Source organism: Planomonospora parontospora (assembly GCA_014647935.1).
GTDB lineage: Bacteria > Actinomycetota > Actinomycetes > Streptosporangiales > Streptosporangiaceae > Planomonospora > Planomonospora parontospora.
This window is the reverse complement of the sequence record BMQD01000006.1, coordinates 287,374-342,760: the sequence shown is the minus strand read 5'-3', so window position 1 is coordinate 342,760 and position 55,387 is coordinate 287,374. Positions and strand designations below refer to the sequence as shown.

51 protein-coding genes and 3 tRNA genes (2 of these 54 running past the window's edge) are annotated in these 55,387 nt (G+C 73.5%); 27 read left to right on the top strand and 27 right to left on the bottom strand.

Translation table 11 applies throughout. The features are described 5' to 3' along the window. The 3 genes from IEZ07_RS12550 to IEZ07_RS12540 all read left to right on the top strand — a co-directional run. Positions 1–216 carry the 3' end of a histidine phosphatase family protein gene (locus IEZ07_RS12550; RefSeq protein ID WP_191894899.1) on the top strand. It extends 417 nt beyond the left edge of the window, so the window shows 216 of its 633 coding nt (coding positions 418–633); its start codon lies beyond the left edge, outside the window; it ends in the stop codon at positions 214–216. Positions 217–340: 124 nt separating this feature from the next. Beyond that, positions 341–413, top strand: a tRNA-Ala gene (locus IEZ07_RS12545). A gap of 246 nt (positions 414–659) precedes the next feature. Next, on the top strand, positions 660–1,433 hold the full coding sequence (locus IEZ07_RS12540; RefSeq protein ID WP_191894898.1) for a hypothetical protein: 774 nt from the start codon (positions 660–662) through the stop codon (positions 1,431–1,433). Between the two features lie 117 nt (positions 1,434–1,550). Here IEZ07_RS12540 and IEZ07_RS12535 read toward each other — a convergent pair whose 3' ends face one another. From IEZ07_RS12535 to IEZ07_RS12525, 3 genes are read right to left on the bottom strand one after another with little or no spacing between them, the layout of a single operon-like run. Then, positions 1,551–2,891: a sensor histidine kinase gene (locus tag IEZ07_RS12535; protein WP_191894897.1), complete on the bottom strand. Its 1,341-nt coding sequence runs from the start codon at positions 2,889–2,891 to the stop codon at positions 1,551–1,553. Next, entirely contained in the window at positions 2,888–3,565 is a 678-nt protein-coding gene (locus tag IEZ07_RS12530; RefSeq protein ID WP_068898867.1) for a response regulator transcription factor, read from the bottom strand. The genes IEZ07_RS12535 and IEZ07_RS12530 overlap by 4 nt, the downstream gene beginning before the upstream one ends. Positions 3,566–3,608: 43 nt before the next feature. Beyond that, positions 3,609–4,136 carry a hypothetical protein gene (locus tag IEZ07_RS12525; protein WP_191894896.1) on the bottom strand — a complete coding sequence of 176 codons (528 nt, stop codon included), beginning with the start codon at positions 4,134–4,136 and terminating at the stop codon, positions 3,609–3,611. Here IEZ07_RS12525 and IEZ07_RS12520 point away from each other — a divergent pair. Then, entirely contained in the window at positions 4,123–4,302 is a 180-nt protein-coding gene (locus IEZ07_RS12520; RefSeq protein ID WP_191894895.1) for a hypothetical protein, read from the top strand. The two genes, IEZ07_RS12525 and IEZ07_RS12520, sit on opposite strands and share 14 nt — an antisense overlap. Before the next feature lie 163 nt (positions 4,303–4,465). Here IEZ07_RS12520 and IEZ07_RS12515 read toward each other — a convergent pair whose 3' ends face one another. Continuing rightward, entirely contained in the window at positions 4,466–4,963 is a 498-nt protein-coding gene (locus IEZ07_RS12515) for a 2-thiouracil desulfurase family protein (RefSeq protein WP_191894944.1), read from the bottom strand. An 87-nt stretch (positions 4,964–5,050) separates the two neighbouring features. Between IEZ07_RS12515 and IEZ07_RS12510 the strand changes: the two genes are divergently transcribed. The 4 genes from IEZ07_RS12510 (at position 5,051) to IEZ07_RS12495 (ending at position 7,850) form a co-directional block, all read left to right on the top strand. Beyond that, on the top strand, positions 5,051–5,413 hold the full coding sequence (locus tag IEZ07_RS12510) for a hypothetical protein (protein ID WP_191894894.1): 363 nt from the start codon (positions 5,051–5,053) through the stop codon (positions 5,411–5,413). Continuing rightward, complete coding sequence (locus IEZ07_RS12505; protein ID WP_230881917.1) at positions 5,410–5,838, top strand: hypothetical protein; 429 nt, start codon at positions 5,410–5,412, stop codon at positions 5,836–5,838. The genes IEZ07_RS12510 and IEZ07_RS12505 overlap by 4 nt, the downstream gene beginning before the upstream one ends. Positions 5,839–5,898: 60 nt before the next feature. Then, positions 5,899–6,420 carry an SRPBCC family protein gene (locus IEZ07_RS12500; RefSeq protein ID WP_231647448.1) on the top strand — a complete coding sequence of 174 codons (522 nt, stop codon included), beginning with the start codon at positions 5,899–5,901 and terminating at the stop codon, positions 6,418–6,420. A gap of 200 nt (positions 6,421–6,620) precedes the next feature. Then, on the top strand, positions 6,621–7,850 hold the full coding sequence (locus IEZ07_RS12495) for a CynX/NimT family MFS transporter (RefSeq protein ID WP_191894893.1): 1,230 nt from the start codon (positions 6,621–6,623) through the stop codon (positions 7,848–7,850). Between the two features lie 218 nt (positions 7,851–8,068). Here IEZ07_RS12495 and IEZ07_RS12490 read toward each other — a convergent pair whose 3' ends face one another. After that, on the bottom strand, positions 8,069–9,232 hold the full coding sequence (locus IEZ07_RS12490) for a phytoene desaturase family protein (RefSeq protein WP_191894892.1): 1,164 nt from the start codon (positions 9,230–9,232) through the stop codon (positions 8,069–8,071). Positions 9,233–9,312: 80 nt separating this feature from the next. Here IEZ07_RS12490 and IEZ07_RS12485 point away from each other — a divergent pair, with 80 nt between their 5' ends. Next, complete coding sequence (locus IEZ07_RS12485) at positions 9,313–9,717, top strand: EF-Tu C-terminal domain-related protein (protein ID WP_239319781.1); 405 nt, start codon at positions 9,313–9,315, stop codon at positions 9,715–9,717. 161 nt (positions 9,718–9,878) lie between these two features. Here IEZ07_RS12485 and sigJ (IEZ07_RS12480) read toward each other — a convergent pair whose 3' ends face one another. Then, positions 9,879–10,793 (bottom strand): RNA polymerase sigma factor SigJ, encoded by a 915-nt coding sequence (gene sigJ, locus IEZ07_RS12480; protein WP_191894891.1) that lies wholly within the window; start codon positions 10,791–10,793, stop codon positions 9,879–9,881. Positions 10,794–10,910: 117 nt separating this feature from the next. On the opposite strand from sigJ (IEZ07_RS12480), the gene IEZ07_RS12475 reads away from it, so the two are divergent. After that, a tRNA-Ala gene (locus IEZ07_RS12475) sits at positions 10,911–10,983 on the top strand. A gap of 373 nt (positions 10,984–11,356) precedes the next feature. On the opposite strand, the gene IEZ07_RS12470 is transcribed toward IEZ07_RS12475, so the two are convergent. Continuing rightward, entirely contained in the window at positions 11,357–11,923 is a 567-nt protein-coding gene (locus IEZ07_RS12470; RefSeq protein ID WP_191894890.1) for a hypothetical protein, read from the bottom strand. A 226-nt stretch (positions 11,924–12,149) separates the two neighbouring features. On the opposite strand from IEZ07_RS12470, the gene sigJ (IEZ07_RS12465) reads away from it, so the two are divergent. Together sigJ (IEZ07_RS12465) and IEZ07_RS12460 are read left to right on the top strand one after the other, a co-directional pair. Further along, complete coding sequence (sigJ, locus tag IEZ07_RS12465; protein WP_191894889.1) at positions 12,150–13,094, top strand: RNA polymerase sigma factor SigJ; 945 nt, start codon at positions 12,150–12,152, stop codon at positions 13,092–13,094. A gap of 93 nt (positions 13,095–13,187) precedes the next feature. After that, positions 13,188–14,384 carry an NAD(P)/FAD-dependent oxidoreductase gene (locus IEZ07_RS12460; protein WP_191894888.1) on the top strand — a complete coding sequence of 399 codons (1,197 nt, stop codon included), beginning with the start codon at positions 13,188–13,190 and terminating at the stop codon, positions 14,382–14,384. 125 nt (positions 14,385–14,509) lie between these two features. Here the strand turns inward: IEZ07_RS12460 and IEZ07_RS12455 are convergent, their stop codons facing one another. After that, a complete protein-coding gene (locus IEZ07_RS12455; protein WP_191894887.1) occupies positions 14,510–15,115 on the bottom strand; it encodes a TetR family transcriptional regulator in 606 nt (201 codons plus the stop codon). Positions 15,116–15,217: 102 nt separating this feature from the next. On the opposite strand from IEZ07_RS12455, the gene IEZ07_RS12450 reads away from it, so the two are divergent. Beyond that, the gene (locus tag IEZ07_RS12450) at positions 15,218–16,192 is read left to right on the top strand and encodes a VOC family protein (RefSeq protein ID WP_191894886.1); all 975 of its coding nucleotides are present in this window, start codon (positions 15,218–15,220) and stop codon (positions 16,190–16,192) included. Here IEZ07_RS12450 and IEZ07_RS12445 read toward each other — a convergent pair. Then, positions 16,180–17,688: an alpha/beta hydrolase family protein gene (locus IEZ07_RS12445; RefSeq protein ID WP_239319783.1), complete on the bottom strand. Its 1,509-nt coding sequence runs from the start codon at positions 17,686–17,688 to the stop codon at positions 16,180–16,182. The genes IEZ07_RS12450 and IEZ07_RS12445 overlap by 13 nt on opposite strands. 353 nt (positions 17,689–18,041) lie before the next feature. Between IEZ07_RS12445 and IEZ07_RS12440 the strand changes: the two genes are divergently transcribed. The 3 genes from IEZ07_RS12440 (at position 18,042) to IEZ07_RS12430 (ending at position 20,762) form a co-directional block, all read left to right on the top strand. Continuing rightward, the gene (locus IEZ07_RS12440; RefSeq protein ID WP_191894884.1) at positions 18,042–18,971 is read left to right on the top strand and encodes a diacylglycerol/lipid kinase family protein; all 930 of its coding nucleotides are present in this window, start codon (positions 18,042–18,044) and stop codon (positions 18,969–18,971) included. 108 nt (positions 18,972–19,079) lie between these two features. Next, positions 19,080–19,820 (top strand): SAM-dependent methyltransferase, encoded by a 741-nt coding sequence (locus tag IEZ07_RS12435; protein ID WP_239319785.1) that lies wholly within the window; start codon positions 19,080–19,082, stop codon positions 19,818–19,820. A 108-nt stretch (positions 19,821–19,928) separates the two neighbouring features. Further along, complete coding sequence (locus IEZ07_RS12430) at positions 19,929–20,762, top strand: SCO6745 family protein (RefSeq protein ID WP_191894883.1); 834 nt, start codon at positions 19,929–19,931, stop codon at positions 20,760–20,762. 150 nt (positions 20,763–20,912) lie between these two features. On the opposite strand, the gene IEZ07_RS12425 is transcribed toward IEZ07_RS12430, so the two are convergent. Further along, positions 20,913–22,175 carry a serpin family protein gene (locus tag IEZ07_RS12425; RefSeq protein WP_191894882.1) on the bottom strand — a complete coding sequence of 421 codons (1,263 nt, stop codon included), beginning with the start codon at positions 22,173–22,175 and terminating at the stop codon, positions 20,913–20,915. 70 nt (positions 22,176–22,245) lie between these two features. Further along, positions 22,246–22,800: a class I SAM-dependent methyltransferase gene (locus tag IEZ07_RS12420; protein ID WP_191894881.1), complete on the bottom strand. Its 555-nt coding sequence runs from the start codon at positions 22,798–22,800 to the stop codon at positions 22,246–22,248. A gap of 58 nt (positions 22,801–22,858) precedes the next feature. Here IEZ07_RS12420 and IEZ07_RS12415 point away from each other — a divergent pair, with 58 nt between their 5' ends. Then, the gene (locus tag IEZ07_RS12415) at positions 22,859–23,338 is read left to right on the top strand and encodes a MerR family transcriptional regulator (protein WP_191894880.1); all 480 of its coding nucleotides are present in this window, start codon (positions 22,859–22,861) and stop codon (positions 23,336–23,338) included. Here IEZ07_RS12415 and IEZ07_RS12410 read toward each other — a convergent pair. Continuing rightward, entirely contained in the window at positions 23,303–24,289 is a 987-nt protein-coding gene (locus tag IEZ07_RS12410; RefSeq protein ID WP_191894879.1) for a helix-turn-helix domain-containing protein, read from the bottom strand. The two genes, IEZ07_RS12415 and IEZ07_RS12410, sit on opposite strands and share 36 nt — an antisense overlap. A gap of 70 nt (positions 24,290–24,359) precedes the next feature. On the opposite strand from IEZ07_RS12410, the gene IEZ07_RS12405 reads away from it, so the two are divergent. Continuing rightward, positions 24,360–24,839, top strand: a complete 480-nt coding sequence (locus IEZ07_RS12405) for a rhodanese-like domain-containing protein (RefSeq protein WP_191894878.1) — start codon at positions 24,360–24,362, stop codon at positions 24,837–24,839. A gap of 164 nt (positions 24,840–25,003) precedes the next feature. On the opposite strand, the gene IEZ07_RS12400 is transcribed toward IEZ07_RS12405, so the two are convergent. After that, a complete protein-coding gene (locus IEZ07_RS12400; RefSeq protein ID WP_191894877.1) occupies positions 25,004–26,779 on the bottom strand; it encodes an asparagine synthase-related protein in 1,776 nt (591 codons plus the stop codon). 283 nt (positions 26,780–27,062) lie between these two features. On the opposite strand from IEZ07_RS12400, the gene IEZ07_RS12395 reads away from it, so the two are divergent. Then, positions 27,063–28,574 carry a vWA domain-containing protein gene (locus tag IEZ07_RS12395; protein ID WP_191894876.1) on the top strand — a complete coding sequence of 504 codons (1,512 nt, stop codon included), beginning with the start codon at positions 27,063–27,065 and terminating at the stop codon, positions 28,572–28,574. A gap of 112 nt (positions 28,575–28,686) precedes the next feature. Beyond that, positions 28,687–28,759 (top strand) — tRNA-Ala (locus IEZ07_RS12390). A 133-nt stretch (positions 28,760–28,892) separates the two neighbouring features. On the opposite strand, the gene IEZ07_RS12385 is transcribed toward IEZ07_RS12390, so the two are convergent. The 9 genes from IEZ07_RS12385 to IEZ07_RS12345 all read right to left on the bottom strand — a co-directional run bounded on the left by IEZ07_RS12385 (position 28,893) and on the right by IEZ07_RS12345 (position 41,418). Further along, complete coding sequence (locus IEZ07_RS12385) at positions 28,893–29,051, bottom strand: hypothetical protein (protein WP_191894875.1); 159 nt, start codon at positions 29,049–29,051, stop codon at positions 28,893–28,895. Positions 29,052–29,068: 17 nt separating this feature from the next. Next, complete coding sequence (locus IEZ07_RS12380) at positions 29,069–29,641, bottom strand: dihydrofolate reductase family protein (RefSeq protein WP_191894874.1); 573 nt, start codon at positions 29,639–29,641, stop codon at positions 29,069–29,071. A 102-nt stretch (positions 29,642–29,743) separates the two neighbouring features. After that, positions 29,744–31,270, bottom strand: a complete 1,527-nt coding sequence (locus tag IEZ07_RS12375) for an MFS transporter (protein ID WP_191894873.1) — start codon at positions 31,268–31,270, stop codon at positions 29,744–29,746. 116 nt (positions 31,271–31,386) lie between these two features. Beyond that, positions 31,387–34,653, bottom strand: a complete 3,267-nt coding sequence (locus IEZ07_RS12370) for an AfsR/SARP family transcriptional regulator (RefSeq protein ID WP_191894872.1) — start codon at positions 34,651–34,653, stop codon at positions 31,387–31,389. Between the two features lie 208 nt (positions 34,654–34,861). Next, positions 34,862–35,896, bottom strand: a complete 1,035-nt coding sequence (locus IEZ07_RS12365; protein WP_191894871.1) for an ABC transporter ATP-binding protein — start codon at positions 35,894–35,896, stop codon at positions 34,862–34,864. Beyond that, positions 35,893–37,056 carry an ABC transporter ATP-binding protein gene (locus IEZ07_RS12360; RefSeq protein WP_068898814.1) on the bottom strand — a complete coding sequence of 388 codons (1,164 nt, stop codon included), beginning with the start codon at positions 37,054–37,056 and terminating at the stop codon, positions 35,893–35,895. Before IEZ07_RS12360 ends, IEZ07_RS12365 begins: the two co-directional genes overlap by 4 nt. Next, positions 37,056–38,039, bottom strand: a complete 984-nt coding sequence (locus tag IEZ07_RS12355) for an ABC transporter permease (protein WP_191894870.1) — start codon at positions 38,037–38,039, stop codon at positions 37,056–37,058. The genes IEZ07_RS12360 and IEZ07_RS12355 overlap by 1 nt, the downstream gene beginning before the upstream one ends. A gap of 15 nt (positions 38,040–38,054) precedes the next feature. Next, entirely contained in the window at positions 38,055–39,563 is a 1,509-nt protein-coding gene (locus IEZ07_RS12350) for an ABC transporter permease (RefSeq protein WP_191894869.1), read from the bottom strand. A 151-nt stretch (positions 39,564–39,714) separates the two neighbouring features. After that, on the bottom strand, positions 39,715–41,418 hold the full coding sequence (locus IEZ07_RS12345) for an ABC transporter family substrate-binding protein (RefSeq protein WP_301549318.1): 1,704 nt from the start codon (positions 41,416–41,418) through the stop codon (positions 39,715–39,717). A gap of 541 nt (positions 41,419–41,959) precedes the next feature. On the opposite strand from IEZ07_RS12345, the gene IEZ07_RS12340 reads away from it, so the two are divergent. The 5 genes from IEZ07_RS12340 (at position 41,960) to IEZ07_RS12320 (ending at position 46,855) form a co-directional block, all read left to right on the top strand. Next, positions 41,960–42,691 (top strand): aminoacyl-tRNA hydrolase, encoded by a 732-nt coding sequence (locus IEZ07_RS12340; protein WP_239319789.1) that lies wholly within the window; start codon positions 41,960–41,962, stop codon positions 42,689–42,691. Between the two features lie 146 nt (positions 42,692–42,837). After that, complete coding sequence (locus IEZ07_RS12335; protein WP_191894867.1) at positions 42,838–43,836, top strand: hypothetical protein; 999 nt, start codon at positions 42,838–42,840, stop codon at positions 43,834–43,836. 110 nt (positions 43,837–43,946) lie between these two features. Then, a complete protein-coding gene (locus IEZ07_RS12330; RefSeq protein ID WP_191894866.1) occupies positions 43,947–44,540 on the top strand; it encodes a Maf family protein in 594 nt (197 codons plus the stop codon). Positions 44,541–44,752: 212 nt separating this feature from the next. Continuing rightward, positions 44,753–45,607: an EI24 domain-containing protein gene (locus tag IEZ07_RS12325; protein WP_191894865.1), complete on the top strand. Its 855-nt coding sequence runs from the start codon at positions 44,753–44,755 to the stop codon at positions 45,605–45,607. Positions 45,608–45,724: 117 nt separating this feature from the next. Beyond that, a complete protein-coding gene (locus IEZ07_RS12320; protein WP_191894864.1) occupies positions 45,725–46,855 on the top strand; it encodes a DUF4192 domain-containing protein in 1,131 nt (376 codons plus the stop codon). Positions 46,856–46,859: 4 nt separating this feature from the next. Here the strand turns inward: IEZ07_RS12320 and IEZ07_RS12315 are convergent, their stop codons facing one another. Beyond that, a complete protein-coding gene (locus tag IEZ07_RS12315) occupies positions 46,860–47,198 on the bottom strand; it encodes a hypothetical protein (protein WP_068898800.1) in 339 nt (112 codons plus the stop codon). Between the two features lie 144 nt (positions 47,199–47,342). Between IEZ07_RS12315 and IEZ07_RS12310 the strand changes: the two genes are divergently transcribed. Further along, positions 47,343–47,981, top strand: coding sequence for a DUF1707 and DUF4870 domain-containing protein (locus IEZ07_RS12310; protein ID WP_239319791.1), 639 nt, complete (start codon positions 47,343–47,345; stop codon positions 47,979–47,981). A gap of 149 nt (positions 47,982–48,130) precedes the next feature. Here IEZ07_RS12310 and IEZ07_RS12305 read toward each other — a convergent pair whose 3' ends face one another. The 4 genes from IEZ07_RS12305 to IEZ07_RS12290 all read right to left on the bottom strand — a co-directional run bounded on the left by IEZ07_RS12305 (position 48,131) and on the right by IEZ07_RS12290 (position 52,796). Next, a complete protein-coding gene (locus IEZ07_RS12305; RefSeq protein WP_191894863.1) occupies positions 48,131–49,657 on the bottom strand; it encodes an ATP-dependent DNA ligase in 1,527 nt (508 codons plus the stop codon). A gap of 240 nt (positions 49,658–49,897) precedes the next feature. Continuing rightward, on the bottom strand, positions 49,898–50,272 hold the full coding sequence (locus IEZ07_RS12300; protein WP_189236414.1) for an FKBP-type peptidyl-prolyl cis-trans isomerase: 375 nt from the start codon (positions 50,270–50,272) through the stop codon (positions 49,898–49,900). A gap of 111 nt (positions 50,273–50,383) precedes the next feature. Further along, the gene (locus IEZ07_RS12295) at positions 50,384–51,394 is read right to left on the bottom strand and encodes a LacI family DNA-binding transcriptional regulator (protein ID WP_191894862.1); all 1,011 of its coding nucleotides are present in this window, start codon (positions 51,392–51,394) and stop codon (positions 50,384–50,386) included. A gap of 4 nt (positions 51,395–51,398) precedes the next feature. Next, positions 51,399–52,796: a GH1 family beta-glucosidase gene (locus IEZ07_RS12290; RefSeq protein WP_239319793.1), complete on the bottom strand. Its 1,398-nt coding sequence runs from the start codon at positions 52,794–52,796 to the stop codon at positions 51,399–51,401. Between the two features lie 257 nt (positions 52,797–53,053). Between IEZ07_RS12290 and IEZ07_RS12285 the strand changes: the two genes are divergently transcribed. Further along, a protein-coding gene (locus IEZ07_RS12285; protein ID WP_191894861.1) for a glycosyl hydrolase crosses the window boundary here: on the top strand, positions 53,054–55,387 show its 5' portion. Its footprint extends 462 nt past the window's final position; only the first 2,334 of its 2,796 coding nucleotides appear in the window; the start codon lies at positions 53,054–53,056; the stop codon falls past the right edge of the window.

Here is a 55,387-nt window from a genome sequence, read left to right as displayed (position 1 = left end):
CTGGTCGTGGTCTCCCACGGAGCCGCGATCAGACTCGGCGTCGCCAAGCTGATGGGACTGCCCCAGGAGCACTGGCCGGCGCTGGGCGGCCTGGGCAACTGCTCGTGGTCGGTGCTGGAGGAGGGACGCAAGGGCTGGCGCCTCCTGGAGCACAACGCCGGGACCCTGCCCGAGCCGGTCCAGAGCGACGACAGCCCCGAGGCCACGCGGACCTGATCGCCTGGTCGTACGGCTCGCCCCGGTGACGGGCGCGAGCCGTACGGGCGTCGATTAGGTGAACGGGACGATGTCCCTATATGCTTCCGGAGCGCCGCGACGAGAGCACTCGGAGCGGTGACCAGGGGCTATGGCGCAGCTGGTAGCGCGCCTCCATGGCATGGAGGAGGTCTGGGGTTCGAATCCCCATAGCTCCACTCCGGGGTCGTTCCCGAAGTGCCCTGAAGAACATCGGTGAGATCCCGCCCGGTCGGCTCGATCGGGCGGGATCTCGTCGTTTTCCCGGCCGGTACGGCCGTCGGCGGGCTCGTGCGGTCTCCCGGACCGGGATGAGGTCCTCGCTCCGGTCTTCGCGCCGCCGCCTCCTCACGGCGCGGCCGGTGCGCCGATGCCGACGCGGTGGGGCCCGGCCGGCACCGCGACCACGTCTCCGAGGTGATCTGATGAACCGGCTTCCACGCCGGACGGGGCTGCGGGCCGCCAGCCGCTTCCTGCGGCGGAGATGGAGATGGCTGATCGCCGGGTCCGGCGTGCTGTCGGCCGCAGTGGCCGTCGGCGTGGTGCTGGCCTTCCCGTCCGTCGCCGCCACCGCCTGTCCGGGCTGCTACGGACTGGAGGAACTGGAATCGGGGCTCTACGTCGAGTCGGGCCTGCCGGCCGGGCGGCGCCGCCGGGTGGCGGAGGCTGTGGCTGCGGGGGAGCGGCGCGTCCGTGATTTCTACGGGGGGCGTACGGGCTCGCCGCGGGTTCTGGTCTGCGTGACGGAGAGCTGCTACCGCCGGATCGGCGGGGGCGGGGAGCGAGGCGTCGCCATTCTCGACCGCGCGGTGATGCTCTCGCCGCGCGGCATCGATCCGGTGATCGTCTCCCACGAGCTGTCGCACGTCGAGCTCCGCGACCGGCTCGGGTCCGCAGCGGACCGGATCCCGAAGTGGTTCAACGAGGGACTGGCCGTCGTGGTCTCCGACGATCCGCGCTATCTCCTGCCGGGTACGGCCCCGGACCGGTGCCGGGTCGGCCCGGCGGGGGCTCCCCCTTCGAGCTCGGTGGAGTGGCTGCGCGCGGCCGGTGCGGACGATCAGGTCTACGCCAGATCGGCGTGCCGGGTGCACCGATGGCTGGCCGCGAACGGCGGGCGGGCCGCCCTGATCGGCCTGCTGGAGCGCCTGGCCGCGGGGGAGGAGTTCGCGCTGATCGTGCGGCAGGGGGCGGAGTGAGGGCCGGTTCCAGGGGCCGGGCCGGTTCCGAGGGGAGGGCGCGGAGTGAGGGCCGGTTCCGGGGGGCCGGGCGCCGCAGGCGTGGAGCGGCCTTTCCCGGGCCGTTTCGCGGGGTCGTCAGACACCGGCGTTCCGGCGGGACCAGCGGCTGCCGACCAGGCGCCGGGTGGTGCGGGGCGTGCGGTCGCGGGTGTCGGTGCGGAACCAGAGCTGGACCCGGGCGCCGCCGAGGGAGGAGGCGTCGATCCTCAGATCGCCCCCGGAGGACTCCGCGAGCCGGCGGGCGATGTCCAGGCCCAGCCCGGTGGAGCCCGCGCCGCTGGCCCCGCGCCGCAACGCCGCCGTCGGGTCGGGGATGCCCGGTCCGGCGTCGGCGATGAGCACGCCCACCGTGCCGGAGCCCTGGTGCAGGGTCACGGTGAAGGCGGTGCCCTGGGGAGTGTGCCGGAAGACGTTGCCGAGCAGGGCGTCCACGACGGCGCTGAGTTCGGCCGCCGGGACCGGCACGCGGACGGGCGCGTCCGCGCCGATCAGTTCCCACGGCCGCTGCTGGTCCTCGGCGAGGGCGGACCAGAAGGTGAGCCGCTCGCGCAGCACCTCGGCCGCGTCGCAGGAGACGGCTTCCGGGGCGCGGGAGGGGGCGCGGGCCGCCGCGATGATCTGGTCGACCTCGGACTCCAGGCGGCTGAGGGAGTGGCGGCTCTGCTCCGCCTCCGGGCCCAGGTGGTCGAGGCTGAGCCGCAGGGCGGTCAGCGGGGTGCGGAGCCGGTGCGACAGGTCGGCGGCCATCTCGCGTTCGGCGGCGAGCAGCTGCACGACCCGGTCGGCCATGGTGTTGAAGGCCTCCGCCGCGGTGACGAGTTCGGGCGGGCCCTCGGGCCGGATGCGGACGCTGAGGTCGCCGGCGCCCAGCGAGCTCGCGGCCCGGCCGAGCCGCCGGGCCGCCCGCACCATGCGCACGCCCAGCCGGTCGGCGACCAGCACCGAGCCGGCGGCCAGCACCACGGCGAGCCCGGCCAGCACCGCCCACGACTGGGCGACGCCTCGGGTCAGCTCCTCGGCGGGCACGAATACCTCGACGACCACGGTCCGCCCGCCGTCCAGGGCGACCGGGCGCAGCAGGAGGTAACCGGCGCCGGTCTCGACGGTGTCGGCCCTCGTCAGCCGGGAGACCGCGGCCACGGTCGCGGCGGGCGCGCGGACGGTGCCGACCGTGCCGCCGCCCGGCAGGTGTACGGCTATGCGGTCCCGGGCACCGCTGCTGGCCAGGGCGTGGGGAAGCCGGCTCGGGTCGAGGGTGATCGCCAGTACCGGGACGAGTGCCGAGGCCTGCCGTTCGGCCTCGGAGATGGCCCTGGTGTGGGCGATCTCCTTGACGATGATCCCCAAGGGGATGAGGAAGGCCAGGGCGATCATCGAGGCGCCGGCGAGTGCGAGCAGGGCGAGGGTCCGCCTCATCGGGGTGTGACCAGCATGACGCCGACCCCGCGCACGGTGTGCAGGTAGCGGGGCGCGGAGGCGCTCTCGCCGAGTTTGCGGCGCAGCCACGACAGGTGGACGTCGATGGTCTGGTCGTCGCCGTAGGACTGCTGCCACACCTCGGCGAGCAGCTCCTTGCGGGAGACGACCCGGTCGGCCCGGGCCGCGAGGTAGGCCAGCAGGTCGAACTCCCGGCGGGTCAGCGTGAGCGGCACGCCGTCCACGGTGGCCTCCCTGCGGTCCAGGTCCACGGCGAGTCCTCCCGCGCGGACCACCTTCGACGGCCCGGCGGGCCGCGCGCGCCGCAGGACCGCCTCCAGCCGGGCGTTCAGGTGGTCCCCGGAGAACGGCTTGACCAGGTAGTCGTCCGCCCCGGCCTGCAGCAGGCGGACGATCTCGGCCTCGTCGTCCCGGGCGGTGGCCACGATCACCGGGACGCTGGAGACGCTGCGCACCATCTTCAGCGCCTCCGACCCGTCCAGATCGGGCAGGCCGAGGTCGAGGATCACCGCGTCCGGGGGATGCTGGGTGATCTCCCGCAACGCGTCGAGAGCACGCCCCGCGCTGCGCACGGCGTGCCGGCGCCTGCTCAGTTCCTGAATGATCGCGGAGCGTACGTACTCGTCGTCTTCCACCACGAGAACGGTCGCCATGGGGCGTAACCGTAGTGAACAAACAGGCATCTAGGGTAATAATTCACCGCATGCGGCAGAGCTTGGGATTCATCGCGGTGTGGCTCGGCGCCACCGTGCTGGCGACGTGGGTCGCCTGGTTCGGTGTCCGCGACGTGCTGCGCAGCGAGGTCGTCGACGACATGAGGATCGAGCCGCTCAGTGCCGTGAACGGACGGACCGGGGCGGCGGCGCTCCCCGTCGGGGCGCCCGCCGAGCCGACCGCGGGCGTGGGCACCCCGATCGCGACCGCGCGCTCCGAGGCGCCGGAGAAGCACGCCCGGACCCGGCCCCCGGCCACCCCCGCGCCGACGGGCACCGCCGCGCCGGTGAGCCGGGCCACCGGTTCCGCCCCGCCGGCGACCCGCCCGCCGAGCAGGCCGACCAGCTCCGGCAGCCCCCGGACCCGGCCGGACCCGGCCCCCGAGCCCACGGCCACCCGGACCTCGTCGGCGCCCAGGGCCTCGGCGTCGAAGGCTCCCGAGGCCAAGGCGGCGCCGGACGCGAACGTGCGGGTGGTGAACGTGAAGGGCGGCTCGGTGTCGTTCGTCATCGAGAACGGCCTCTGCCGGCTGGTCTCCGCCGCGCCCAACGCGGGCTACGAGACGAAGGTCTCCCAGGCCGACGGATGGATCCGGGTGGACCTGATCCAGGGGGCGCACGGCTCGTCGGCCTTCTGCATCGGGCACGAGAACCGCACCGACGTCTGGGAGTTCTGATCCGCCGCCTCCGAAGAACGCGGCCGGATCACCCTGCGGGGTCGCCCCGGGCGGCGGACCGGGAGCGCGCCCCGGAGACGCGGGGCGAGAGGTCACGGAGGCCTCGCCGCCGGGAGACCACAGCCCTTCGCGCCCGGCGGAGCCGTATGTCACCGCCGGGAGATCACGGTCCTTCGAGTTCGCGGAGCCGTACGTCGGCCTCGGCGATGCGATCCTCGCCGAAGACCGCCACGCCGTGCTCCTCCAGCAGGGCGGTGGTGACGCCCCGGCCCGGCAGCAGGCGGCCGCGGAAGGTGCCGTCGTAGACGGTCAGGCTTCCGCAGGAGGGACTGCCCTCCTTCAGGATCGCGATCCGGGCGCCCGCGGACCTCGCGGCGGCCAGCGCGGCGCGGGCCCCCGCCAGGAACTCCCCGGTGACGTCCGTGCCGTCGGCGGCCAGGACCCTGGCGGCGCCCGCGAGCACGGCCGCCCCTCCGGCGCCGCCGGAGATCTCCGCGGCGGGACGGGGGACGGGCAGCCCGCCGGAGACCTCGGGGCAGAACGGGACGAGCCGGCCTTCCTGCCGCCAGCGGGCCAGCACGGCGTCGCCGCTCGTCTTGGCGGCTCCGTCGTAGCGGACCTTCCGTCCCATCAGGCAGGCGCTGACCAGGATCATCTCCACGCCCTCCAGCGTACGCGCCTCGGATCGGAGGGCGGGACGGGCGGGCAGTACCCTGTCTGCCATGTCCGCAAACCTCAGGGTGTCCCGATGATCGGGCCGCTCGCCACCGGTCTGATCGTGTTCGCGCTGGTGATCGCGCTGGTGAGCCTGCTGACGACCGCGCTGAACAAGTCGATGGGCACCGTACTCCTCGTCGCGTTGGGCGTGCTCGAGATCGGCCTGCTCGTCCAGGCGGGATTCGTGGTCGCCGCGCTGGTCGGGGGAGAGGGCCCGGCCGACACCGCCACGCTGATCGGCTACACGGCGGGCACCGTGGTGATCCCTCCGGTCGCCGCGTTCTGGGGGGTGGGCGAGCGCTCCCGCTGGGGTCCCGCCGTGATCGCGGTCGCGGGTTTCGCGATCCCCGGCATGGTCGGGCGGATGCTGCAGATCTGGCAGGGGATGGGATGACCGGGCGCGCAGAGCAGGGCCGGACGGGGCAGGGCCGGCCGGTGGACGGCGGGCACACGACGGGCGCCGGGCCGGGCCGGGTGCTGGTCGCGGTCTACGGGATCTTCGCGCTGGCCGCCGGAGCGCGGGCGGCGGTGCAGATCTCACGGCAGTTCGGCGAGGCCCCGCTGGCCTACACGCTGTCGGCCTTCGCCGCCGCGGTCTACCTCCTGCTGGCCGTGGCCCTGGGCCGGGGGATGCGCCGCCTGGCGCTGGTGGCGTGCGGGATCGAGCTGGCCGGGGTGCTGATCGTGGGCACGCTGAGCCTGGTGGACCCGGAGGCGTTCCCGAAGGCAACGGTCTGGTCAGGTTTCGGGAGCGGTTACGTTTTCATCCCGTTAGTCCTTCCTGTCCTGGGACTTTATTGGCTTTCCCGCCGTAGGTAGTTAGCCCGCAGCCCGGCTGGGCAGTCCAGCCTCCCCAACCGCGAAACAGGGAGGCAGACTGTGAGCACGATCGAGCAGTCCATCGACGTGAACGTGCCGATCCGCACGGCGTACAACCAGTGGACGCAGTTCGAGAGCTTTCCCGAGTTCATGGAAGGCGTCGAGTCGGTCAAGCAGCTGAGCGACACCCGGACGGCGTGGATCGTGGAGATCGCCGGCGTCCGCCGCGAGTTCGAGGCGGAGATCACCGAGCAGCACCCCGACGAGCGGGTGGCCTGGAAGTCCGTCGAGCGGCCGCACCAGGCGGGTGTGGTGACCTTCCACCACGTGGCCCCGGACACCACCCGGGTCACGCTCCAGATGGAGTACGACCCGGAGGGCTTCGTCGAGACGGTCGGCGACTGGCTCCAGATCGTCCGGGTCCGCGTCAAGGGCGACCTGGAACGCTTCAAGGCGTTCATCGAGTCGCGCGGCGCCGAGACCGGCGCGTGGCGCGGGGACGTCCCGGGCCCGCAGGACCGCGGCGCCGACCCGCTGCTCGGCGGCGGCCTGCCGCCGACCACGCCGGGCCAGGGCCTCTGAGGCTCTCCGGGGGTCTCTGAGCCGAGCGAAGGAGCCCGGGTTCCTCTCTGTCAGAAGAGAGGGGCCCGGGCTTCCACGTTGTCAGGGATCTGCCGGGGATCCGTAATGTCAGGAACAAATGCGAATTTCAGTCCTGTTACAGTTGGAGTCAGCCAATCATCCCATGAATTTACGGCCCGAGTCGGGAGGACCGAAACCGCATGAGCGTGCTCACCCAGGAGACCCGGCGCCGCACAGGGGAAGCGGCAGGATCCCTGACCTGGCTGCTCGTGCTGGGGATCGTCCTGGCCGCGCTGAACCTGCGCACCGCGGTCACCAGCGTGGGGCCGGTCCTGGACGAGATCTCGGCCGGCCTCGGCATGTCCGGCGCCGGCATCGGGCTGCTCACCACCCTCCCGGTGCTCATCTTCGCCACCGTCGGGGCGGCGACCCCGGCCCTGGCCCGCAGGACCGGAGAGCACCGGCTGCTGCTGCTCGCCCTCCTCGCGCTCGGAACCGGCCTGGTGATCCGCGCGATGGCGGGCTCCGCCGAACTCTTCCTGTTCAGCAGCGCGCTGGCGCTGTCCGGCGGCGCGGTGGGCAACGTCCTCATCCCCACGCTGATCAAGCGCCATTTCCCCGGCAGGGCCGGGACGATGACCACGGTCTACACCACCGCGCTCGCGGTCGGCACCATGCTCGCCGCCGCGGCGACCGTGCCGATCGAGCGGGCCGCCGACGGCAACTGGCATCTGGCGCTCGGCGTGTGGGGCGCGCTGGCCGCCGTCGCCGCCCTTCCCTGGCTCGTGCTGCTGCGCAGCGAGCCGGACAAGGGCGAGGGCACCGGCCGCCTCGGCCTGCGGACGCTGCTCCGCAGCAGGCTGGCCTGGTCCGTCACCGCCTATTTCGGCACCCAGAGCATGGTGGCCTACATCATGTTCGGCTTCCTGCCCCAGATCCTCGTCGACGGCGGCTACACCTCGGGGCAGGCCGGGCTGGTGCTGGGCGTCTTCACCGCGATCGGCATCCCGGTCTCGATGATCACGCCCTCGGTCGCCTCCAGGTTCGCCGACCAGCGGCCGGCGGTGGCGGCGTTCGTCGCCTTCTACCTGGTGGGCTTCCTCGGCCTCTGGCTGGCCCCGGTCGCTCTGGCCTGGGTCTTCGCGGTCCTGGTCGGCATCGGGATGGGATCCTTCCCGCTCGCGCTGACCATGCTCGCCCTGCGCACGCGCACCCCCGAGGCCACCGCCGCTCTGTCCGCCTTCGGACAGAGCACCGGATACCTCATCGCGGGTGCGGGCCCCTTGGTCGTCGGCGTGATGCACGAGGCGACCGGAGGCTGGACGCTCACCTTCCTGCTCCTGCTCGCGGTGGTCACCGTGCAGCTCGCCGCCGGCTGGTACGCCGGCCGCGCCCGCTACCTGGAGGACGAGCGGGTCCAGGCCCGCTGACGCTCCCGCCCGGCCGCGGCCTGCGCCTCCTCGGGGGCGGCGCAGGCCGCGGCCGGCATCGTCTCCGGCGGTCCCGGCACCGCGGCCGGCATCGCTTCCACGTCCTCGGGGCGACGGACGGCATCGCTTCCACGGCCCCGGGCCGGCGGATGGCACGGACGGTGCACGGGTCCGGCACTGCGGACGGCACGGACGGTACGCGGGCCCGGCGCGGGAGGTCAGGCCGCGACCCGCGCCCCGGCCGCCCGCAGCGCGGCCCGCGCGGCGGCCAGGGCGCTGTGCGTGGAGACCTCGCTGAGCATGCCGGGGGCCGCGACCGAGTCGCCCGCCAGCCAGACGCCGTCCCCCCGGTCGATCGCGGGCCGGTCCCGCCAGGAGGACCCGGGCAGGTCCAGGGCACCGGTGCGGGCGTTGCAGACGGACTCCCGCCGCCAGGTCGCCCGCTCCGGCCAGCCCGGCAGGGCCAGGTCGGCCAGGCGCTCCAGCCTGCCGACGGCCTGGGCTCTCGTCTCGCCGGGCCGGAGCGGCATCTCCAGCTGAGCGAGCGTGTGCCCCGCGGGGGCGAGCGTGCGGTCCGCGAGGCCGTACTGCTCGGCGAACCCGCCCTCGTCCAGGTCGAAGACGGCGAAGGCGTCCCGGGGGCTCCGGACGAGTCCCAGATCGAGCAGGACCGCCCGGCCGCTCTCCCAGCGCAGCGACTCGTCCCCGAGCAGACCCCTGGCCGCGTCCAGCGAGGTGGCGACGATCACGGGTCCGCCTCCCGGCAGGCGGTCCACCCGCGAACCGGTCTCGATCCGCACGCCCAGGTCGCGTGCGCGGCCGGCCATCCGGTCGATCACCTTCCGCCAGCCGCCGACGACGTAGCGGGGAGCGGGGTACTGCGGCGCGCTCACCCGCAGCAGCCGCTCCCAGACGAAGGCGGCCGAGAGCCGCCCCGGGTCGGCGTCGAAGGTGGCGACGCCGGCCAGGCCGCAGGCCGTGCGCATCGCCTCCTCGCCGAAGCGCTCCGCGGCCCAGGTGCGGAAGTCCTGATCCACCGGGGCGGCGATCCTGCGCTTGGTCAGCGCGCTCACCAGGGGCCAGGGCGGCGTCAGGGCGAGGCGGCCGCCGTACCGGAAACGCGAGCGGGCGAGCTCGCCGAGCGTGGGCCTGCGGAACGGCTGGACCAGCCCGCGGGCCGCCATCCAGCGCCACGGCTCGCCGTCGGAGTAGAAGACGTGCGGGCCGTCGTTGGCGACGTACGGCGCCGCGGAGGAGCGGGCCCGCCCGCCCAGGGACCGGTGGGCCTCGTGGAGGGTGACGCGCGCGCCGCCCTCGGCGCAGGCGATGGCCGCGGTGAGCCCCGCGAGCCCGCCGCCGATGATGGTGATCTCTGTGGTCATGCCCTCACGACGCGGCGGGCGGGCGTGTTCGTGACACGGCGGGGACGCCGCCCCGGCGGTCCCGGGGGCCGGGAAACCGTTTGCGGACGCTGGAGGGCGACCCGGAGTGGACGGCCTCCGTCGAGAGGCTGCTGCGGGTGCGCGGGGTCCGCCGCGAGCAGGTACGGCGCGGCCAGGTGCTGGCCGCCGTCGGCGGCCAGACGGCTCACCGGCGCTTCACCGCCAGGATCCACCTGCTGCCGGCGGCGGACGGCGGACGCGGCACGGCGGTCGCGACCGGTTACCGGCCGCAGTTCTACCTCCGCACGACGGACGTGCCGGGCCGGCTGGAGCTGGGCGGGAGCGGGAGCGCGCAGCCCGGGGAGACCGTCGAGGCGGCGGTCGAGCTCGGTCGGCCGGTCGCCCTGGAGGCGGGGCTGGGCTTCGCGATCCGCGAGGGCGGTCGGACGGTGGGCGCGGGAACGGTCCTCGCCGTGCTCGACTGAGGGTTCGCGCTGTTCTCCGGGTCTGTTCCTGGGTCTGCTCCCGGGCCTGTGCTCGGGGTCTGTTCTCCGGCCCGTTCTCCGGCTCGTGCGAGCCGGAGAACGGCGCTCGCCGGCGGTACGCCCCGGTGCCCCGCTCTCCGGGGCGGGCCGCCGGAGCGGCGTCAGGCCGGGGAGGCGAGGCGGGTCAGCTTCTCCGGGTCGGCGACGAGGTAGACCGTCCGGACCAGGCCGTCCAGGACGACCAGGGAGAACACGGAGATGGGCCGCGCCCCGGCGGTCACCACGGCCGCCGGGGCGCCGTTCACGTCGGTGAACTCCACCGCGTAACCCTCCGGCGCCACGACGCCCAGGGACTCGGCGAACCGCCGGGCGCCCGCCTCGGTGGCGATCGCGGTGAGGAAGCGGGCGACCTTCCCGGTGCCGACGAGGGCCCGGAGCGGGGCCTTCGCCCGGCCGCCGCCGTCGGCCACCAGCGTGACGTCGTCGGAGAGCATCGCGATCAGCCCGTCGAGGTCACCGTCGACGCACGCGCCGATGAACCGCTCGGTGATCCGGCGGCGGCTCGTCCGGTCCACGTCGAACCGCGGCCGCCGCTCCTCGACGTGTTTCCTGGCCCGGCGCGCGAGCTGCCGCACCGTCGCCTCCGTACGGCCGACCGCCTCGCCGATCTCCGCGTACGGCAGGCCGAACGCCTCCCGGAGCACGAACACCGCCCGCTCCAGCGGCGACAACGTCTCCAGCACCACCAGCAGCGCCAACTCCACCGAGTTGGTCAGCGCGACCCGTTCGGCCACGTCCGGGACGGTGCCCGCCGGATCGGCGCCCACCGGCTCGGGCAGCCACTCCCCGACATGGGACTCCCTGCGGGCCTTTGCCCGCCGGAGCCGGTCGACGGCCAGGCGGGTGGTCACCCTGATCAGGTAGGCCCGGTCGTTCTCGACCGCCGCGGTGTCCGCGCCGGACCAGCGCAGCCATGCCTCCTGCACGACGTCCTCGGCGTCCGCGACGGTGCCTAGGATCCGGTAGGCGACCCCGGTCAGCAGGTCGCGGTGTTCCTCGAAGCGCTCGACGGTCACGAGTACACAGACGTATCACGGTCCCCCGCGCGTGACACGGCCGGGAAGGCCCTTCCGCCGGGAGGAACGGTGGCGCGAGACGGGTCCGGAGTGAGCTAGTATTTCTCTGCACCGCAAGGGGCTATGGCGCAGCTGGTAGCGCGCCTCCATGGCATGGAGGAGGTCTGGGGTTCGAATCCCCATAGCTCCACCTCGGGACCGTTCTCGAAACGGTCCGCAGGTGGTTGACGGGATCCCGTCCGATCGGCTCGATCGGGCGGGATCCCTTCGTTTTCTGGGCCCGTGCGGCCGTCGGCGGGCTCGTCCGGGCGGGTGCGGCGGTCGCCGAGAAGCGGTACCGGCGGTGTGCAGTCACTGCGAGCGCTTCAGAGACCAGCCGAGAGGCATGCGTGATCTGCGGTCGGCTGAGGACCGTGTCGTCGAGGACCACGTCCGCCAGGCGCAGCCGGTCACCCAGGCGGGGTGGAGACACCCGGCCGGCAGGTAATGCTCGCGCTGCAGGGCGTCGGCCGCAGAGGCGGCCCGATCTTGATACTCCAGATGCGGTGCTCGTGGGGCCGCTGTCAACAATTGAGGGTGGCGGTGGTCCGGGGCCGGCCAGAGGCGGGATCCAGGGTTACGGGGAATGTTCGCCCGTCGGACACCCGGATCTCGACCGAACTCGGTCCCGTCCACTTGACCGAGTCGAAGGCGTCGTCGGGGACGTCGTCGTTGAAGCAGCCGAGATCCCACTCCCTGCTGAGTAACCCGCTGTCCCGGCGGACGCTGAGCCACATCACCGTGTCCGGACCGAGACCTGCCAGAGACTTCTGGAGCCGGATCCTGTACGGGGCCGGTCCGTCGATGAAGCCGGCCTCCTGGGTAGAGGCGAACGTGAGGGCGACCCACCCTCCGAACAATGCGACACTCGCGCCCAGCCCGGCAAGGACGACGATCACGACGCGCAGCCACATCCGTCGTAGTCCGACGGCGGCCCACGCCATCAGGAGGCAGGCCAGCACACCGAGCGCGAACGGATGGTTCAGATGATCCCTCAAGAGCACCAGGTGGGAGTCATGGAAGTACACCAGGACTGCGAGGCCGCCCGTGCAGAGGGAGGCGGCCGACAGCACGAGTGAGCGAGGAGACATCGCGGCTCCCATCGACGGGGTGACATCAAGATCATGGCAGTACCGCGGTGCGGCAGTCGTGGAGTGCACGGAATCTCGACGAAACCCACGCAGCCTTCGGGCCGGTGCTCGGCCGCTGGACGGAGTGGGCGCGGTGATCGTGGAGAGGTGCACGGGCGGTGTGCGGGCGCGTCACGGGCCGGCCGCGAGGGCGGCCGATTCGTGCCGTGCGCTCTAGGATCGGGCCATGCCGTTGACCGCGAGCGACGTCGACCGGTTCGAGGCCTCCAGGCCGCGTCTGGAGGCCATCGCCTACCGCCTCCTGGGCTCCGCGGAAGAGGCCGAGGACGCCGTGCAGGAGACGTTCCTGCGCTGGCAGGCCGCAGACGTCGGCCGCATCGAGGTTCCCGAGGCCTGGTTGACGAAGGTCCTCACCAACCTGTGCCTCAACCAGCTCACCTCCGCGCGGGCACGCCGTGAGACCTACGTGGGCCAGTGGCTCCCCGAGCCGCTGTTCGCCGGGGACCCGATGCTCGGCCCGGCCGACACCGCCGAGCAGCGCGAATCGGTCTCGTACGCGGTGCTCACCCTCATGGAGCGCCTCTCCCCCAACGAGCGGGCGGTGTACGTGCTGCGGGAGGCCTTCGACTGCCCGCACCGGGAGATCGCCGAGATCCTCGACATCACCGAGGCCGCCAGCCAGCAGATCCTGCACCGGGCCAAGAAGCACCTCGCGGACGGCAGGACCCGCACCGAGATCGACGGGGCCGCCGCCCGGCGGATCGTCGAGGAGTTCCTGGCGGCCGCCACCAGCGGCCGGATCGAGCCGCTCGTGCGCCTGCTCACCGAGGACGCCGTGTCGATCGCCGACGGCGGCGGGAAGGTCCCGGCCCGTGCCAAGGCGTTCGAGGGCGCCGTCGCGGTCGCGAAGTTCCTGCGGGGCCTGTTCAAACCCGGCGAGGCCAAGCGCGCCCTGGCCGGCGGCACGCCCGAGGTCTACGCCTGGACCGCCAACGGCGGCCCCGCCGTGGTGGCCGTCGTGGACGGCCGGGTCATCGGGATCATGTGCCTGGAGGTCACCGCCGAGGGCATCGCCGCGTTCCGCAACCAGGTCAACCCCGACAAGCTCGAGCGCGCGACCGCGCACTGGGCGGCCACCGACCACGGGGAGCCCCTGTTCAGCGTCTTCTGATCGCGGTGTGAGGTGCTTCACACCGTGTTCCTGTCAGGAAACGGCGGGCCGCCCGGTTCAGGTGGCGAACCCCCGCAAGACAGGAGCAAGGAAATGCAGCACCGCATCGTCGTCCTCGGAGCCGGATACACCGGAGCCGTCGTCGCCGGCCGTCTCGCCAAGCGGCTCCGCCGCGAGGACGTCACCGTCACCCTCGTCAACGCCGAGCCCGACTTCGTGGAACGCGTCCGCATGCACCAGCTGGCGGTCGGCCAGGACCTCAAGCCCCGGCCGCTGCGTGAGATGTTCGCGGGCAGCGGGGTCGAACCGAGGCTCGCGAAGGTCACCGGCATCGACGCCGACCGCAGGACCGTCTCCGTCACCGACGCGGACGGCGACGGAGAGCTCGCCTATGACACGCTCGTCTACGCCCTCGGCAGCGGCTGGGACACCCAGGGCGTCCCCGGGGTCGCCGAGCACGCCCACGAGATCGCCGGTCGCCCCGGAGCGCTCCGGCTGCGCGAGCGCCTGGCCGGCCTCGACGCCGGGCGGACCGTGGTCGTCGTCGGCGGCGGGCTCACCGGTCTGGAGGCCGCGGCCGAGATCGCCGAGGCCCGCCCGGACCTCGGCGTCGCCCTCGCCGCCCGCGGCGGCCTCGGCGACTGGCTCTCGCCCAAGGGCCGCGAGCACCTGCGGAAGGTCTTCGGCAGGCTCGGGATCACCGTGCACGAGCACGCCGCGGTCACCGGCGTCGAAGCCGACCGCGTCGTCACCGCCGACGGCAGGACCGTCCCGGCCGATGTCACCGTGTGGACCACCGGCTTCGCGGTCCACCCGATCGCGAAGGCGACCACCCTGGAAGTCACCGGCACCGGTCAGATCGTGGTCGACGGGACCATGCGCTCGGTCTCGCACCCGGACGTGTACGCCGTCGGAGACGCGGCCATGGCGACGGGTCCCGGGGGCAAGCCGCTGCGGATGTCGTGCGCCTCGGGGACCCCGGCCGCGTGGCAGGCCGCCGACGCGATCGCGGCGCGCCTGACCGGCGGGAAGCCCCCGGCCGCCTCGATCCGCTACTTCAACCAGTGCATCTCACTGGGCCGGAAGGAGGGTCTGATCCAGTACGTCACCGCCGACGACCGCGCCGTGCGGGCGGCCCTGACCGGGCGGCTCGCCGCCGCCTACAAGGAACTGGTCTGCAAGGGGGCCGCCTGGGGCGTCGCCAACCCGACGCTCGGGCTGCCGGCCCGGCGCCGCCGCGTCACGCGGGAGGGGGCCGCGGCGGGCTCGGCCGCCAAGGCGCCGGCGTAGCGCACGGAGCGAAGCGTGCGGACCGCGCGGCAGGCGCTGTGCCGTACCGGCGCGCGCCCGATCCGGCCCTCGTCGCCCTCGCCGCCCACGGCCCTCTCGCCGTGGGCGGCGACCGGGGCGCCGGCTCAGCCCTCGGCCCGGACCGGCGCCTCGACGGTGCCCAGGCCGGTCTCCAGGTGCGCCAGTGCCCTGTCGATCTCGGCGGGCCCGTCCATGCGCGCGTCCTGTGCCCACTGCAGCCAGACCATGGCCACGACACCGAAGACGGCGCCGACGGCGTTCCGTATCCGCGGGTCGTCCGCGGGGCTTCCGGCCCTGTCCGCCACGGTCTCGCAAACCTCGCGGATCAGGCCGGGGCTCCTGCGCAGGTTGGCCGCGAGCAGCTCGGGCACGGTGGCTGCGAACACCTCGCGGGCGTGCCCTGCGGCGATCTCCTCGGCGGACAGGGCGGCGAACGCCGTGCGGAACGCGCCGCGCAGCACGGTGACCGGCGCGCCCGGCGGCTGGGCGGCCAGGGCCTCGATGAGGGGCGGGAAGCGATCGAGCGCGGCCAGGTGCTCCTTCGCCGGGAAGTAGCGGAAGAAGGTGGCGGGGGAGATCTCGGCGGCCTCGGCGATCTGCTCGATGGTGGTGGCGTCGTAACCGCGCTCCCTGAAGAGCCGGAAGGCTTCGCGCAGGATCGCCTCCCTGGTCCTGGCCTTCTTCCGTTCGCGCAGCCCGTCGTCACCCACGCATCGGACTTTACCGCACTCGCAAATGATGGTTCACTCTCAATTGAGAGAGATCTCTCGGATTAATCGGAGAGTCTCACCTGGCAACGGAGGTGACCCGCCATGGGTGACGACGTCGACGGCCTGCATCACGTGGGCCACGTGGTACGGGACATGGGCGAGGCGATGGAGCGGTACCGCCGGCTGGGCTTCACGGTGTCGGCACCCGCCTATCCCGTTCTTCCGCGCAGGACGGGAGGCCCCGCCGAGCCCTTCGGGGTGGCCAACGCCCATGTGTACTTTCCCGGCGGCTTCATCGAGCTGGTGGCCGTCCTCGACGAGACCGGTCGCGTGCCGGGCGGGGCCCGTCCGATCCCGCTGCAGGTGCCCGATGACAGGCTGCCGGGGCTGGTGGCCGCGATCCGCGCCACCGCCGTGAACATCACGTCCTTCCTCCGGCGTTTTCAGGGGCTCCACATCGTGATCGCGGATACGCCGGACATCGACGGCGTCGCCGCGCGGCTGACGGCCGGGGGCGTCGGCCACGGCGGCGTGCACGCCATCCAGCGGCCCGTCGAGACCGGGACGGGGACCAGGATGGAGCCCGCTCGCTACCTCGAGATCTCCGATCCGGGCCTGCCCGCGGGGCGGGTGCCGGAAGGCAGGATCGGGTTCGCCGAGAACGGCCGGGCCGAGGTGCCCGGGGACCGGCGGCACGCCGGCCATCCCAATGGTGCGACCGGCCTGCGCGAATGCGTGCTGTGCGTCGCCGACTCGGAGCTGCCCGGGCTGGAGCGGCGCTACGGCACCTACTTCGGCCGGATGCGCCGCGACCGGACGGCGCCGGGCGTGGCGCGCTTCGACCGGGCGAACGTCACCGTCGTGTCCGCGTCGGCGCTCGCCGACCTGCTGCCCGGTGAACGTCCGGCGGTCCTGCCGGCGTTCGTCGCCTACACGGTGTCGGTGCCCGACGTCGCCTCCACCGAGCGGCTCCTGCGCGGCAACGGCCTCCCGATCATCCGGACCGGCCCCGGGGAGATGTTCGTGCCCGCCGACGCCGCCCTGGGCACCGCGGTCGGCTTCCGTCAGGACGACTGAGGCGGCCTCCGCGCGGCGGGGCTCATGAGGCCGCCGTCCGGACGGTGGACGGTGAGCTCGCCGTACGCCGACAGGAGCCCGGCCAGGTCGCCGGGTGCGCCGCGGAGCGTGTGATCCAGGAACGCGGCGCTGGCGCCGGCGGTTATCCGCAGCCCCGAGGCGCGGTCCAGGGAGCCGACCAGCGAGGGCACGGGCGGCAGGTAGAGCGGTGCGTCGGTGAAGGAGAGATGCGCGGTGCCCGGGACGGTGAGCCGGTAGCCCGGAGCGGTGCCGAGCTCGAGGACCCGGGTGAGGCGGGGGATGTAGTCCGGGTCGGTGCCGGGTCCGACGGACTGGGTGAGGGCGAGCACAGGCTGGCGCAGCGGCCGTGAGGCGGGCCCGTGGGGATAGCCGTCCAGGTCGATGACGGCCGCGAACCGCGGGTCCTGCCGGGCGGCCTGCAGGGCGGCGGCCCCGCCCAGGGAGTGCCCGGTCGCCGCGGCCCGGCCGGTGTCGAGGCGGCCGGTCATCCCCCGGGCGGGGCCGGGGATCTCACCGCGGTCGACCCGGCCGAGCTGGGTGAGGACGAAGCGGAGGTCGGCGGCCCGGACCGCCGTCCAGCGGGCCGAGCGCCTGGCGTCCTCCGCCTCGTCGCCGGTGGCCGCGATCCGGGTGCGGACCGTACGGCCGTCGGCGAGGACGACGGCGGCCGAGTCGTAGGGGTGGTCGAGGGCCGCGACCACGTAACCGCGGCCGGCCAGCTCCTCCGCCCAGGCGGTGTTCTGGGTGCGCACCCCGCCCAGCCCGGGGGAGAACAGCACGAGGGGGAACCGTCCGCCGCCCTGGGCCACCGCCGCGCCGGGCACCGCGTTCGTGCGGGCGCGCGGAAGCCCGTCGAGCAGGAAGCCCGGCGCGCCGAGATAGCCGGCCAGGCCGTGGGCGACGGTGCGCGCCTCCTGCGGGGTGCGGCCCAGGTACTGCGCCTTGGCGGCCGTCCCGGTGCTCACGGGTCCTCTTTGCGCGGGATACCAGAGCTGGACCACGACCGTGCGCCGGTCACCGGGATCGGGGGTGGCCGTCTCGGGGCGGTCCGGGTCGTCCCACTGCACGACGGCGGTGCCGACCTCGTGCGGCCCCGTCGGGTCGGGGAACACCGGTACCGGCAGCGCCCACGCCGCCCCCGCGCCCGCGGCGACCAGGCCGAGGCACGCCGCCGATCCCAGCAGGGCCGGCCACCGCCGGGCGCGCCGCGGGGGCGGCCCGGTACGCCGCCGCAGCAGCGGGAGGACGGCGGACGGGAGCGCGAGCGCGGCGCCCGCGAGCACCGGCACCAGCTGCCAGCGCAGCCCGAGCACGACCAGCAACGCTCCGGCGGGCACGGCGATCGCCGCGGCGGCGAGCACGAGCGGCCGCCGGGCACCGGCCGGTGACCAGGGGGCCGCCACCAGGGCGACCGCGGCCAGCACGGCCAGGAGCTCCAAAGGGGACATGCCGGGTCCCGCGATCATCTCGGTCATCCGGCCATCGTCGGCGAGAGGACGGCGCCGGCACATCGGCCGTGGGGCGGGAGCCGTCTGCCACCCGGGTAGCACCGCGCGGGCGGTCTGCGACCCGGGTCGTATCGCGCGGGCGGTCTGCGACCCGGGTCGTATCGCGCGGGCGGTCTGCGACCCGGGTCGTATCGCGCGGGCGGTCTGCGACCCGGGTCGTATCGGATGCCGCCGGTGCCCCCGGTCCGGGAGCGGGCCCGCCGCCCGCCCACTCCCCGTCCCCCCACGCGGCCGCCGGTCCGGGACGCGCAGAGGTTTGGATCTTCCGGATCCGGGCAGCCGTCGGCCGTCCCGATGACGGTTACCAACAGGAGGCGGCCATGCTGCGCAAGCGGCCCCAGGTCGGCACGGTTGCGGTGGTCGCCCACCGGAGGAAGTCGCTCGGCGGAGGACTGGACGAGCTGCGCAGGCTCCTCGCCGACGAAGGCGTGGAGGAGCTCCTCTGGTACGAGGTGCCCAAGAGCAAGAAGGCGCCGAAGAAGGTGCGGAAGGCGCTCAAGGAGGGCGCTCGGCTGCTCCTGGTGTGGGGCGGCGACGGCATGGTGCAGCGGTGCGTGGACGCGGCCGCGGGGTCGAAGGTGACCGTCGGCATCATCCCGGCCGGTACGGCCAACATGTTCGCCGGGAACCTCGGCATCCCCGAGGACCTGCCGGAGGCGGTGCGGATCGCCTTCCACGGCCGGGACCGGAAGCTGGACCTGGGCAAGGTCAACGGCGAGCACTTCGCGGTGATGGCCGGTGTGGGCTTCGACGCGGAGATGATCAAAGACGCCGACCGGGGGCTGAAGGACCGGATGGGCCGGGCGGCCTACTTCTGGACCGGCCTCCGGCACGTCCGGGGCGAGCTCGTCCCGATGAAGATCAAGGTCGACGGGACGAAGTGGTTCGAGGGCGAGGCGAGCTGCGTGCTGTTCGGCAACGTCGGCACGATCACCGGCGGCATCGAGGCCTTCGACGACGCGCGGCCGGACGACGGCTGGCTGGAGGTCGGCGTGACCACCGCCAAGGGGCCCATCCAGTGGGCCCGCACGCTCGGCCGGATGAGCGTGAGCCGCTCCGACTCCTCGCCCTTCGTCCGCATGACCCGGGCCAGGAAGATCACCGTCAAGCTCGGCGCGCCGATGGCCTACGAGCTGGACGGCGGCGCCAAGGGGACGGTCACCGAGCTCAGGGCCGAGGTCGTGCCCGGCGGACTCACCCTGCGGGTCCCCGAGCCGGACGGGCCGGAGGCGCAGGACGCGCCGGGGTGACCGCGGTCCGCGGCCGGGCCGTCCTCCGGCTCCGCGTGCCGGGCGGGGACGCGCCGGGCGGTGGATAACCGGTTGGACCCGGCGACGCGAGCGGGCAGCATGGCGGGCATGTCACTTCGCTTCCACGAGATCGCCGAGGGCGGTCACCGCGTCCTGAACCCGTTCACCGAGGAGAAGCTGGCGCTGCTCGGCAGGGTCGCCCGGCTCCGCCACGGCATGCGCCTGCTCGACCTGTGCTGCGGAAAGGGCGAGATGCTCTGCAGCTGGTCCCTGGAGCACGGGATCGAGGGCACGGGCGTCGACATCAGCGAGGTCTTCCTGGACGCGGCGCACGAACGGGCGGTGGAGCTCGGGGTGGCCGGCCGGGTGCGGTTCGAGCGGGGGGACGCCGGCGCCTACCGGGCCGAGCCGGGCTCCTACGACGTCGTGTCGTGCCTGGGGGCGACCTGGATCGGGGGAGGCCTGGAGGGCACGGTCAAGCTCATGCTCCCCGCGCTCGCGGAGGACGGGATCCTCCTCGTCGGCGAGCCGTACTGGACCGAGGAGCCGCCCGCGGGGGCGCACGAGGCGTTCGGCTTCGGGCCGGACGACTTCACCTCGCTGACCGGGACGTTCGACCGCTTCGAGGCGGCCGGGACGGAGGTGCTGGAGATGGTCCTGGCCGACGGCGACAGCTGGGACCGCTACGCGGCGAGCCAGTGGTGGACGATGAGCGACTGGCTCCGCGCCAACCCCGAGGATCCCGACGCCGCGGAGATGCGCGGGTTCCTGGAGCGGGCCCGCCGTTCCCACGTCGAGTACGGCAGGCGTTACCTCGGATGGGGCGTCTTCGTGCTGCGCCGCCGTTGACGGTTACCGGCGAGTAGGAATAGGTTCTGCATACCGGCCGGTCGGTCCAGGGGTGTGCCCGTGTGACCCCGGCCGGAACGGCCTGCTCCGCCGACTCCTGGAGGCACGATGACCGACGTCCAGCTCGCCCGGCAGTCCTGGCGCCGCCTGGAGCCCGTCCACGGGATGATCTACTTCGTCCCCGAGGCCGCCGAGCGCTACGCCGCCCTGGGGCTCGACGCCCAGGCGGGGTACTTCGCCTCCCGCTCGGCCGCGTTCGGCGCCGCCTCGCCGGAGCTGGTCATCGCGACCTTCTACAACTTCCACCCCGGGCTCGTGCGCAAGGCGCTCCCGGCCGCCTGGGACGTCGTGACCCCGGCGCAGATGATCGAGGCGCGCTACGAGGCCGCCGACGCCGCGCTGCGCCGGGGCGGGGTCCACGAGGTGCCCGGCCTCGCCGAGACGACCGCGCTGGCCAGGCGGGCCGCGGAGCGCGCCTGCGAGCACCCCCAGGGCCGGGCGCTGTTCGCCGCGCACGCCACGTTGCCGTGGCCGTCCGATCCGCTGCTGGAGCTGTGGCACGCCCAGACCCTGCTGCGCGAGTTCCGCGGCGACGGGCACGTCGCGGCCCTGCTCGCCGAGGGGATCGGGCCGCTGGAGGCCCTGGTGCTGCACGGCGCCACCGGGACCATGCCGACGGTCTTCCTGAAGGTCAGCCGGGCCTGGCCCGCGGAGGAGTGGCTGGCGGCGGAGGAGTCGCTACGCGAGCGCGGGCTGCTGGCCGGAGACGAGCTCACCCGGGAGGGACGGGCCCTGCGGCAGCGCGTCGAGGACCGCACCGACGAACTGGCCCTGCCCGCCTACGCCGCGCTCTCCGACGACGAGCTCGCCCGCCTGGCCGAGCTGGCCAGGGCCTTCGGCCGCCGGGTGGTCGATGCGGGCCTGCTCAGCATCGGCGGCTGACGCCGCCGACCGGTCCGCCCGCGCCCGCCGACTGGCCTGCCCGCGCCCGCCCGCCGTCATGACCGGTCGCCTCGGCACGACCGGCCGGATCCCGCCAGGGCCGGTGGACCGGCCGCGGACGGGTCGGTCAGCCGGTCGTGACCGGGCGGGTCAGCCGGTCGCGGACGGGTCGGTGACCTGGCCCAGGAAGAGCGGGACCAGCGTCGGCCGGTGGACGATCGCGAAGGCGAACGGCCGGTCGGCGCGGAAGACGGCCTCCGCGGGCGGCGGAGCGGCGGCGGGGAACGCCAGGCCGGTCACGGCGGCGGCCTCGGTACCCCACTCGTCCACGGTGATGTTCGCCGTGTGCGCCGCCCGGTCCAGGAAGAGGTCGTCGGCGATGCCGGAGTAGCCGGTGTTCCTCAGACCGAGCCGCTCCAGCGGCTCCTTCAGGTCCAGAGAGGTGGAGAAGTCCCATCGGGGCAGGGCGACGCCGACCCGGGTCGTCTCCAGCCGCCCGCCCAGCTCGGCGAGCGCCTCGGGGGCGAGCCGGTCGCCGACGGAGCCGCCCTCGTCCGGCAGGACGACCCACATGGCCAGCTCGCTCCCGGCGTAGGCGAGCTCGACGGCCTGCCAGCCCGGTCCGCTGGCGTAGGGGAGCTCGGCCTCCACCCGCATCAGGTCCGTGCGGACCACCCTGCCGTCGGCGCGGGTGAAGGCGGCGGCCTCCTCCGGCGGGGCGGTGAACGGGACGGCCCAGTCGGCCTTCAGATAGAGCGCGTTCGCGATCACCAGCCTGGTGCGGGGGTCCGGCCGGTCGAACACCTTCTTGATCCGCCCGGCGGTCTGCTCCTCGGCCCAGGCGTTGATCGCCTCGGCGCCGTCCGAGGAGAAGTCCACCTGGTGTGCGCCGGTGCCGTACTCGGCGGCGAGCGTGTGCAGGAACTCCGCCCCGACGTCCAGGCCGTCCTGGACGAAGAGCCCGGAGGCGAGCCTGACGACCGGCGGCGACGCCCCGGTCTCCTGAGCGTCGCGCGGGGCGTCCCGGTCAGGCGGGGGAGGGGCCTCATCGGTCGTGGCGATCACCCGCGACAACGTGTTGAACGCCGCGTGGGGCCCCTCAGACGGGAAACCGAAGACCTCGTCCAGCTCGGCCCCGGTCGCGGGATCCGCGCCCGCCCGCGCCATGCCGTACGCGTGCGCGATGCCCAGCGGGGACAGCACCGTGTTGACGCCGGGCTCGGCGGCGGCGGTGAACAGTGCGTGGCCGAACGCCGCCAGGCCGGGGCGCAGGTTCGCCACCGGCGGGCCCGGCCCCGGTCCGGCGTAGAGGTTGCGCTCCACTCCCTCCGCAGTGACCAGGCGGGACCCGGGCGGGCCGCACGCCGCGAGGGCGGCGACGGCCAGCAGGGCGGTGAACAGGCGACGGTACATGCCTTCAGAGACGTCCCGGGCACCGGAGCGGTTCACGGACGGGAACCGGGACCCGGCCACGGTCCCGCGGTCAGACGGCGTATCCGGCGAAGAGCGGGAACGGCAGCAGCGCGCGGACCAGGGTGCGCCGCATCGGCCGGCCGGGGAAGTCCCTCCGCACGGCCTCCGCCAGCCTCCCGGCGGAGACGAACCGGAAGTCGTAGATCCACAGGGCCCCCTCGGGCTTCAGCACCCGGGCGAACTCCGCCACGGCGCGGTCCACCCGGTCCCAGTGGTGCATGCTCAGCGTCGAGACGACGAGGTCGAAGCCGCCGTCCGGGCAGGGCAGGTCCGCGACGTCGGCCGCCTCCAGGGCGATCCGGTCCTCCAGCCCGGCCTCGCGCACCCGGCGGCGGCCGATCGAGATCATGTCCCCCGACAGGTCCACGCCGGTCAGCCGGAGGTCCGGGCGGAGCCGGGCGAGTTCGAGGAGCAGGTGGCCGGAGCCGGTCCCCGCGTCGAGGACGGCGCCGTCCCGGGGCACGGCGGCGGCGACGTCCCGGCAGATCCTGCGGAACAGGGAGCGGTTCAGGCGGCCCGCCCGCCGGTCGTACCGCTCGGCGTCCCGGCCTTCGAAGGTGGACATCGGAGAACACTTCCTCTCGGGGTTGACTTCCGGTCCCACCCTGCATGTTCATGTGAACATGAAGTCAAGCTCCGGAGAGACGGTCGAGATCGGCGAGCTGGCGGCCCGGTACGGCCTGGCCGCGCACGTCCTGCGCCACTGGGAGGCGGTGGGCCTGCTCAGTCCGGCGCGGCAAGGCAACGGCCGCCGCCGCTACGGCCCGCAGGACGACGCCCGGGTCGCGCTGATCGTGCGGGCCAAGGAGGCGGGGGCCTCACTGGAGCAGATCCGCGACCTGCTGGCCGCGGGCGACGGCGCGGGCAGACGCGAGGTCCTCGCGCGGCACCGGGCCGCCCTCGCGCTCCGGATGGAGCGCATCCGCTCGTCCATGGAGATGATCGGGCACGTGATGGAGTGCCCGGCGGAGGACTTCTTCGAGTGCCCGGAGTTTCAGCGGATGCTCGGGGCCGACCGGGTCCGGACGCCCCGGGCTTCGACCGGCCGGCCGGTCGCCGCGGACTCCTCAGGCGCCGAAGGCGCGGCGGTAGGCCGACGGTGAGGTGCGCATCGCCCGGGTGAAGTGGTGGCGGAAGGTGACCGGGCTGTCGAAGCCGACCGCGGCGGCGACCTCCTCGACCGGGACGGAGGTGGACTCCAGCAGGGGCAGGCTGGCCGCGATCCGCTGGGAGACGACCCAGCGCAGCGGGCTGGTCCCGGTCTGGCGGCCGAAGCGCCTGATGAAGGTGCGCGGCGACACGCGTGCGGCCTCGGCCAGGTCGGCGACCGTGATGGGGCCGGAGAGGTGGCTCAGGGCCCAGTCCATCGCGCGGGCCACCGCGTCGTCGTCCTCCACGGGGGCGACCGCCGCCTGCACGAACTGGGCCTGCCCGCCGTCCCGGTGCGGCGGGATGACCAGCCGGCGCGCGACCGCGTTGGCCACGCCCGCGCCGTGGTCCCTGCGCACGAGGTGGACCAGCAGGTCCAGCCCGGCCGCGCTGCCCGCGCTGGTCAGCACGTCGCCGCCGTCCACGTAGAGCACGTCCGGGTTCACCCGGACCGAGGGGAACCTCCGCTGGAGCAGCTCGGCGTACCTCCAGTGGGTCGTCGCCTCCCGCCCGTCCAGCAGGCCGGCGGCGGCCAGCGCGAACGCCCCCGAACAGATCGAGACGACCCGCGCGCCCCGGTCGCGCGCCGCCCGCAGGGCCGCCACCACGCCGGGGGAGACCTCGCCCCGCACGTCCGGCACCCCCGGGACGATCACCGTGTCCGCCGCGGCGAACGCCTCCAGCCCGTGCGGGGCCCGCATGGTGAGCCCGCCCGCCACCCGCAGGTCCGCCGGACTCTCCGCGCAGACCGCCAGCTCGTACCAGGGCACGTCCAGCTCGGGCCGGGGGAGCCCGAAGATCTCCACGACGCACCCCAGCTCGAAGGGGGCCATGCCGTCGAAGGCCAGCACGGAGACGGTGCGGCGCGCGCCGCGCGGGACCGGGGACGGGAGGGGAAGCACCATGGCGAGATCTTAGCGATGGACGGCGTTCACGCCACTGGTGGCACGGTGCGGGACGCGGCACCATTTCCCCATGTCCGCAGTCACCTTCCCCACGTCCGCAGTCACCGCGGTCCCCGCCGCCGCGAACGCCGCGGCCCTCGCCCACTTCGCCGCGCGCCTGGCGTTCGAGACCGACGTGTCCGACGTCGCCGCCGACCTGGCCTCCGGCGTGCCCGGCATCGTCGTGGTCGACTCCCGCAGCCTGGAGAGCTGGGAGCAGGGGCACGTCCAGGGGGCCGTCCACCTGCCCACCGCCGAGATCGCCGCCCGCGCCGCCGAGGTGGTGCCCGCCGGGGCGACCGTGGTCACCTACTGCTGGGGCCCCGGATGCAACGGCGCCACCCGCGCGGCCCTGGAGTTCGCCCGGCTCGGCCACCCGGTCAAGGAAATGCTGGGCGGCTTCGAGTACTGGGCCCGGGAGGGCTTCCCGGTCGAGACCGCCGACGGGGTCTCCCGCCGCCCGGCCGACCCGCTGACCGCGCCGGTCTCCGGCGTCGCCTGCGCCTGCTGACCTCTCGGCCGCCGGGCCGGGTACGGCCGGGCGGGCCGTCTCCGACGGGGACGGGCCCACCGTCCCCGGTACGGTGGGCCCGTCCCCGTCGGAGACGGCCCGCCGTGCTCGGGACGGGATCGTCCAGGAGGGCGGCCCGCCGTGCTCGGGACGGGATCGGAACCTCAGGACGGGATCGGAACGCGGATCGGCTCCAGCCCTTCAGGTTCCTTGCCCGGGTAGGCGCCGCTCAGCATGGTGGCGACCGTGTAGAGGTGCCAGGCCGTACCCGGCTTCTTCACGACCGGGTCGGCGAAGAGCCTGCGGACCTCGTCGGGCCTGACGATGGGGGCCAGCAGGTCGAGGTGGGCCAGGACGTGGTCGCGGAGCACGGCGCTGAGCGCCTCGCCCGGGCTGGTCCGCCAGCTCCAGCCGCCCCCGGTCTTCGGCGCGGTCAGGAACCCGGGCCTGCGCTGCCACGGACGGTACTTCCGGCCCTCGGTGAACCGCCACGGCTTGCCCTCGATCGGCACGTGCCGCAGCCGGGGTGCGAACGTCACGATCAGCTCGTGGATGACCTCCTCCGAGAGCCGCCACGACTGGTCCAGGGCGAGCGCCGCCCGGACCACCCGGTTGTCGAGGAACGGCCGTACCGGGTCGCCCCGGCGCAGCGAGCCCGCCCGGGCGCTCGCCTGCCAGCGGCCGACCTTGTACCAGACGTACATGTGGTCGAGCGCCTCCATGGCGTCCGGCCGCTCCTGCCAGGGCTTCGCGAGGGCGCGGGCGTGCTCGTTGGCCTCGTCGGTGAAGAGCGCGACGTCCTTGGCGAAGAAGGTGGTGTCGATCCGCCTGCGCAGGGCCTTGTCGCTCAGGTCGCTCTGGAGCAGCAGCAGGCTCCCGGCGCGCAGGGTCTCACCGCTCTGCCCCGACATGGTCGGCTTGGCACTGTAGGGCAGGTAGGTCACGATCGACTCGTAGGCCGAGGTCATGCCCTCGCAGGTGCGCAGTGTCTCGTAGGTCCGCGCCAGCGGGTGCTCCACCAGGACCGCGTCCTTCTTCTCGGCGCGGGCCGGCGGGATCACGGTGTGCCCGACTCCGAGCTCGTGGGCGATCCGCCGGGCGAGGACCACGTCCGGGTGGTCGTCGAGCCCGTTCGTCGTGGCCCGGAACGGCACCTTCGCGGCGTGCAGCAGGGCCGCCAGCACACGGGTGTCCCGGCCGCCGGTCAGCGCCAGGTTCACCGGCTCGCCCGCCTCGCGCAGCGGCGCCACGGTCGCCAGCAGCGCCTCGGCCAGCTCCCCGACGAGGGCCCTGCGCCGCCTGCCCGAGGCGGGCGCGGGCCCGGCCACCGGGAGCGGGACCGAGGCGACCGTACGGCGGCCGTCCCGGACGGTGACCGTCGACGACGGCGGCAGCGCGGAGACCCCCGCGTAGGGCGTCTCGTCGGAGAGGAAGAAGCCCTGGCGGATCATCGTCTGCAGCGCGGGCACGTCCCACTCGACCCGGTCGCCGCCGCAGGCCAGGTGGACCAGGAGGGCACGGCTGCCGACCACGTGCAGATCGGGGGTCTCGGCGTGGAAGACCGGGCAGACCCGGTTGATCGCGGTGGCCGCGGAGAGCTCGCCGGGGGCCGCCCGGAACACCGAGAAGCACCCGCCGACGGCGTCGGTGCGCAGCTCGGGAACGTGCGCGAGCCGTTCGACGTCCCGTGGTTCGGCCAGGTGGCCGTTGACGCCGGTCACCCGGTCGGGCTCGGTGAACAGGAGCTCGGGGCGGCGGGAGTCGTCGGGCTCGTTGGTCCAGGCGAACAGGGAGACGCCGGGGCGGTGCCACTCGCGGGCCCTGATGACCTCCGGCGGGACCGGGAACGCGGCGTCGATCGCGCCTCTGACGGTGTGCAGCACCGAATCGGGGACGCCCGCCTTGGGGTCCTTGGCCGCCAGTCCGAGATACACGCGCATGGTCCTGGATCATATGTCGTGTTTTTCTGCGACAACCCGCGCTTCGGGGAACGCCGGGCGCCGTGAACGGATGCTTTCGCGTGCGACCGTCCGGGCGGCGGGTCCGGTGCGCGGGACCCGGGCCGGCGCCGCCCGCGCGCGGGCTCGGGTCCGGTGCGCGGGACCCCGTCCGGAAGGGCCGATCACACGCCGGACACGGTTCGCGCTCGCTTGGGTCAAGCGCCCGGCGCGCGTCGCCGGGACGCCGTCATAGGGGGTGACGCCCATCCCCTCTGGAGGCGACATGAAGTCCCGTCCGCTCGCCATCGCCCTCGCCGTGATCGCCCTGCAGCTCGCCGCCGCGTGCGGCGGGTCATCGGAGAGCGGCACCAGCAAACCCGTCGGAGAGCCGAGGATCCGGCAGGGCGAGGCCGCCGCCCCGCCGGAGCGGCCCGCGGGCCGGGAGGCCGAAGCCCCGGGGCACGCGGAGACCGGCGCCCCCGCAGAGCGCGACTCCGCCCCCGGGCAGGTCTCCACCTTCGCCCTCGACGTGGACACCGCCTCGTACGGCCACGCCAGGCGGGTCCTCACCGAGGGCGGCCGGCCCGACCCCGTCCAGGTCAGACCGGAGGAGTTCGTCAACTCCTTCCGGCAGGACTACGCCGAGCCCGGCGGCGACGGCTTCGCCGTGCACCTGGACGGGGCGCGCCTGCCGGGCAGCGGGGCCGCACTGGTCCGGGTCGGCCTGCAGACCCGCGGAGCCGACCCGGAGACGCGGCGCCCGGCGAACCTGACCTTCGTGGTGGACGTCTCCGGCTCGATGGCCGAGCCCGGACGTCTCGACCTGGTCCGGGAGTCGCTGCACGGGCTCGTCGACCGGCTGGGGCCGGGGGACCGGGTCGCCGTCGTGGCCTTCAGCGACGAGGCGGAGACGCTCGTCCCGATGACCCCGGCCACCGGCAGGGCCGAACTGCACGCGGCCGTCGAGCGGTTGACCGTACGGCAGTCGACGAACCTGGAGGCGGGGCTGGCCGAGGGGTACGCCGAGGCGGCCCGGTCCTTCCGGTCGATGGCCACCAACCGGGTCATCCTGCTCTCCGACGGCCTGGCCAACACCGGTGAGACGAGCTGGCAGGGCATCCTGGACCGGGTGAAGGAGTCCGCCGGGAGGCGGATCACCCTGCTCTGCGTCGGGGTCGGCCGCGAGTACGGCGACGCGCTGATGGAGCAGCTGGCCGACAACGGCGACGGCGCCGCCGTCTACGTCGGCTCGGCCGGCGACGCCCGCGAGGTCTTCGCGGAGCGGCTCACCACCACCCTCGACCTGCGGGCCCGCGACGCCAAGGCCCAGGTCGCCTTCAACCCCTCGGTGGTGGAGTCGTACCGCCTCATCGGCTACGAGAACCGGGAGCTCGCGGCCGAGGACTTCCGCGACGACGCCCGGGACGGCGGCGAGGTCGGACCGGGCCACTCGGTGACGGCCCTGTACCGGGTGAGGCTGCGCGCCGGGGCGTCCGGTCAGCTGGCGACGGCGACCGTGCGGTGGCAGGACCCCGACACCCGTCACCCCGCCGAGGCCAGCCGGTCGCTGGACGAGCGCGACCTGTCCGGTGCCCTGTGGGAGGGGACCTCGCCCAGGTTCCAGGTGGACGTGGTGGCCGCGTCCTTCGCCGAGCACCTGCGCTCCCGCGAGGCGACGGCCGGCCTGGACCTCCGCGAGCTCGGCCGGCACGCGGCCCGCCTGGCGGAGACGACCGAGGACCCGATGGTGACGGAGCTGGCCGGCCTGATCGACCGGGCCGCCGCACTCGGCTAGGCCGTCCCCGGGAGCCGTGACCGTCGGCCGTGCCCGGCGGTTACGGGGTGCGGGCGGTTGTCCTATACACTGGCGTGGTGCCGCTGGGGTGAACGCCCCGAGCGCGCACCGAGGGGCTATGGCGCAGCTGGTAGCGCGCCTCCATGGCATGGAGGAGGTCTGGGGTTCGAATCCCCATAGCTCCACCTCGGGGCCGTTGTCGAAACGGCCCGAAGCGCGTCGACGAGATCCCGTCCGATCATTCCGATCGGACGGGATCTCGTCGTTTTCCCGGTCGGTGGATCCGGCCGAGCAGGTCGCCGTCGCAGGCCGGTCCGCTCAGTAGCCGCTGCGGCGGGGGGCGGCGGCCGGGCGGCGGGAGAGATCGGTCCGGGCCGTGGGCTTGAGGTCGCGCGCCGGGTGTCCGTGCCGGTGCGGCGACCTGGTGCGGGGGTCGGTCCCGGGTCGGCCGATCGGGGCGGGAAGTTCGATGCGCATGCTCTCTCCTTGTGGTTCTAAGCCCTGGTGAGCCAGGTGACCTGGGCGCCGTTGCCGAAGGTCTCGCGCCGGGTGGGGGTGAACAGGGTGGGGCGGAACCCTCCGGCGAACATGGGGATGCCCGCGCCGGCCACCACGGGGTAGCTCTTGAGGATGATCTCGTCGATCTCCGTGAGCAGGGAGGCGGCGAGCCTGCCGCCGCCGCAGAGGTAGACGTCCATGCCGGTGTCCTCGGCCTTCAGCCGCCGGACGAGCCCGATCGGGTCGCCGGTCTCCACCTGCACCGTGGGGTCGTCGATCGTCAGCGTGCTGGAGACGACGTACTGGCGCAGGTGGGAGTAGGGGCTGGTGGTGGGGACGTCCAGGGCCGGCTCGTAGGTGCCGCGGCCCATCACCAGCGTGTCGAAGGCCTTGTTGGGCGCGTCGTCGAGGCCGACGAGCCTGCGGATGTGGGTGGGGAGCGTCTCGGGGTAGCGCGCGTTGATCCAGGCGGCCATCTCCTCCGACACCGGGTAGAAGTCGAACTCGGCGTCGGGGCCTGCGATGTAGCCGTCGAGGGAGACGCCGACGTAGTAGACGAGCTTTCGCATATCGAATAACTCCTGATGAAGTACTCTGTGTGTAGTGCTTGAAACGTAGTACTACGAGCGGAGTGGTGTCAAGTGCGGAGGAACCCCGAGCGGCGGCAGGCGTCAGGCGCGGCTGGGCTCGGGGATCTCGTCGAGGACCTTGGGCACGCCCCGCAGCGCGAACAGGGACGCCACCGCGAGGACGGCGAGGATGCCCGCCCCGGTGAGCACGGTCGTCTGCAGGGCCCCGACGAACGCCTGACGCGCGGCTCCGGCGACGGCTCCGGCGAGCTCCCCGGGCAGCGTCGCGGCGGTGGCGAGCGCGCCGCCGAGGGTGTCGCGGATCTGCTCCGCGGCTCCGGCGGGGAGCCCGGCGGGCAGCTCCAGCCCGCCGCGGTAGGCACTGCTCAGCACGGTCCCGAGTACGGCGATGCCCAGCGCGCCGCCCATCTCGCTCGCGGTCTCGGAGATCGCCGCGGCGGCTCCGGCGCGCTCCCGGGGGGCCGAGGCGATGACGGTGTCGTTGACGACGGCGAAGGTCAGCCCGATGCCGGTGCTGGTGAGGATCATCGTGGCGGCGAGGTAGGGGTAGTGGACCTCGAGGCCCACCCGGCTGTAGAGGGCGAACCCGGCCGCGGCCAGCGCCATGCCCAGCGCGACGGTCCGGGCGCGTCCCATCCGGGTGATCAGCGGGGCCGCGGCCGAGCCGCCGATCGCGGCCCCCACCCCGCCGGGCAGGCCCGCCAGGCCCGCCGCCAGCGGCGACCAGCCCAGGACGAGCTGGAAGTACTGGGCGAAGAGGAGGGACATGGCGATCATGGCGAACATGGCGACGAGGGTGGAGCCCACCGCGGCGGAGAAGGCGTGGTTGCGGAAGAGCCGGACGTCGATGAGCGGCTCGGCCAGCCGGGCCTGACGGCGGACGAACACCGCCAGCGTGACGACGCCGACCACGGCCGCCGCGATCACCGCGGTCTGGCCGGCTCCCCCGTGGGCGGCCTCCTTCAGCGCGTAGACGACCGCGACGATCCCGGTGAAGGAGAGCGGCACGCTGACCAGGTCGATCCGGCCGGGGCGGGGGTTGCGCGATTCGGGCAGCACGGCCAGCCCCGCGACGAGGATCACCGCGACCACCGGCAGGTTGACCAGGAAGACCGATCCCCAGAAGAACTCGTTCAGCAGGGCGCCGCCCACCAGCGGGCCGAGGGCGAAGCCGGCCGCGCCGATGCTGCTCCAGATGCCCACCGCGGTGGTCCGCTCCGCGGAGTCGGTGAAGACGTTGCGGATCAGCGAGAGGGTCGACGGCATGATGGTGGCCCCCGCGACGCCCAGCAGCGCCCGCGCGGCGATGAGCAGTTCGGGGGTGGGGGCGTAGGCGGTCAGCAGGGAGGCCGCGCCGAACGCGGCCGTGCCGAAGAGCAGCAGCCGCCTGCGGCCGATCCGGTCACCCAGGTTGCCCATGGTGACCAGCAGCCCGGCCAGCGCGAAGCCGTACACGTCGGCGATCCAGAGCTGCTGGGTCGCCGACGGGGCCAGGTCCTCGACCAGCTTGGGCACGGCGAGGTGGAGCACGGTCAGGTCGACGGAGAGCATCAGCATGGCCAGGCACGCGATCACGAGCGTGCCCCACTTGCGGGAGTCGTTTCTCATGCCGTCAGCGTCGGCGACGGCGCTGACGGATCACCGACCGAGCACTGACGGGCACCGACCGGCTGCTGACGGATCACCGACCGAGCGCCGACGGACATCGACCGGCTGCTGACGGATCATCGGCCGAGTGCGGACAGGTGCTCGCCGATGACGGTGAGCGGCGCCGGCCGCGGCACGGCGCCGAGGACGGACCTGCCGCCGCGGACCGCCTCGACACCCCGCGCGCGGGCCGCCTCGTAGGCGGCGCCGCCGATCAGGGCGCGGCATCGACCGGCCACCCGGGCGGCGTCGGGATCGTTCGCGGATGGAAGACCCCGCAGCGCGGCGCCCGCGCCCAGCAGCAGGGCGGCCCGCTCGCCGTCCCGCTCCAGCAGCGCCACCCCGGCGAGGCCTTCGGCGACGCGGGCCGCCAGAGTCAGGTCGCGGACGCCGCGCCCGGTCGTGAACGCCCGCCGGTACCAGGCCAGGGCCCCGGCGGCGTCGCCCTCCGCCTCGGCCACCCACCCCAGCGCGACGCACACGCGGGCCCGCGTCTCCTCGACGTCGAACCACCCCGCCGAGCACTCGGCGAGCGCCGCCTCGCAGCTGCGGCGCGCCTCCTCCAGGTCGCCCCGGAACCGGGCGATCTCGCCCAGTCCGAGGTGGGCGGCGGCCAGCACCTCCCAGGCGCCCGCCCGCCGCCCGAGCTCGGCCGCCCGCTCGTAGTCGGCGCGCGCCCCCGCCGTGTCCCCGTCGCGGAGTCGCCCGTCGGCGCGGCGGTGCAGCAGCTCGGCCACGTCGATGGCGGCGCCCAGCCGCTCGGCGAGGGCCAGCGCCTGGTCCGTCAGCGAGGAGGCCTTCGCCCGCTCCCCGCGCCGGCCGGCGATGTCGGCCAGGCCGGAGATCGCCTGCGCCATGCCCCACCGGTCGCCGACGGACCGGAAGTCCGCGAGCGCGAGCGCGAACTCCTGCCCGGCCTCCTCCAGATCCCCGTCGAACAGCCGGAAGTACGCCCATCCGAAGTGGCCGATCGCCGACAGCCACGGGTCGTTCACCTCGATCCGCTCCCAGCGGCGCATCATCTCCCGGGCGACGTCCGGCTCCGGCGGGCCGGCGACCATCGCCCACAGGACGTTGGCGAACGGCTGCCGGGGCATGCTGTCCCGCTCGTTCATGATCTTGCGGACGGCCTCCAGGTGGGCGTCCAGCCGGCGGTCCCCGCCGCCGCCCGAGACGGCGGTCATCACGCAGAGCGCGTACTCGTCGGCCAGCCCGGCCGGGGGACCGGCGTCGAGCCCGTCGAGGAGGTCGCGGGCGAGCGCCGACGCCTCGCTGCGCAGGGAGCGCAACCACCAGTAGCACGTCAGGGCGGCCAGCAGCCGCAGGGCCGGTCCGAGGTCCCCGGCCCTGGCCGCCCGGTGCAGCGCGGCGTGCAGGTTGTCGTGCTCGTGGTCCAGCCGCTCCAGCCACTCCAGCTGCCCGTCGCGGCGCAGGTGGGGGTCGGCGGTCTCGGCGAGGCCGAGGAAATGGTCCAGATGGGCCCGGCGCAGCCGCTCCTCCTCGCCCGCCTCGGCGAGCCGCTCGGCGCAGAAGGCGCGGATCGTCTCCAGCATCCGGTAGCGTCCGCCGACCACCTCGACGAAGGACTTGTCCACCAGCGAGGCGAGGACGCCGTCGGCGTCGGCCACTCCGCAGACCCGCTCGGCGGCCTCCAGGGTGGCCCCGCCCGCGAAGACGGTCAGCCGCCTGGCCATCGTCCTCTCGTCCTCGTCCAGCAGGTCCCAGCTCCAGCCCACGACCGCGTGCAGCGTCCGGTGGCGGGGCTGGGCCGTACGGCTGCCGCGCGACAGCAGCCGGAAGCGGTCGTCGAGCCGGGCGGCGATCTCCACGGCGGTGAGTGAGCGCAGCCTGGCCGCGGCCAGCTCGATCGCCAGGGGCAGGCCGTCGAGGGACCGGCAGATCTGCACGACGGCCCGGGCGGTGGCGTCGTCCGCACCGGACTCCGGGCCGGAGCCGAGGGTGAAGTCCGGTCGCACGGCCGAGGCCCGCTCCGCGAACAGCCGCACCGAGGCCGCCCGCTCGGGGGGGTCGCCCGGTCCGGGCAGTTCCAGGGGCGGGACGGGGCAGAGCACCTCGCCCGTGATGCCGAGCGCCTCCCGGCTGGTGGCCAGCACCCGCACTCCCGGGCAGGCGCTCAGCAGCCGGTCGGCGAGGCGTGCGGCGTCGTCCACCACGTGCTCGCAGTTGTCGAGGACCAGCAGGACGCTCCGGCCGGTGAGCGCGGCGACCAGCCGGCCGGTCGGGTCGGGCGCGGGCTGCTGCCGGTTCGGCGCCGAGAGCAGACCGGTCTCGCGCAGTCCGAGCGCGCCGAGCACCGCCTGCGGCACCTCCGCGCCGTCGCCGAGCGGTCCGAGCTCCACGAAGCAGACCTCGCCGTCCAGGCGCCCGGCGGCCTCGGTGGCGAGCCTGGTCTTGCCGGTCCCGCCGGGACCGGTGAGCGTGACCAGCCGGCCGCCGCCGAGCAGGACCCGGATCCGCTCCAGTTCGTCCGCGCGCCCGATCAGCGGGGTGAGGTGGGCCGGCAGCCCGCGGGGCAGGTCCGGGGGAGGATCCGCGGTGTCCGCGGTGCCGGCGGTTCCGGCGGGGGCGAGGGAGGGCTCGGCCCGCAGGATCGCGAGGTGGGTCGCGGTCAGTCCGGCGGACGGGTCGGCGCCGAGCTCCTCGGCGAGCCGCCGCCGGATCCCCTCGAACACCGCCAGCGCGTCGGCCTGCCTGCCGCACGCGTACAGCGCCCGCATGAGCTGCCCGGCGGGCCGCTCCCGCAGGGGGTGCGCGGCGACCAGCTCCTGGAGCACGGTCACCGCCTCCCGGTGGCGGCCGGTCGCCAGCTCGGCCTCCGCGCGGTCCTCGGCGGCGGCCAGCCGCGCCTCCTCCAGCCGTACGGCCTGCGCCGCGGCGAACGGCGCGTCGCCGACGTCGGCCAGCGCGGGCCCGCGCCAGAGGCCGAGCGCCTCCTCCAGCAGCGCCGAGGCCCGCTCCGGGTCGCCGGCGGAGAGCGCCCGGCGGCCCTCGGCGGCCAGCCGCTCGAACCGGCACGCGTCCACGGCCTCGGGATCGACGGCGATCAGGTAGCCCGCCGGGCGGCGGACGACCAGCTCGCCGCCGTCGCCCCGGTCGCCGAGGAGGGCGCGGAGCCGGGAGACCTGCGCCTGGAGGGCTCCCACGGAGTCACCGGGGGCCCGGCCGTCACCGTAGAGGCCGCCGACCAGCCGCTCGACGGTGACGACCCGTCCGGCGTCGAGCAGCAGCAGGGCCAGCAACGCCCGCAACCGGGGCCCGCCGACGGCGACAGCGCGCCCGTCGCCGAGCCGGACCTCCAGAGCCCCCAGGACACCGAACCGCATGGCGGGATTGTCCCAGGAGCCGGGGGAATCCGGCGAACCCGGAGAGCCGGGGGAAGAGCCCGGGAACGCGGCGAGCCGTACGGGAGGGTCCCCGTACGGCTCGCTCCGGTGCGGCAGGCGAAAGCCCGCAGAGCCCCATAGGGGCCCATAGGGGTCCGCGGAGGCCCCCGGAGGCCCCCGGAGGCCCCCGGAGGCCCCGGAGGCACGGTCAGCGGGCGGTGACCTCCGCGAAGTGGCAGGCCACCGGGTGGCCGTTGCCCCGGTCGACGAGTGCGGGCTCCTCGACGGCGCAGATCTCCTGGGCCTTCCAGCAGCGGGTGCGGAAGCGGCAGCCGCTCGGCGGGTTCAGGGGGCTGGGCACGTCGCCGGTGAGGATGACGCGCTCGCGGGCGCGCTCCTCCTTCGGGTTGGCCGTGGGGGCGGCCGAGAGGAGCGCCTGCGTGTAGGGGTGCGCGGGGCGGTCGTAGAGGTCGTCCCGGGGACCGGTCTCGATGACCTTGCCCAGGTACATCACCGCGACCCGGTCGGAGATGTGGCGGACCACCGACAGGTCGTGCGCGATGAAGATGTAGGCCAGGCCGAGCCGCTCCTGCAGGTCCTCCAGCAGGTTCACCACGCCCGCCTGGACCGACACGTCCAGCGCCGAGACCGGCTCGTCCAGCACCAGCAGCTTCGGCTCCAGCGCCAGGGCGCGGGCGATGCCGACGCGCTGGCGCTGGCCGCCGGAGAACTCGTGCGGGTAGCGGTTGCCGTGCTCGGGGCTGAGCCCGACCAGGCGCAGCAGCTCCGCCACCCGGTCCGGGCCGCCGTCCTTCCAGCGCCCGTGGACCTTCAGCGGCTCGGCGATGATGTCGTTGACCGGCAGCTTCGGGTTGAGCGAGGCGTACGGGTCCTGGAAGACGATCTGCATGTCCCGCCGGACCGGCTGGAGCCGCTTGGCCGACAGGCCGACCAGCTCCCGGCCCTGGAACCGGACCGAGCCGGAGGTGGGCGTGTGCAGCTGGAGGATCGCGCGGCCCGTCGTGGACTTGCCGCAGCCGGACTCGCCCACCACGCCGAGGGTCTCGCCCTCGTCCACGTGCATGGAGACCCCGCTGACGGCCTGGACGTGGGCCACCACCCGGCGCAGGAGACCGCCGCCGCGGACCGGGAAGTTCATCACCAGGTCCTTGACCTCGAGCAGGTGGGCGCCGGTGTCCGGCTCGCGCTGGGGCGCGGGCGTCTCCTCGGTCTTCACGCTCATGCCACGGTCTCACTCTCGGTGCGGAAGAACTCGGTCGGGTCCTCGGCCGCGGCCAGCCGGTCCCAGTGGTGGCAGGCCGCGTAGTGCCCGCCGCTGTCGGTCTCGGCCAGCGGGGGCTCGGAGCTCCGGCAGACGTCCGTGGCCAGCGGGCAGCGCGGCGAGAACGGGCAGCCGGTCGGCAGGTTGATCAGCGACGGGGGCGTGCCCTTGATCGGGCGCAGCCGGGCCGAGCCGCTGCCCTTGTCCAGCGAGGGGATCGACCCGAGCAGACCCGCGGTGTACGGCATGCGGGGCTCCTCGAACACCGGGTCGGTGTCGCCGAGCTCGACCGGGCGCCCGGCGTACATGACCAGGACCCGGTGGGCCATGCCCGCGATGACGCCCAGGTCGTGCGTGATCAGCACGATGGCGGCGTTGACCGCGTCCTTGACCTCCAGGAGCTTCTCCAGGATCTGCGCCTGGACGGTCACGTCGAGGGCCGTGGTCGGCTCGTCGGCGATGATGACGTCCGGGTTGTTGATGACCGCCATGGCGATCATCGCTCGCTGCCGCATGCCGCCGGAGAACTCGTGCGGGTAGCTGCGCAGCCGCGCCTCGGCCTGCGGGATGCCGACCAGGTCGAGCATCTCCTTGGCCCGGGCCAGGGCGGTCTTGCGCGGCATGAGCTCGTGCGCGAGCACGGCCTCGGCCAGCTGGTCGCCGATGGTGTAGACGGGGTTGAGCGCCGTCATCGGGTCCTGGAAGACCATGGCGATCTTCCGGCCGCGCAGGCCCCGCTGCTTGCGGGCGGACATCTTCAGCATGTCGTCGCCGCGGAACAGGATCCGCCCCTTGATCCGGGCGCTCCTGGGCAGCAGGCCCATGACGGCCAGCGACGAGACGGACTTGCCGGAGCCGGACTCGCCGACGATGCCGAGCACCTCGCGCTCGCGCAGGGTGTAGGAGACGCCCCGGACCGCGTGCACGACGCCGTCCTCGGTGGGGAACTCCACGGTCAGGTTCTCGACCTTGAGGATCTCCTCCTCCGAGGGCGGGCGCACGGCGTCCAGCGTCAGGCCGACGTGCACGTCCTCGGCGGAGTCGGTCACGTGGGAGGAGAGCTCGAAGGTGTGCGGGTCGTCCACGCGGGGCTCGATCGGCACGTTCGGGGAAGTCGTCATTAGGCACGCACCCGGGTCTGTCGGGGGTCGAAGGCGTCGCGCAGGCCGTCACCGATGAAGTTGATCGAGAGCGCGATCAGGATGATGAACAGGCCGGGCCACCAGAACAGCCACGGGCGGGTCACCATGGCGCTGCGGTAGCGGCTGATGAGCTGGCCGAGCGAGGTGTCCGGCGCCTGGACGCCGAGGCCGAGGAAGGACAGCGCCGACTCCAGCAGCACCGCGTTGGCGACCGAGAGCGTGGCCGCGACGATGATGACGCCGACGGTGTTCGGCAGGATGTGCCGGAAGATGATCCGCTTGGCCGAGGTGCCGACCGCCCGGGCGGCCTCGACGAACTCCTTCTCCCGCAGGGAGAGGAACTCGCCGCGGACCAGGCGGCCCAGGGTGGGCCAGAGCACCAGGCCGAGGAAGAGCCCGAGGACGACGGCGCCGCTGTCGCCCATCATCCGGCCGATCACCGCCGCGATGATGAGCACCGGGATGGTGATCATCACGTCGGTGAGGCGCATGAGCGTGGCCTCGGCCGCGCCGCGGAAGTAGCCGGCCGCGGCGCCGACGACGGTACCGACGGCGGTGGCGACGATGCCGACGAGGAACGCGATGATCAGCGACTGCTGGGCGCCGCGCATGGTCAGCGCGAAGTAGTCGATGCCGATGTCGTCCTGGCCGAAGGGGTGCTCGCCGATGCGGAAGCCGTCCCCGCCGAGGAATTCGGGGACGAGGCTGAGGGTCGGCTTGCCCTGGTTCACCAGCGCGCCGGTGTCGAGGTAGCTCTTGTCCCACCAGCCGGGGATGCCGGCGAAGCCGATCGAGCTGAACGCCAGGACGACCACGAAACCGAGGATGATCATTCCGGCGAGGGCGGCGCGGTGCCGGAAGAACCGGCGGCGGACCATCTGCCCCTGGGTGCGGGCGGTGATGGTCAGGCCCTGTGCGTCAGGGGCGGTGTCGGGCCCCGGTGCCTGCGCATTGAGCGTCATGATGGTTCTCCGATCTCAGGACAGCCGGATGCGCGGGTCGAGGTAGGCGTAGAGGATGTCGGCGATCATGTTGAAGACGACGATCGCGGTCCCGGTCACGATGAAGAACGCCATGACCGGAGCGGGGTCGACCTCGCGGAGCCCGTCGATGAACAGGTTGCCCATGCCCTGCCAGCCGAAGACGTTCTCGGTGACGACCGCCCCGCCGATGACGCCGGCGAAGTCGACGGCCATCAGGGTGGTGATCGGGATGAGCCCGTTGCGGAAGGCGTGCTTGACCACGACGGTCCGCTCCGGCAGGCCCTTGGCGCGGGCGGTCCGCACGTAGTCCTGGTTCATGACCTCCAGCATGCTCGCCCGGCTGTAGCGGGTGTAGGTCGCCAGCGAGATCAGGATGAGCGCCATGGTCGGCAGCAGCAGGTGGCCGGCGGTGTCCAGGTTCATCTGCCAGAAGTCGCCCTCGAAGTTCGGCGTGCGGGCGCCGATCGTGGAGATCGGGCGGCCGCGCACCGCGGCGCTGTAGCCGTTGAAGGCCTGGAGCATGCGGTCGACGAAGACGACGCCGCCGGTGAACAGGCCGGTGAGCACCGCGGCGGTGATCGCCTGGCGGCGCTGGAGCCCGCCGATGCCGTACCCGAGGCCGGCGCAGACCGCGACCGTCAGCAGGGCGAGACCGGCGATCTCCAGCCAGCTGGGATCGGCGAGCAGGGGGCCGAGGACCTCGGAGGAGGCGGCGCCGATCACGGCGGCGGCCAGGGCGGCGTAGAGGGGCCCGCGCTGGCGCAGCCCGGCGGACAGGACGGTGAGGCCCACCGCCCCGGCGAGCGCGATGGCCAGGGTGAGCGGGAGCCCGAAACCGGGGTCGGCGAACCAGCGGGTGGCCGACAGGAACGCGAACAGCGCGCCGCCGACGGCGAGGCCGACGGCGAAGGAGATCAGCCGCCGCCTGCGGTCGCCGACGGTGAGGGCGCCGAAGACCAGGCCGGACAGGAGGGCCAGGGCGCCGATGACCGTCGGCGGGATGGCCGGGTCCTTGAGCCAGTTGTTGAACTCGATGGCCATGTACTGCTTGAGCATGACCGCGATCCAGAAGATCGGGAGCGAGAAGCAGACGAAGGCGGCGAAGGTGACGGTGTAGTCGAAGCCGCTGTACTGGCGGAGCGCCGAGATGATGCCGATGATCACGCCGATGATGATGGCCATCACGGTGGCGGCGATGACGAGCTGGAGCGTGGCCGACAGGGCCTCGCCGAGCATGGTCGCCACGTCGTGGCCGTCGCGGTTGACGCCGAGGTCGCCGCGGACGATGTTGCCCAGCCAGCTGAGGTAGCGAACGGGGATCGGTTCGTCGAGCTGCATGCGCTCGGTGCGGTCCGCGATCTTCGCGGCCTTGTTGGGGCTGGCGTCCTGGCGGAGGTCTTCCAACGGATCGCCCGAGAGCGCCGTGAGAACGAACATGATGACGGTGGCCGCCAGGAGGACGAAGAACGAGATGACCAGTCTCCGCGCGATGAAGACGATCATTACGTCACCTCCTGCTCTGTGAAGGACTGTAGGTGCGGGCCAGGGCCGGAACCGGAGTCTGGTGATTCTCCGGTTCCGGCCCTGGGGGTGGGTGTTCCGTCAACCGCACGTGCGGTCTGCGGGACCTAGGACGGCGGGCAGGCTACGACGCCTACGACATGGCCCACTTGTCCATGTTCCAGGTGATGGTCGACTGCGCGGGGTTCGGCACGACGCCCTGCAGGGTCTCGTCCCAGGCGGTCAGACCGGGGTGCTGGAACAGCGGGATGGTGGCGAGGTCGGTCCAGAGGTTCTTCTCGATCTCGGCGATGATCGGGTCCTGGGCGGCCACGTCGACGGTCGAGTTCAGCTGAGCGACGAGCTCGTCGACCTTCTTGCTGGAGTAGCAGCCGTTGTTGTTGCCCTTGCTCTCGCCGTCGCACTTCTTCGGCGTGGTGAAGGTGGAGGCCCAGCCGCTGACCAGCGAGGAGCCGGACCAGGCGAACAGCGCGACGTCGTAGTTGTTGGCGGGCATCACGGTGCCGAAGAAGTCCTCGGAGCCGCCGTCCTCGATCTTGAAACCGGCCTTGTTGCAGGAGTCGGCGATCAGCTGCACCGCGGCGGTGCGGCGCGGGTTCGGGGTCTGGTAGCCGATCTTGACCTTGAGCCCGCTCTTGCCGGCCTTGTCCAGGAGCGCCTTGGCGCCCTCGATGTCCTGCTGGGCGTAGGCGCCGGGGCCGCCGCTGGCCTGCAGCACGGCGTCGTAGTTGCTCTGGAACGGCGCGACGTTGCGGATGTCGAGGGTCTTGGCGTTGGGGTCGACCGGCTTGATCAGGTTGTCGACGATCAGCTGCCGGGGCACGCACTTGGCGAAGGCCTCACGCAGCGCCTTGTCCTTGAACGGGCTGGAGTCGAAGTTGAAGTCCAGGTGCTCGTAGGTGTACTGGGTGGTGGCGTTGACCTTCACGCCCTCCAGTGCGTTGAGCTGGTTGAGCACGTCCGGGCCGGGCTGCGGCTCGACGATCTGGACCTCGCGGTTCTGCAGCGCCTGGGCCTGCTCGTCCAGGGCGATGAAGCGCTCGACGACGGTCGGGGTCGCCGGCGGGGCGCCCCACCACTTGTCGTTGGCCACGAAGGTCAGCGACTGGCCGGCGTCCAGCTTGGAGAGCTTGTACGGGCCGGAGGACGGGATCAGCGCCGGGTCGGGCAGCGAGCCCTCGATGACCCAGCCCTCGTTGAAGAACTTGATGCCCTTGGCGAGCTTCTTGTCGTCGAGGTCCTTGACCGCGGCGATGAACTCCTCCTCCGACAGCCCGTCCTGCTTGGCGACCACGTGGGCCGGCATGACCTCGGTGGTGGCGGGGCCGTTGGCGTGCCAGTCGGCGAAGGGCTTGTCGTAGATCAGGGTGAACTTCTTGCCACCCTTCTCGCACTCGGGCATCTTCGTGTCCTGCACGCCGTTGGTGTCGGACGACGCGAAGCCCTTGACCTTGCCGGAGCGGAAGGCCCACCACAGCATGACGTCATCGCAGTCGATCGGCGTGCCGTCCGACCAGACGGCCTTGTCGTTGATCGTGTACTCGACGGTCAGCGGGTCGTCGGAGGTCTTCTCGTAGGTGCCGAAGTCCGTGTTCGGGGTGATCTTGCCGTTCTCCCCGTAGATCCAGAAGCCCGTCAGCACGCGCTGCAGCGGACCGGCGTTACGGGTGGCGTTCTCGGCGGTGGTGTTGTTGTTGTAGGAGTGGAACTCCTGCTCGTAGGCGTAGGTGACCGTCTGCGCCGCGGGAGCGGAGGCCGAGGCCGAACCGGAGGCGGTGGGTTCGCTCGCCGAGTTCTCGCCCGCGCAGGCGCTCAGCAGGAGTGCACCTCCCGCCACTGCAGCTAGAAACTTGCCAGATGTCCGCGTGTGGAACACGGCAGCACTCCTTAGGGATTCGATGTGAGAACAGCCGCCAGCATGATTGAGCAAAGCTGACCATCATGACTTGCAGTCGGACAAGTGGGACTCGGGGTGTGTTGCAGACCTGAGACCGCTACCGTCCCAAGCTGTAACAAAGTCGGGCGTGAAGCGCGAAACCCTGAAATAGGTGATTATCAGGAAAAACGTAACCTTTGACCGAATAATCCCAATATGTGGGATGACGGAGAGTGATAGACGGCGTTTGTCCGGGAGGGGGATGTGCCCGGGAGTCGTGTATTTCCTGGTCGCTCCACCGCCCGAGAGTGGGTCTCTCGCCACGGTGGGTGACCGATCGGCTGGAAAGAGCTTCCTCCCTTTTCCCTCCGGAGAACACCCTCTTACCGTGGCTTCGGCCTCCGCCGGGCACCGGGCCGCGGCCCCGCCGAACTCCTGACCGGGAGGGCCGGCGTCCCGCCCTCCGGCCCCGCCCCGTCCCGCGGAGGGCATCCTTGAAGGCGTGAGCGAACACGACACGCTGGAGCGGCGCGACACGGTGGAGCAGCGGGTCCTTCCCCTGGTGGTGCGGATCGAGAGGTCCGCCCCGCCCGAGCGGACCGACGCGCTGGAGGCCGCCGCGCTGGCCGTACTGGCCCTGCTCGGCGACGCCCGGGCGGCGCAGGGCGGCGAATGGGCCGAGGCGGTGCGGAGCTGGGAACGGGGCCGGATCAGGAAGGTCGTACGGCGGGCGCGCGGAGCCGAGTGGCGGCGCGTGCTCGAACTGCCGGGCCTGACCGTCGCGCACGGGACCGCCGAGGTCAGGGTCCACCCGCCGGTCCCGCTGGACGCCTGGCCCCGGGAGCTGGCGAGACTCCAGGTCTCCGGCACCGAGCTGGCGGATTCCGCCGAACCCGGGCCGCCGGGGGAGGGGGCGGTGCTCTGGATCAACCCCCGGCTCGCGATGTCGGCGGGGAAGGCGATGGCCCAGGCCGGGCACGCCGCCCAGTTCGCCTGGTGGGGAGCCGGCGAGGAGATCCGGCGGGAGTGGCGTGCGCGGGGGTTCGCGATCGCCGTGCGGACGGCCGACCCGGCGGACTGGGCGGCCCTGTCCGGCGGCGACCTGCCGGTGGTCCGGGACGCGGGCTTCACCGAGATCGAGCCGGGCTCGTGCACCGTGGTCGCGGACGCCTCGTGGCTGCGTCCCGGCGGCTTCCGCGCGGGTGGATCCCTCCGGGGCGCGGCCTCCGGGTAGCGGCCGGGACGAGGCGGGCCGCCGGGCGGGAGCCGTGCGGCAGGCGGCTCCCGTGCCCGGATCGGAAGGCGGGCGCAACCCACTCGTTCCCGAAGTGTGATGGGTATCGCGGACGAGAAAAGAGGATTTGTCGTACGCTCCCGATCGTGCTCGATGGGTTGGGTGGTACTCCGGGGGCCCGGGAGACGGGTGTCACCCCCACGTATATGGCGGCCGAGGCGGAGACGTCCGAGCTACCCAAGATCGTCGCTGAGACGCCGCCCGTCCGCCCGGCGTCACCGGTGAAGCGCTCCCGGATCGGCGACCTGCCGATGCGTGTGATCTACCGCGTCCTGGCGGGGGCCACCGCGGTGGTGGTGGCCGCGATCGCCGCCCTGGTCGGATTCATGTCCTCCGGCTCCGCTGACCGGCCGGGCGAGGAGGCGCCGGGGCGGGTCGCCGCGCCACCCGCCGCTGCGCCCTCGTCCGGCCTCGGTTCGCCGCCGCCCTCCCCGCCGGCGGCGACCCCCTCGCCCCTCGCGGCGACCTCCTCCGCATCTGCGGCGACCTCCTCTCCGTCCGCGGCGACCTCCTCTCCCAGCCCGGCGCCGGACGGCAGCGCCGTGACCGCAGCCCTGGCGGACCCTCGCGTGCCCGGGCCGCCGCGTGACAGGAGGCTCGCCCGGTTCCCCGGCAAGGCGCTGCCGTCCAAGCGCCGCATCGAGGACGAGAAGTCCGGCGTGTCGCTGGTCCGGCTGGGCAAGCCGTGGAAGACCTACGGCGCCTCGCCGTTCTCGACCAAGCAGGTGCTGCCTCCGGTGAAGGGCGCGGGGCACCGGGCGATGCTGGTGAGCTGCCCGGTTCCGATCGAGGCGCAGGCGAACCTGAAGGACACCGCCATCCTGGCCGCGCGCTGGACGCTCAACCACCACCCCAAGGGCAGCAGGATCCGCTGGAGCGCCTCCCAGCCGCTCGAGGACGGCTGGCTGCTCGCCTACCGGGTGACGTACAAGGTGAAGGGCAAGAGCCGCTCCTCCATGGCCGCGGTGGTCCTGAGCGAGTCCGGCCGGGCCAAGCCCGCCATGGTCTTCGTGACGATCCCCGACGTCCAGCGCAAGCACTGGCGCGACATCAACACAGCGACCTCCTCCGTCGAGCGGCTGTAGGACCCGCACCCACCCGCCCGGCGGACGGACCCCGCCGGACCCGCCGGGAGACGGACCGGCGCGCGGGCGGACGCGGGCGGACGCGGGCGGACGCCGATAGGGTGGGCGCCGTGACCCGGCTCGTGCTCGCCTCCGCCTCGCCCGCCCGCCTCGCCCTGCTCCGCAGCGCCGGGCTCGATCCCAAGGTGATCGTCAGCGGCGTGGACGAGGACGCCGTCACCGCGGACACCCCCGCCGAGCTCTGCCTCACCCTGGCCAGGACGAAGGCCGCGGCGGTGGCGCGGGACCTGGCCGGCCCTCTGGTGATCGGCTGCGACTCGGTCCTGGAGCTCGACGGCAGAGCGTACGGCAAGCCGTCCTCACCCGAGGACGCCGCGGCACGCTGGCGGCACATGCGCGGCCGGAGCGGCCGTCTGCTCACCGGGCACTGCGTGATCGACACCGCCACCGGCAGGGAGGCCGCCGAGGTCGGCGCCACGACGGTCCGCTTCGGCACTCCGGACGACGCCGAGATCGACGCCTACGTCGCCACCGGCGAGCCCCTGCGCGTCGCGGGGGCCTTCACCCTGGACGGCCCGGGGGGCTGGTTCGTCGAGGGCATCGACGGCGACCACGGCAACGTGCTGGGCATCTCCCTCCCGCTCCTGCGCCGCCTCCTCTCCACCCTGGGGGTCTCCGTCCCCGATCTCTGGCGTCGCTCCTGACCACCGCCTCGATCTCTGGCGTCGTTCCTGGCCTCCGCCGTCGCTCCTGACCCCCGCTCGAGCCTTCCCGGTCGGCCCTCCGGGCGGTGTCCGCACCGGTCGGCCCTCCCGGGCCGCGGGGCACGGCGCGGGGCAGGGGACAGGGGCCTTTCCGGAACGGCGTGGCGGGCGGCGGTGCACGGCGGGCGACGGATCCCGATAATCTTCGCGGCATGGGTGTAATCCGCTCCTTCACCGGCGGTATGGGGTTCTTCCTCCAGGGACTGCGCTGGGTCGCGCGCCATCCGGGGTGGTGGCTGTTCGGCCTGATCCCGGCGCTGATCGTGTTCGTGCTCTACGCCGTGGGGCTCTACTTCCTGGGAACGAGCGCCGGCGACCTGGCCGGATGGCTGACACCGTTCGCCGACGGATGGGGCGAAGGACTCCGGAACACCTTCCGGATCATGGTCGGCGTGGTGGTCTTCGGAGCGGGGCTGGTGCTGGCCGTGGTGACCTTCGCCGCGGTGACCCTGGTCGTCGGTGAGCCGTTCTACGAGAAGCTCTCGGAGCAGGTCGAGCGGACCTACGGGGAGGTGCCCACCGGACACGAGCTGCCGCTGTGGAGATCGATCCCGCGGTCGATCAAGGACAGCCTGGTCACCCTCGGATACGTGCTGCTGTTCACGGTCCCGCTGTTCTTCCTGGGCTTCGTGCCGGTGATCGGGCAGACCGTGGTCCCGGTGCTGGGCGCCATGGTCTCGGGTTTCTTCCTCACGGTCGAGCTCACCGCACTGGCCATGGAGCGCAGGGGCCTGGCCCGCAGGAGCCGGTTCGCGCTGCTCCGCGGGGACAAGGCGCTCGCGCTCGGCTTCGGGGTGCTGCTGTTCCTGCTCTTCCTCATCCCGCTGGGCGCGGTGGTCGCCATGCCCGCCGCCGTCGCGGGGGCGGCCATCATGGTCCGCACGCGGCTGGCCGCCGGGAACATCCCGCCCCGAGCCTTCCCGCCGGGCGCTCTCCCGCCGCAGGCCCCGCCGGGCAGCCTTCCGCCCCGGAGCTCGCCGCCCGGACCTCCGCCGGGTCGTCCCTGACCCTGCCGGGCCTTCGGGAAGGGGCCTCGTCCACAGGCGCGCCGACCGGCCACCGGTCGTCCACAGGGCTGCGGCGGAGGGCGGAGCGCCGGCCCCGATCCGGCGATGCTGTCTGCCATGACGACCCACACCACCGCCTCGCCGGACCTCCCGCCCGGCCTGCCCGACCTGCTGCTCGGCTCCACCGAGGACGTCCTCGGCGCGGTGCCCTACCTGCTGGGCTTCCACCCCGCCGAGAGCCTCGTTGTGATAGGCCTGCGCGGTTCTCCGCCCAAGGGCCGCGTGCACCTCACCGTCCGATGGGACCTGCCGCTGGCCGATCACGATCTCAGCCGGATCCTCCCGCTGCTCCGCAAGGAGGAGATCACCCAGGTCATCGTCGTCGGCTACGGTTCCGGCCCGCTGGTGACTCCGGCGGCGGATGCGGCCGTCGCCCTGTTCCGGGAGGGCGGGATCAGGCTTCTCGACGCGCTCCGGGTGGAGGACGGCCGCTACTGGTCCTACGTCTGCTCACGCACCGACTGCTGCCCTCCCTCCGGCGCGCCGTACGACCGCGAGGCCGGTGCGGTCGCGGTCCGCGCCGTCGCGCACGGGCTGGTGGCGCTGCCCGACCGGGAGACCCTGGAACGCTCGCTCGCCCCCGTCGGCGGGGCCGCCCGGACGGCGATGCGCGGGGTCACCGGCCGCGTCGCGGAGGAACTGCGCCGGCGCATCGCTGGCTGCGAGGACCCCGACGGGCTCGCGGCGGGGATCGTCGCCGACGGGACGGCCCGTGTGCGCGCGGCGATCGGGGTCTACGCCGCGGGCGGGCGGCTCGACGACGAGCAGGCGGCCAGGCTCGGGTTCGACCTGGCCGTGATCCGGATCCGGGACGAGGCGTGGGCGCTGATCACCGACGACGCCCACGACGCGCACCGCAGGCTCTGGCAGGACCTCACCCGCAGGCTGGAGCCGAGGTTCGTGCCACCAGCCGCGTCACTGCTCGCCATGGCCGCCTGGCGCGACGGAGACTCCGCCCTGGCGAGCGTCGCCCTGGCCCGCGCGCACGAGGCCGATCCCGGCTACTCCATGGCCAATCTGCTCATGGACGCGCTGCGGTGCCTGCTCCCGCCGCACGCGCTCAAGGACAGGATGCCCAGCCCCGAGGAGCTGGACCTGCAGATGGGCGTGCCCCGGACGTCCTGGCTGCTCCCCCTGGTCGTCCTCCTGGAGGAGCCGCCGGCGGGCCCGGCCGGCCCTGCAGGATGAGGCGTCAGCCCTCTTCGCGCTTGCGGCGCTCGTTGTAGGCCCGCATGCGGGGCGGATAACCGGTGAGCTGCACATCGTAGACGGGAAGAGCGAGATCGCGGGCGACCTTGCGGATCACCGCGGGGGCGCCGACCCGGCGCCGGGTCCACTCGCCGTCGTCGGCCACGGCCACGGCGGTGGTGTCGGTCGCGAAGGTCTCCGGTTCGACGTAGAACTCCACGCCGCGGCGCGACTTCGCGAAGGCGATGAGCGCCTCGATATCGGAGTCGTTCGCGGCCCGATCGAACTTCGCGATCTTCGGCCCGCGCAGACGCCTCAAACCATAGCGATCCCGCCATCTCATGCCCCTTGTTATACCTCCCCTGGCCCTTCCATGGTGGACGCCAGGGGAACTCCAGGGACGGCGTCAGGGGTAACCCCGATGCGCGGGGCGGCCGCCCCGGACGAACATGGAGGTCACAAGGGCGACGAAGGGAAGGTCGGTTCCATGGCGGGCACAGCGACACCACCGGTGAATCCGCGGCACGGGGGCGTGCCGGCGGCGGGGCCCAGGGCCGGCTACGCCGACCTCCGGGTGAGCAACCAGGACCGGGAGCAGGTGGTCGAGCACGTCAAGGCCGCCTACGCGGAGGGGCGGCTCGACGAGCTCGAGTTCGACGACCGGCTGGAGCGGGCGATGACCGCCCGGGTCCACGGTGACCTCATCCCGATCATGCAGGAGCTGTACGGCTCCCGCCCACCCCTGCCCGCCCCCTACCCGCCGCAGGTCCGCCCGGCACCGGGCCCGGCGCACCACGGGCGGCCCCAGGCGCGGACGGGCGGAGACCGGGTGGGCGCGGCCGCTGCGCACCTGCTCCCGCTGGCGGGCCTGTTCGTGCTGGGACCGCTCGTCATGCTGCTCGCGGCGGGCAGGACCTCCCCCTACATCCGCAGGCACGCCGTGGAGGCGCTGAACTTCCACCTGACCTTGATCGGCGCCACCATCGTGCTGGCGATCACTTTCGTGGGGGCCGTGCTGGTGCCCCTGCTCTGGGTCGGCGGAGTGGCGCTGTCGGTCGTCGGCGGGCTGGCGGCGCTGGGCGAGGGCGACTTCCGCTACCCGTTCACGCTGCGCCCGGTCAAGTGACCCGAAGGGGGCGCGCCGAGGACCGGGGCGGTCCTGGGGGCACGCGGGGCGGCCCCCGGAACACGCGGAGCGGACCCGGGAGCGCCGGTACGCGGACGTGTCCGTCCGCGAGGCGGGGCACCGCCGTGTCGGAGGCCGGCGGGCGGGCCTCAGAGCAGCAGCGCGCGGACCGTGTCCACGGTGTCGGCCTGCTCCGGGGTCTTGTCCGGGCGGTAGCGGATCACTCGGGCGAAGCGCAGGGCCATGCCGCCGGGATAGCGGCTGGAGCGCTGGACCCCGTCGAAGGCGATCTCGACGACGAGCTCGGGCCGGACCGTGACGGTCCAGCCGTCGGCGGGGCCGTCGGCGAGCATCAGGAAGCGCTCGGTCTGCCAGGCGAGCAGCTCGTCGGTCAGACCCTTGAAGGTCTTGCCGAGCATGACGAAACCGCCGCCGACCGGATCACGGGCGCCCAGGTGGAGGTTGGAGAGCCACCCCTCCCGGCGGCCGCTGCCCCACTCCGCGGCCAGCACGACCAGGTCCAGCGTGTGGCGGGGCTTCACCTTGACCCAGCCCGCCCCGCGGCGGCCGGCGGCGTAGGGGCTCTGCGGTGACTTCACCACCACGCCCTCGTGCCCCCGCCTGAGGACCTCCTTGAAGAACGCCTCGCCCTCGGCGGCGTCACCGGTGACCAGCCGAGGCGTGATCAGCTCCGCGGGAACGGCCCGGGCGAGCTCCGCGTGGCGTGCCTCGTCGGGCAGGTCGAGGAGATCGGCTCCTCCCACCCGCAGCGCGTCGAAGAAGAACACACTGAGCGGGGTCGACCGGCGGGCCCCTGCCACGTCGGTTCGGCTGGCCACCCGGCCGGAGGTGACCTGGAAGGGCTCCGGGCGGCCGTCCGGCCGCAGCGCGATGACCTCGCCGTCCAGGACGAGGTCGGCGGCGGGCAGGGCGCCGACCGCCTCGACCAGCTCGGGCACCTGGGCGGTGATGTCGTCCAGGGTGCGGGTGAAGACGGACACGGCGTCGCCGGACCGGTGGGCCTGGATCCGCACGCCGTCGAGCTTCCACTCGATCGCGGCCCGCCCGCCCACCCGCTCCAGTGCCGCGGCGACGGAGGGGGCGCTCTGCGCGAGCATCGGCGAGACCGGGCGGCCCACCTCCAGCCTGAAGGAGCGCAGCGCCTCGACCCCGCCGGACAGGGCCGCCGCGCCCACGGCGGGCAGCCAGCCGCGCAGCATCAGCGCCCGCCGTACCTCGGCGGCCGGTGTCCCCGACGCCTTGGCGACGGCCTCGATCATCACTCCGTCGAGCGCGCCCTGGCGGAGCTCACCGCGGACGAGCCGGGACAGGAAGGCCTGCTCGGGGCCGGTGAGCGCGGCGAACAACTCGGTCAGCAGTGCCTTGCGCGCGGCCTGGGAACCGGGACCGCTCTGCGTCTTGACGCGGGTGAGGAGGGCGTCGACCTGCAGCAGGGTCGCGGTGGCGGCGAGCCGGGGCTCGGGGAGGTCCCGCAGGGCCGCCAGGCCGACGCCGATCTGCCGCTGGGGCAGCTCACCGGAGAGGTAGGCGATGGCGATCTCCGCCTCGTCCGGGCCGACCCGGCCGAGGAGCTCCGCGAGATGCCGGACCTTCGCCAGCCGGGCGGAGTCGGCGGCCACGGCCGCGGAGGTGCGCGCGAGATCGATCAACAGCACACGGACAGCCTATGAGGCCGCGGTGACATTCCGGCGGAGGAGGTCCCCCGGGATCCCGTTCCGGCCGGTGGGCCCGGTGGACCCGGTGGTGCTCGGCCGCCGTACGGCGGACGGTGCGGGAGGGGCGGGCCGGACGGTGTGGGGTGGACGGTGCGGGGAGGGGCGGACGATCCCGTTCGAGCGGGCCGGGCCGCGGGAGACGCGGTGGGCCGCTCCCCGGGGAGCGGCCCACCGGTCACCTCAGCGGACCCCGAGCAGGTCCACGACGAAGATGAGGGTCTCGCCGGGCTTGATGCGGCTGCCCGCGCCGCGGTTGCCGTAACCCAGGTGCGGCGGGATGGTGAGACGGCGGCGGCCGCCGACCTTCATGCCCGCGACGCCCTGGTCCCAGCCCGCGATGACCTGGCCCGCGCCGAGCGAGAACTCGAAGGTCTCGCCCCGGTTCCAGGAGGCGTCGAACTCCTCGCCGGTGGAGAAGGCGACACCGACGTAGTGCACGCTGACCTGGTGGCCAGGCTTGGCCTCCGGGCCGTCTCCCTCGACGACGTCGACGATCTGCAGCTCCTTGGGCGCGTCGCCCTCAGGGAAGTCGATCTCCGGCTTCTCCAGTGCCACGTGGTTTCTCCTTGATCTGGTGCGTGCCGGCCGATGCCCGACCGGCCGAACGACTCTACGGGGTCCGGGGCCCGGCGGTGGGCGAAGGGGCACGGACATCCGGCCGGTCCGTCAGGCGGAGTCGCGGACGACCAGCTCCGTGGGCAGGATCACCGGAGCGCCGGCGTCCTGCCCGGAGGCGAGTGCGAGGACGAGCCGGGCCAGTTCCCGGCCCATCTCGTGGAGGGGCTGGCGGACCGTGGTGAGCGGCGGCTCGGCGTAGGCGGCGGCGGGCACGTCGTCGAAGCCGACCACGGCCACGTCGTCCGGCACGCGGCGCCCGGCCTGCCGCAGCGCCTGCAGGGCGCCGAGCGCCATCATGTCGCTGGCGGCGAACACCGCGTCGAGCCCGGGATCGTCCCGGAGCAGCTGGCGCATGGCCGCGACGCCCGACTCCCGGGTGAAATCGCCCACCGCGACGATGGAGCGCCGGTCGGAGTCGCGCAGCACGTTGCGGTAGCCGGTGAGCCGGTCGATCCCGGCGACCATGTCCTGCGGCCCGGCGATCGTGGCGATCCTGCGGCGGCCCACCGCCACCAGGTGCCCCACGGCCTGCTCGGCGCCGCCGACGTTCTCCACGTCCACGCAGGGCGGCGCGCCCTGCACCCCGGCCTGCAGGGGCCGCCCGCTGCACACCACGGGCACGCCCCGGCGGGCCAGCGCCGCGGGCAGCGGGTCGGCCCCGTGCATCGAGGCGACGATCACGCCGTCCACGTGCCCGGCCGTGGTGTAGCGCTCGATCCGCTCCTGCCCGCGCGGAGAGCCGGCGAGCATCAGCACGAGGTGCTTGTCCGAGGCCTCCGTCTCATGGCCGACGCCGCGGATGATGCTGGCGAACATGGGGTCGTCGGAGAAGACCCGGGTGGGCGGCTCGGAGAAGACCAGCGCGACGGAGTCGGCCCGCCGGGTCACCAGACTGCGCGCCGCGAGGTTGGGGACGTAGCCCAGTTCCTCCACGGCGCGCATCACCGTCGCGCGGATCTCCGGGTTGACGTGCGTCGAACCGTTGACCACGCGGGAGACGGTGGCCCGGGAGACTCCTGCCCTGGCCGCCACCTTCTCCAGCGTCGGCCGGGCGGTCACCGGGTCACGCCTGGACCCCGTTGCGCCGGATGACCTCTCGGTACCACAGCGCGCTGTCCTTGGGGACGCGGCGCTGCGAGGCGTAGTCGACGTAGACCAGCCCGAAGCGCTTGGCGTAGCCCTCGGCCCACTCGAAGTTGTCCATCAGCGACCAGACCAGGTAGCCGCGCAGGTCGGCCCCGGCCTCGATCGCGGCGTGCGCGGCGCGGAAGTGGCCGTCGAGGAAGGCGACCCGCCGCTCGTCGGCGACCCGGCCGTCGGCGAGCACGTCGTCGAAGGCGGCGCCGTTCTCGGTGATGATCAGCGGTGTGCCCGGGTAGTCGCGGTTGAGCCGGAGCAGCAGCTCGGTCAGGCCGGACGGCTTGACCGACCAGCCCATCGCCGTCTTCTCCTCGTCGCCCTGGACGAACGCGATGCCCTCGCTGCCCGGGTGCACCGGGTTGGCCTGCTGACCGGCGCGCAGCTCCACGGTGGTGGGGCTGTAGTAGTTGACGCCCAGGAGGTCGATCGGCGCGCCGATGATGTCGAGGTCGCCGTCGCGGACGAAGGACCAGTCGGTGAACCGGCGGGCGCGCTCCACGACGTCGGCGGGGTACTCGCCGCGCAGGACCGGGTCGAGGAAGATCCGGTTCTGCAGGCCGTCGATGTGCGCGACGGCCTCGGGGTCGGAGCCCGAGATCGGGGCCAGGTTGAGGGTGATGCCGACCTGCCGGGCCCCCGCGGCGCGCAGCTCGGCCACCGCCAGCCCGTGTCCCAGCAGCAGGTGGTGGACGGCCGCGTAGGCGTCGCCCGGGTTCGTGCGGCCGGGGGCGTGGACGCCCGCGCCGTAACCGAGGAAGGAGGAGCACCAGGGCTCGTTGAGCGTGGTCCAGGTGCCGACCCGGTCGCCGAGCCTGCCGTACACGACGGCGGCGTACTCGGCGAAGCGCTCGGCGGTCTCCCGGTTGGTCCAGCCGCCCCGGTCCTCCAGGCTCTGCGGCAGGTCCCAGTGGTAGAGCGTCACGATGGGAGTGATGCCGCGCCCGTGCAGCTCGTCGACCAGCCGCTCGTAGAAGTCCAGGCCGCGCGGGTTGACCGGGCCGGAGCCGTCCGGCTGGATCCGGGGCCAGGCGATGGAGAAGCGGTAGGCCTGGACGCCGAGGTCGGCCATCATCGCCACGTCGTCGCGGTAGCGGTGGTAGTGGTCGCACGCGACGTCACCGGTGTGGCCGCCGACGACCTTGCCGGGTGTCCGGGAGAAGGTGTCCCAGATGGACGGCCCGCGGCCGTCCTCGTTCGCGGCGCCCTCGATCTGGTAGGAGGCGGTCGCCGTCCCCCAGAGGAAACCCTGCGGGAAGGTCAGGTCGCCGGTCTCCCCGGTCTCCGCCGCGACCCCCGCCGACATCCCCATGGACAGGGTCATGTCTCACCGCCCCTTTCGCCTCGCCGTCAACCCCGCCTCGCCCCGAACGGCAGAGAGCGCTCTCATGCAGCATCGCGGGTGCGTGACGGACCTGTCAAGGCGGATCATCCGCATCCTGGACAGGGGAGAGTGCGAGAAGTCGTTGACTTGGCGTTCACTCAGGGCTACGGTCCTCGGTCAGAGAGCGCTCTCTTGCCCTTGCTCGCCCCGGCAGCCCGTTCTGCGGCGCCGGCAGCCCGATACCCGAGGAGGTATCCATGGGCTTCCCATCCCCCTTGCGCAGAGTAGTCGCCGCGGTGGCCGTCCTGGCCACGGCCGTGGTGACCCCGGTCGTCCTGGCGGCTCCGGCCGCCGCCGTCGCGGTCGGCGCGGGCGGTTACGCCTCCGCCCGCCCGGCCGGCACCGCCGGCCCCTCCGACTCCGACGGCGCCGCCGTCAGCCCCAAGGTCACCAGCCGGATGGCCGGCCGCGCCGTGCCGACGAACGACTGGTGGTCCTCGCTGGTCTTCCAGCGCTACGCGGGCAACCCCTACTCCGAGAACATGTACGCCCACCCGCTCTCGTTCCACGCGAACGCCAAGGGCATCAGCGTCGGCTACCCGGACAAGCCCAACATCACCCCCGACGGGCGGATGTACGAGTTCGTCCACGCGAGCGACCTCAACGTGGGCGTCTCCGGCCTCAACGCCGCCAGGACCGAGGTGGACGGCTGGGGCGACTGGAGCGTCGTGCCGCGCTGGAGCGACGGGACCCGCACGCTGCGGACCACGATCGCGCACGGCTCGCCGTACGTCTACGCCGAGGCCTCGGGCGGCAACGCGCTGGTGGAGTTCACCGGCCCGGCCAGCGTCTGGCAGAACGGCGGCAACGTCCTGGGGGTGACGGTGAACGGCCGCGACTACGGCCTGTTCGCCCCCTCCGGGACCAGCTGGTCGCTGACCGGCACCGCCTCCGCGAGCGCCCCGGCCGCCTTCTTCTCGGTCGCGGTCCTGCCCTCCCGGGCGGCGCTCCCGCTGTTCGAGAAGTACGCCTACTCCTTCGTCACCGACACCCGGGTGAGCTGGTCCTACGACGCCGACGCGGGCCGGATGAAGGCCGTCTACACCGCGTCCACCGCCGCGAGGCAGGGGAGCCAGACCGGCACCCTGCACGCCCTCTACCGCCACCAGTGGGCGAACTCCTCCGACACGATGACGGCCCACCGCTACGTCTCGCCGCGCGGTGAGATGCGCGTGCGCGAGGGCGCGTCGTTCACCACGAACGCGGAGTTCAACGGCGTGCTGCCCGCCCTGCCGCTCGCGCCCGGCGCGGACAAGGCCAGGCTGCGGGCCGGCATCGACGCCGAGTTGAACGCCTCCGACCCCTACAAGGGCGCCGTCGACACCTACTGGACCGGCAAGGCCCTGTGGCGGATCGCGGCGCTCATCCCGGTCGCCAACCAGATCGGCTACACCGCCGGCCGGGACAAGGCGATCAGCCTGGTCAAGAGCCGGCTGGCCGACTGGCTCACGGCGGGCTCGGGGGAGACCGGCAGGCTCTTCGCCTACGACTCCACCTGGAAGACGCTGATCGGCTACCCGGCGGGCTACGGCACCGACAAAGAGCTCAACGACCACCACTTCCACTACGGCTACTACGTGCTGGCCGGAGCGATGGTGGCCCAGCACGACCCAGCCTGGGTCTCCGACTCGCAGTACGGCGGCATGCTGAAGCTGCTGGTCAAGGACGCGGCCAACTACGACCGCTCCGACAGCCGGTTCCCGTTCCTGCGCAACTTCGACCCCTACGCCGGGCACGCCTGGGCGTCGGGGCACGCGGGCTTCGCCCACGGCAACAACCAGGAGTCGTCGTCGGAGTCGATGATGTTCAACGCCGCCGCGGTCCTGTTCGGCCAGGCGACCGGCGACACCGCCCTGCGCGACGCGGGCATCTACATGTACACGACCGAGCGCGAGGCCATCGGCCAGTACTGGTTCGACGTCGACGGGGCGGTCTTCCCGTCGACGTACGGCCACGACACCCTCGGCATGGTGTGGGGCGCCGGCGGCGGCTACTCCACCTGGTGGACGGCGAACGCCGAGGAGATCCACGGCATCAACATGCTCCCGATCACCGGCGGCTCGCTCTACAACGGCGCGTGGAAGGCCGACATCAAGCAGAACATCAGCGAGCTGCGGGCCTCCAACGGCGGCCAGGAGACCGAGTGGCGCGACGTCATCTGGCAGTTCCTGGCCATGGCCGACCCCGCCGCCGCCCAGTCGCTGTGGCTGGGGGCCGACCCGGCACCCGAGGACGGTGACTCGCGCGCCCACGCCTATCACTGGATCTCCGCACTGAACGCCTGGGGCACCCCCGACCACTCGGTCACCGCGAGCGTGCCGACGTACGCGGTGCTGGGCAACTCGGCGGGCAGGACCTACGTGGCCTACAACGCCTCCGGCGGCGCCGTCACGGTCCGGTTCTCCGACGGGCAGACGCTCGCCGTACCGGCCCGGGCGATGGCCTGGCGCGGCCCGGCGGGCAGCGGGACCGAACCGGGGGGCGGCTCCGGCCCGAGCCCCACCCCCACCCCGACGCCCACGCCCACGAAG

Bases quoted from the DNA above. Each gene is read 5' to 3' on its own strand.
- IEZ07_RS12505 (WP_230881917.1), top strand. From the start codon at position 5,410: ATGACCGGGCGCGCAGAGCAGGGCCGGACGGGGCAGGGCCGGCCGGTG.
- IEZ07_RS12400 (WP_191894877.1), bottom strand. From the start codon at position 26,779: ATGCGCGTGTATCTCGGACTGGCGGCCAAGGACCCCAAGGCGGGCGTC.
- IEZ07_RS12430 (WP_191894883.1), top strand. From the start codon at position 19,929: ATGACCGACGTCCAGCTCGCCCGGCAGTCCTGGCGCCGCCTGGAGCCC.
- IEZ07_RS12535 (WP_191894897.1), bottom strand. From the start codon at position 2,891: ATGAGGCGGACCCTCGCCCTGCTCGCACTCGCCGGCGCCTCGATGATC.
- sigJ (WP_191894889.1), top strand. From the start codon at position 12,150: ATGCCGTTGACCGCGAGCGACGTCGACCGGTTCGAGGCCTCCAGGCCG.
- IEZ07_RS12445 (WP_239319783.1), bottom strand. From the start codon at position 17,688: ATGACCGAGATGATCGCGGGACCCGGCATGTCCCCTTTGGAGCTCCTG.
- IEZ07_RS12420 (WP_191894881.1), bottom strand. From the start codon at position 22,800: ATGTCCACCTTCGAAGGCCGGGACGCCGAGCGGTACGACCGGCGGGCG.
- IEZ07_RS12495 (WP_191894893.1), top strand. From the start codon at position 6,621: ATGAGCGTGCTCACCCAGGAGACCCGGCGCCGCACAGGGGAAGCGGCA.
- IEZ07_RS12530 (WP_068898867.1), bottom strand. From the start codon at position 3,565: ATGGCGACCGTTCTCGTGGTGGAAGACGACGAGTACGTACGCTCCGCG.
- IEZ07_RS12380 (WP_191894874.1), bottom strand. From the start codon at position 29,641: ATGCGAAAGCTCGTCTACTACGTCGGCGTCTCCCTCGACGGCTACATC.
- IEZ07_RS12450 (WP_191894886.1), top strand. From the start codon at position 15,218: ATGGGTGACGACGTCGACGGCCTGCATCACGTGGGCCACGTGGTACGG.
- IEZ07_RS12365 (WP_191894871.1), bottom strand. From the start codon at position 35,896: ATGAGCGTGAAGACCGAGGAGACGCCCGCGCCCCAGCGCGAGCCGGAC.
- IEZ07_RS12355 (WP_191894870.1), bottom strand. From the start codon at position 38,039: ATGACGCTCAATGCGCAGGCACCGGGGCCCGACACCGCCCCTGACGCA.
- IEZ07_RS12510 (WP_191894894.1), top strand. From the start codon at position 5,051: ATGATCGGGCCGCTCGCCACCGGTCTGATCGTGTTCGCGCTGGTGATC.
- IEZ07_RS12375 (WP_191894873.1), bottom strand. From the start codon at position 31,270: ATGAGAAACGACTCCCGCAAGTGGGGCACGCTCGTGATCGCGTGCCTG.
- IEZ07_RS12425 (WP_191894882.1), bottom strand. From the start codon at position 22,175: ATGTACCGTCGCCTGTTCACCGCCCTGCTGGCCGTCGCCGCCCTCGCG.
- IEZ07_RS12460 (WP_191894888.1), top strand. From the start codon at position 13,188: ATGCAGCACCGCATCGTCGTCCTCGGAGCCGGATACACCGGAGCCGTC.
- IEZ07_RS12325 (WP_191894865.1), top strand. From the start codon at position 44,753: ATGGGTGTAATCCGCTCCTTCACCGGCGGTATGGGGTTCTTCCTCCAG.
- IEZ07_RS12405 (WP_191894878.1), top strand. From the start codon at position 24,360: ATGTCCGCAGTCACCTTCCCCACGTCCGCAGTCACCGCGGTCCCCGCC.
- IEZ07_RS12315 (WP_068898800.1), bottom strand. From the start codon at position 47,198: ATGAGATGGCGGGATCGCTATGGTTTGAGGCGTCTGCGCGGGCCGAAG.
- IEZ07_RS12415 (WP_191894880.1), top strand. From the start codon at position 22,859: ATGAAGTCAAGCTCCGGAGAGACGGTCGAGATCGGCGAGCTGGCGGCC.
- IEZ07_RS12370 (WP_191894872.1), bottom strand. From the start codon at position 34,653: ATGCGGTTCGGTGTCCTGGGGGCTCTGGAGGTCCGGCTCGGCGACGGG.
- IEZ07_RS12320 (WP_191894864.1), top strand. From the start codon at position 45,725: ATGACGACCCACACCACCGCCTCGCCGGACCTCCCGCCCGGCCTGCCC.
- IEZ07_RS12360 (WP_068898814.1), bottom strand. From the start codon at position 37,056: ATGACGACTTCCCCGAACGTGCCGATCGAGCCCCGCGTGGACGACCCG.
- IEZ07_RS12310 (WP_239319791.1), top strand. From the start codon at position 47,343: ATGGCGGGCACAGCGACACCACCGGTGAATCCGCGGCACGGGGGCGTG.
- IEZ07_RS12490 (WP_191894892.1), bottom strand. From the start codon at position 9,232: ATGACCACAGAGATCACCATCATCGGCGGCGGGCTCGCGGGGCTCACC.
- IEZ07_RS12350 (WP_191894869.1), bottom strand. From the start codon at position 39,563: ATGATCGTCTTCATCGCGCGGAGACTGGTCATCTCGTTCTTCGTCCTC.
- IEZ07_RS12435 (WP_239319785.1), top strand. From the start codon at position 19,080: ATGTCACTTCGCTTCCACGAGATCGCCGAGGGCGGTCACCGCGTCCTG.
- IEZ07_RS12440 (WP_191894884.1), top strand. From the start codon at position 18,042: ATGCTGCGCAAGCGGCCCCAGGTCGGCACGGTTGCGGTGGTCGCCCAC.
- IEZ07_RS12540 (WP_191894898.1), top strand. From the start codon at position 660: ATGAACCGGCTTCCACGCCGGACGGGGCTGCGGGCCGCCAGCCGCTTC.
- IEZ07_RS12290 (WP_239319793.1), bottom strand. From the start codon at position 52,796: ATGACCCTGTCCATGGGGATGTCGGCGGGGGTCGCGGCGGAGACCGGG.
- IEZ07_RS12385 (WP_191894875.1), bottom strand. From the start codon at position 29,051: ATGCGCATCGAACTTCCCGCCCCGATCGGCCGACCCGGGACCGACCCC.
- IEZ07_RS12410 (WP_191894879.1), bottom strand. From the start codon at position 24,289: ATGGTGCTTCCCCTCCCGTCCCCGGTCCCGCGCGGCGCGCGCCGCACC.
- IEZ07_RS12395 (WP_191894876.1), top strand. From the start codon at position 27,063: ATGAAGTCCCGTCCGCTCGCCATCGCCCTCGCCGTGATCGCCCTGCAG.
- IEZ07_RS12470 (WP_191894890.1), bottom strand. From the start codon at position 11,923: ATGTCTCCTCGCTCACTCGTGCTGTCGGCCGCCTCCCTCTGCACGGGC.
- IEZ07_RS12525 (WP_191894896.1), bottom strand. From the start codon at position 4,136: ATGACGAACGACACCGAGCCGCCCTTCACGTTCACCACCCGCACGTTC.